At 43.2% G+C, this 57,671-nt stretch carries 55 protein-coding genes (1 of these 55 only partly in view); 8 read left to right on the top strand and 47 right to left on the bottom strand.

Features of this window, described 5'->3' with window-relative positions; genetic code table 11:
• The 10 genes from LOR49_RS01885 to LOR49_RS01840 all read right to left on the bottom strand — a co-directional run.
• Window positions 1–535, bottom strand: partial view of an enoyl-CoA hydratase/isomerase family protein gene (locus LOR49_RS01885; protein ID WP_240374412.1) — the beginning only. The gene continues 584 nt to the left of window position 1, outside the view; the window shows 535 of its 1,119 coding nt (coding positions 1–535); it begins with the start codon at window positions 533–535; its stop codon lies off the left edge, out of view.
• Window positions 536–586: 51 nt separating this feature from the next.
• On the bottom strand, window positions 587–1,390 hold the full coding sequence (locus LOR49_RS01880; RefSeq protein ID WP_240374411.1) for an enoyl-CoA hydratase: 804 nt from the start codon (window positions 1,388–1,390) through the stop codon (window positions 587–589).
• Between the two features lie 196 nt (window positions 1,391–1,586).
• A complete protein-coding gene (locus LOR49_RS01875) occupies window positions 1,587–2,231 on the bottom strand; it encodes a 2Fe-2S iron-sulfur cluster-binding protein (protein WP_240374410.1) in 645 nt (214 codons plus the stop codon).
• Window positions 2,232–2,271: 40 nt separating this feature from the next.
• Entirely contained in the window at window positions 2,272–3,921 is a 1,650-nt protein-coding gene (locus LOR49_RS01870) for an FAD-binding protein (protein WP_240374409.1), read from the bottom strand.
• A 3-nt stretch (window positions 3,922–3,924) separates the two neighbouring features.
• Window positions 3,925–4,629, bottom strand: coding sequence for an ABC transporter ATP-binding protein (locus LOR49_RS01865; RefSeq protein ID WP_240374408.1), 705 nt, complete (start codon window positions 4,627–4,629; stop codon window positions 3,925–3,927).
• Entirely contained in the window at window positions 4,622–5,356 is a 735-nt protein-coding gene (locus tag LOR49_RS01860) for an ABC transporter ATP-binding protein (protein WP_240374407.1), read from the bottom strand. The genes LOR49_RS01865 and LOR49_RS01860 overlap by 8 nt, the downstream gene beginning before the upstream one ends.
• Window positions 5,331–6,329, bottom strand: a complete 999-nt coding sequence (locus LOR49_RS01855; RefSeq protein ID WP_240374406.1) for a branched-chain amino acid ABC transporter permease — start codon at window positions 6,327–6,329, stop codon at window positions 5,331–5,333. Before LOR49_RS01855 ends, LOR49_RS01860 begins: the two co-directional genes overlap by 26 nt.
• 2 nt (window positions 6,330–6,331) lie before the next feature.
• Window positions 6,332–7,198: a branched-chain amino acid ABC transporter permease gene (locus LOR49_RS01850; RefSeq protein WP_240374405.1), complete on the bottom strand. Its 867-nt coding sequence runs from the start codon at window positions 7,196–7,198 to the stop codon at window positions 6,332–6,334.
• A 66-nt stretch (window positions 7,199–7,264) separates the two neighbouring features.
• Window positions 7,265–8,548, bottom strand: coding sequence for an ABC transporter substrate-binding protein (locus LOR49_RS01845; RefSeq protein WP_240374404.1), 1,284 nt, complete (start codon window positions 8,546–8,548; stop codon window positions 7,265–7,267).
• Between the two features lie 320 nt (window positions 8,549–8,868).
• Window positions 8,869–10,035: an MFS transporter gene (locus LOR49_RS01840; protein WP_240374403.1), complete on the bottom strand. Its 1,167-nt coding sequence runs from the start codon at window positions 10,033–10,035 to the stop codon at window positions 8,869–8,871.
• A gap of 223 nt (window positions 10,036–10,258) precedes the next feature.
• On the opposite strand from LOR49_RS01840, the gene LOR49_RS01835 reads away from it, so the two are divergent.
• Window positions 10,259–10,732, top strand: a complete 474-nt coding sequence (locus LOR49_RS01835; RefSeq protein WP_338021107.1) for a PCYCGC motif-containing (lipo)protein — start codon at window positions 10,259–10,261, stop codon at window positions 10,730–10,732.
• Between the two features lie 287 nt (window positions 10,733–11,019).
• Here LOR49_RS01835 and LOR49_RS17440 read toward each other — a convergent pair whose 3' ends face one another.
• The 8 genes from LOR49_RS17440 to hpf form a co-directional block, all read right to left on the bottom strand.
• A complete protein-coding gene (locus LOR49_RS17440) occupies window positions 11,020–12,282 on the bottom strand; it encodes a murein hydrolase activator EnvC family protein (protein ID WP_275899453.1) in 1,263 nt (420 codons plus the stop codon).
• Window positions 12,283–12,319: 37 nt separating this feature from the next.
• The gene (ftsX, locus tag LOR49_RS01825; protein WP_240374402.1) at window positions 12,320–13,216 is read right to left on the bottom strand and encodes a permease-like cell division protein FtsX; all 897 of its coding nucleotides are present in this window, start codon (window positions 13,214–13,216) and stop codon (window positions 12,320–12,322) included.
• A complete protein-coding gene (gene ftsE, locus LOR49_RS01820) occupies window positions 13,206–13,892 on the bottom strand; it encodes a cell division ATP-binding protein FtsE (RefSeq protein WP_240374959.1) in 687 nt (228 codons plus the stop codon). Before ftsE ends, ftsX begins: the two co-directional genes overlap by 11 nt.
• 254 nt (window positions 13,893–14,146) lie before the next feature.
• A complete protein-coding gene (locus LOR49_RS01815) occupies window positions 14,147–14,473 on the bottom strand; it encodes a c-type cytochrome (protein ID WP_240374401.1) in 327 nt (108 codons plus the stop codon).
• 233 nt (window positions 14,474–14,706) lie between these two features.
• The gene (locus tag LOR49_RS01810; RefSeq protein WP_240374400.1) at window positions 14,707–15,492 is read right to left on the bottom strand and encodes an SDR family oxidoreductase; all 786 of its coding nucleotides are present in this window, start codon (window positions 15,490–15,492) and stop codon (window positions 14,707–14,709) included.
• A 22-nt stretch (window positions 15,493–15,514) separates the two neighbouring features.
• A protein-coding gene (prfB, locus tag LOR49_RS01805) for a peptide chain release factor 2 (RefSeq protein WP_240374399.1) occupies window positions 15,515–16,619 on the bottom strand; the annotation gives its coding sequence in 2 pieces (ribosomal slippage) (window positions 15,515–16,546 and window positions 16,548–16,619; 1,104 coding nt in all).
• A 57-nt stretch (window positions 16,620–16,676) separates the two neighbouring features.
• Window positions 16,677–19,202 carry a preprotein translocase subunit SecA gene (gene secA, locus LOR49_RS01800; RefSeq protein WP_240374398.1) on the bottom strand — a complete coding sequence of 842 codons (2,526 nt, stop codon included), beginning with the start codon at window positions 19,200–19,202 and terminating at the stop codon, window positions 16,677–16,679.
• 231 nt (window positions 19,203–19,433) lie between these two features.
• On the bottom strand, window positions 19,434–20,018 hold the full coding sequence (hpf, locus tag LOR49_RS01795; protein ID WP_240374397.1) for a ribosome hibernation-promoting factor, HPF/YfiA family: 585 nt from the start codon (window positions 20,016–20,018) through the stop codon (window positions 19,434–19,436).
• Window positions 20,019–20,690: 672 nt separating this feature from the next.
• Between hpf and LOR49_RS01790 the strand changes: the two genes are divergently transcribed.
• Entirely contained in the window at window positions 20,691–21,725 is a 1,035-nt protein-coding gene (locus LOR49_RS01790; protein WP_240374396.1) for a DUF6612 family protein, read from the top strand.
• A gap of 43 nt (window positions 21,726–21,768) precedes the next feature.
• Here LOR49_RS01790 and fliT read toward each other — a convergent pair whose 3' ends face one another.
• From fliT to fliD, 3 genes are all read right to left on the bottom strand, one after another.
• The gene (gene fliT, locus LOR49_RS01785; protein WP_240374395.1) at window positions 21,769–22,131 is read right to left on the bottom strand and encodes a flagellar protein FliT; all 363 of its coding nucleotides are present in this window, start codon (window positions 22,129–22,131) and stop codon (window positions 21,769–21,771) included.
• A gap of 1 nt (window position 22,132) precedes the next feature.
• The gene (gene fliS, locus LOR49_RS01780; RefSeq protein ID WP_338021106.1) at window positions 22,133–22,687 is read right to left on the bottom strand and encodes a flagellar export chaperone FliS; all 555 of its coding nucleotides are present in this window, start codon (window positions 22,685–22,687) and stop codon (window positions 22,133–22,135) included.
• 88 nt (window positions 22,688–22,775) lie between these two features.
• On the bottom strand, window positions 22,776–24,590 hold the full coding sequence (gene fliD / locus LOR49_RS01775; protein WP_240374394.1) for a flagellar filament capping protein FliD: 1,815 nt from the start codon (window positions 24,588–24,590) through the stop codon (window positions 22,776–22,778).
• Between the two features lie 1,454 nt (window positions 24,591–26,044).
• On the opposite strand from fliD, the gene LOR49_RS01770 reads away from it, so the two are divergent.
• Window positions 26,045–26,437 (top strand): DUF1259 domain-containing protein, encoded by a 393-nt coding sequence (locus LOR49_RS01770; protein ID WP_240374393.1) that lies wholly within the window; start codon window positions 26,045–26,047, stop codon window positions 26,435–26,437.
• A gap of 43 nt (window positions 26,438–26,480) precedes the next feature.
• Here the strand turns inward: LOR49_RS01770 and LOR49_RS01765 are convergent, their stop codons facing one another.
• Window positions 26,481–26,846, bottom strand: a complete 366-nt coding sequence (locus LOR49_RS01765; RefSeq protein WP_240374392.1) for a flagellar protein FlaG — start codon at window positions 26,844–26,846, stop codon at window positions 26,481–26,483.
• Between the two features lie 236 nt (window positions 26,847–27,082).
• Complete coding sequence (locus LOR49_RS01760) at window positions 27,083–28,813, bottom strand: SulP family inorganic anion transporter (RefSeq protein ID WP_240374391.1); 1,731 nt, start codon at window positions 28,811–28,813, stop codon at window positions 27,083–27,085.
• Window positions 28,814–29,062: 249 nt separating this feature from the next.
• Here LOR49_RS01760 and LOR49_RS01755 point away from each other — a divergent pair, with 249 nt between their 5' ends.
• The gene (locus tag LOR49_RS01755; RefSeq protein WP_240374390.1) at window positions 29,063–29,590 is read left to right on the top strand and encodes a competence protein ComK; all 528 of its coding nucleotides are present in this window, start codon (window positions 29,063–29,065) and stop codon (window positions 29,588–29,590) included.
• Window positions 29,591–29,612: 22 nt separating this feature from the next.
• Here the strand turns inward: LOR49_RS01755 and LOR49_RS01750 are convergent, their stop codons facing one another.
• The 14 genes from LOR49_RS01750 to LOR49_RS01685 all read right to left on the bottom strand — a co-directional run bounded on the left by LOR49_RS01750 (window position 29,613) and on the right by LOR49_RS01685 (window position 41,168).
• Window positions 29,613–30,311 (bottom strand): response regulator transcription factor, encoded by a 699-nt coding sequence (locus LOR49_RS01750; protein WP_240374389.1) that lies wholly within the window; start codon window positions 30,309–30,311, stop codon window positions 29,613–29,615.
• A gap of 234 nt (window positions 30,312–30,545) precedes the next feature.
• On the bottom strand, window positions 30,546–30,779 hold the full coding sequence (csrA, locus tag LOR49_RS01745) for a carbon storage regulator CsrA (protein ID WP_240374388.1): 234 nt from the start codon (window positions 30,777–30,779) through the stop codon (window positions 30,546–30,548).
• Window positions 30,779–31,234: a flagellar assembly protein FliW gene (fliW, locus tag LOR49_RS01740; RefSeq protein ID WP_240374387.1), complete on the bottom strand. Its 456-nt coding sequence runs from the start codon at window positions 31,232–31,234 to the stop codon at window positions 30,779–30,781. The genes csrA and fliW overlap by 1 nt, the downstream gene beginning before the upstream one ends.
• A 19-nt stretch (window positions 31,235–31,253) precedes the next feature.
• Complete coding sequence (locus LOR49_RS01735) at window positions 31,254–31,838, bottom strand: DUF6470 family protein (protein ID WP_240374957.1); 585 nt, start codon at window positions 31,836–31,838, stop codon at window positions 31,254–31,256.
• A 30-nt stretch (window positions 31,839–31,868) separates the two neighbouring features.
• A complete protein-coding gene (flgL, locus tag LOR49_RS01730) occupies window positions 31,869–32,780 on the bottom strand; it encodes a flagellar hook-associated protein FlgL (RefSeq protein WP_240374386.1) in 912 nt (303 codons plus the stop codon).
• Window positions 32,781–32,802: 22 nt separating this feature from the next.
• Window positions 32,803–34,332: a flagellar hook-associated protein FlgK gene (gene flgK, locus LOR49_RS01725; RefSeq protein ID WP_240374385.1), complete on the bottom strand. Its 1,530-nt coding sequence runs from the start codon at window positions 34,330–34,332 to the stop codon at window positions 32,803–32,805.
• Window positions 34,333–34,363: 31 nt separating this feature from the next.
• Complete coding sequence (locus LOR49_RS01720) at window positions 34,364–34,858, bottom strand: flagellar protein FlgN (protein ID WP_240374384.1); 495 nt, start codon at window positions 34,856–34,858, stop codon at window positions 34,364–34,366.
• Between the two features lie 75 nt (window positions 34,859–34,933).
• The gene (flgM, locus tag LOR49_RS01715) at window positions 34,934–35,203 is read right to left on the bottom strand and encodes a flagellar biosynthesis anti-sigma factor FlgM (protein ID WP_240374383.1); all 270 of its coding nucleotides are present in this window, start codon (window positions 35,201–35,203) and stop codon (window positions 34,934–34,936) included.
• 105 nt (window positions 35,204–35,308) lie between these two features.
• Complete coding sequence (locus tag LOR49_RS01710; RefSeq protein ID WP_275899450.1) at window positions 35,309–35,734, bottom strand: TIGR03826 family flagellar region protein; 426 nt, start codon at window positions 35,732–35,734, stop codon at window positions 35,309–35,311.
• Between the two features lie 27 nt (window positions 35,735–35,761).
• Window positions 35,762–36,586 (bottom strand): ComF family protein, encoded by an 825-nt coding sequence (locus tag LOR49_RS01705; protein WP_240374381.1) that lies wholly within the window; start codon window positions 36,584–36,586, stop codon window positions 35,762–35,764.
• Window positions 36,564–38,120: an ATP-dependent helicase ComFA gene (locus LOR49_RS01700; protein WP_240374380.1), complete on the bottom strand. Its 1,557-nt coding sequence runs from the start codon at window positions 38,118–38,120 to the stop codon at window positions 36,564–36,566. Before LOR49_RS01700 ends, LOR49_RS01705 begins: the two co-directional genes overlap by 23 nt.
• Before the next feature lie 92 nt (window positions 38,121–38,212).
• On the bottom strand, window positions 38,213–39,058 hold the full coding sequence (locus LOR49_RS01695; RefSeq protein WP_240374379.1) for a DegV family protein: 846 nt from the start codon (window positions 39,056–39,058) through the stop codon (window positions 38,213–38,215).
• Between the two features lie 155 nt (window positions 39,059–39,213).
• Window positions 39,214–39,918 carry a response regulator transcription factor gene (locus tag LOR49_RS01690; RefSeq protein WP_240374378.1) on the bottom strand — a complete coding sequence of 235 codons (705 nt, stop codon included), beginning with the start codon at window positions 39,916–39,918 and terminating at the stop codon, window positions 39,214–39,216.
• A gap of 80 nt (window positions 39,919–39,998) precedes the next feature.
• Entirely contained in the window at window positions 39,999–41,168 is a 1,170-nt protein-coding gene (locus LOR49_RS01685; RefSeq protein WP_275899449.1) for a sensor histidine kinase, read from the bottom strand.
• A gap of 216 nt (window positions 41,169–41,384) precedes the next feature.
• Between LOR49_RS01685 and LOR49_RS01680 the strand changes: the two genes are divergently transcribed.
• Window positions 41,385–42,023, top strand: coding sequence for a YigZ family protein (locus LOR49_RS01680; protein WP_240374377.1), 639 nt, complete (start codon window positions 41,385–41,387; stop codon window positions 42,021–42,023).
• Between the two features lie 258 nt (window positions 42,024–42,281).
• On the top strand, window positions 42,282–43,322 hold the full coding sequence (locus LOR49_RS01675) for an LCP family protein (RefSeq protein WP_240374376.1): 1,041 nt from the start codon (window positions 42,282–42,284) through the stop codon (window positions 43,320–43,322).
• A gap of 241 nt (window positions 43,323–43,563) precedes the next feature.
• Here the strand turns inward: LOR49_RS01675 and LOR49_RS01670 are convergent, their stop codons facing one another.
• A complete protein-coding gene (locus LOR49_RS01670; protein ID WP_240374375.1) occupies window positions 43,564–44,622 on the bottom strand; it encodes a glycosyltransferase family 4 protein in 1,059 nt (352 codons plus the stop codon).
• A 719-nt stretch (window positions 44,623–45,341) separates the two neighbouring features.
• Here LOR49_RS01670 and LOR49_RS01665 point away from each other — a divergent pair.
• A complete protein-coding gene (locus tag LOR49_RS01665; RefSeq protein ID WP_240374374.1) occupies window positions 45,342–45,554 on the top strand; it encodes a hypothetical protein in 213 nt (70 codons plus the stop codon).
• 44 nt (window positions 45,555–45,598) lie between these two features.
• Window positions 45,599–46,987, top strand: a complete 1,389-nt coding sequence (locus LOR49_RS01660; RefSeq protein WP_240374373.1) for a SpoIID/LytB domain-containing protein — start codon at window positions 45,599–45,601, stop codon at window positions 46,985–46,987.
• 55 nt (window positions 46,988–47,042) lie between these two features.
• Here LOR49_RS01660 and LOR49_RS01655 read toward each other — a convergent pair whose 3' ends face one another.
• The 9 genes from LOR49_RS01655 to LOR49_RS01615 form a co-directional block, all read right to left on the bottom strand.
• Window positions 47,043–47,813 (bottom strand): S-layer homology domain-containing protein, encoded by a 771-nt coding sequence (locus LOR49_RS01655; protein ID WP_240374372.1) that lies wholly within the window; start codon window positions 47,811–47,813, stop codon window positions 47,043–47,045.
• Window positions 47,814–47,843: 30 nt separating this feature from the next.
• Window positions 47,844–49,142 carry a UDP-glucose dehydrogenase family protein gene (locus tag LOR49_RS01650; RefSeq protein ID WP_240374371.1) on the bottom strand — a complete coding sequence of 433 codons (1,299 nt, stop codon included), beginning with the start codon at window positions 49,140–49,142 and terminating at the stop codon, window positions 47,844–47,846.
• Window positions 49,139–50,674 (bottom strand): murein biosynthesis integral membrane protein MurJ, encoded by a 1,536-nt coding sequence (gene murJ / locus LOR49_RS01645; protein WP_240374955.1) that lies wholly within the window; start codon window positions 50,672–50,674, stop codon window positions 49,139–49,141. The genes LOR49_RS01650 and murJ overlap by 4 nt, the downstream gene beginning before the upstream one ends.
• A gap of 36 nt (window positions 50,675–50,710) precedes the next feature.
• On the bottom strand, window positions 50,711–51,190 hold the full coding sequence (gene pssE, locus LOR49_RS01640; RefSeq protein ID WP_240374370.1) for a PssE/Cps14G family polysaccharide biosynthesis glycosyltransferase: 480 nt from the start codon (window positions 51,188–51,190) through the stop codon (window positions 50,711–50,713).
• Entirely contained in the window at window positions 51,187–51,663 is a 477-nt protein-coding gene (pssD, locus tag LOR49_RS01635) for a PssD/Cps14F family polysaccharide biosynthesis glycosyltransferase (RefSeq protein WP_240374369.1), read from the bottom strand. The genes pssE and pssD overlap by 4 nt, the downstream gene beginning before the upstream one ends.
• Window positions 51,660–52,772 (bottom strand): glycosyltransferase family 4 protein, encoded by a 1,113-nt coding sequence (locus tag LOR49_RS01630; protein WP_240374368.1) that lies wholly within the window; start codon window positions 52,770–52,772, stop codon window positions 51,660–51,662. Before LOR49_RS01630 ends, pssD begins: the two co-directional genes overlap by 4 nt.
• Window positions 52,773–52,774: 2 nt before the next feature.
• Window positions 52,775–54,115 (bottom strand): O-antigen ligase family protein, encoded by a 1,341-nt coding sequence (locus LOR49_RS01625; protein ID WP_240374367.1) that lies wholly within the window; start codon window positions 54,113–54,115, stop codon window positions 52,775–52,777.
• Between the two features lie 605 nt (window positions 54,116–54,720).
• Window positions 54,721–55,857, bottom strand: coding sequence for a polysaccharide pyruvyl transferase family protein (locus LOR49_RS01620; protein ID WP_240374366.1), 1,137 nt, complete (start codon window positions 55,855–55,857; stop codon window positions 54,721–54,723).
• 225 nt (window positions 55,858–56,082) lie between these two features.
• Entirely contained in the window at window positions 56,083–57,579 is a 1,497-nt protein-coding gene (locus LOR49_RS01615) for an S-layer homology domain-containing protein (protein ID WP_240374365.1), read from the bottom strand.
• Window positions 57,580–57,671 lie beyond the last annotated feature (92 nt).

Raw genomic sequence — 57,671 nt, 5'->3', positions numbered from 1 at the left:
CTTCGACTCGTAGGACTGGTGATGAAAGGGCAAGATAACGTCCTGTATATCCAGGCATATTATTGAGGAAGTAGCTTGCTCCCACATCAGGAAAGAATCCTATGTTCATTTCCGGCATGGACCATTTTGTCTTTTCATTTACAATTCGATACGTTGTTCCCTCAGATATACCTACTCCACCTCCCATAACGACGCCGTTCATGAAGGTGATTGTAGGCTTGGGATAGTGATGTAACAAGAGATTCATTTTGTATTCTGTGCTGAAGAAATTGAATGCCGCTTGAGAGTTATTCGATCCCTTGGCTTCGTAAAGAGCGCGCATATCACCCCCGGCACAAAATCCTTTCTCTCCCTCTCCGCTTATACATACCGTGACTATTTCATCGTCATTTTTCCACTCCTCTAATGTGAGCAAAATACTTTTTACCATTTCATAATTTAAAGAGTTGAGCGCCTTTGGACGGTTAAGCTTAATCCAGCCAACTTTATTTGTTTTTTTAAATATGACCGAAGAATTTGTGGTTGCGCCTTCCATGTGATCCTCCTTTCTTCTTAGACTTAAAAAGATCTCAATACTTCTTTAAAATCAATTATCCTTAAAAACTGGCTTTCTTTTCTCTACGAATGCTGTAACCCCCTCTTTCATATCCTCAGATTCGAACATTTCCCCAAATAATACGGCTTCTTTTTGAAGCCCCTCAGATAAACTAGTGTTCAGACCTTCTGTCACTGCCTTCAAAGCTGCCGAAACTGAAACTCTGCTTTTTTGGCTGGCAATAATTTCTGCCCACTCTTTTGCCATCTGTAGTACTTCTTCTTTGTCTGCAGCTTTGTTTACTAATCCAAGCTCCTCAGCTTCGTCTCCTTTGATGTTTTTACTTAAAAGGATCATCTCTAACGCCTTCGCCTTATTTGTCAGTCTCGGCAATCGCTGAGTTCCCCCGAAACCAGGGATTAGTCCTAAATTTAATTCCGGCTGCCCGAGAACTGCGTCTCTAGAGGCTATTCTCATGTGACAACTCATGGCTAATTCCATCCCGCCTCCTAAACAAGCTCCATTTATTGCGGCTATGACTGGAATAGGCATCTCTTCAATTTTCTGGAATACTTCTTGTGCTGTTTTTGCCATCGATTCACCGAGTCCTACTTTACCAAACCCATCTTGAAATTCTTTTATATCAGCCCCTGCAACAAAGAATTTTCCTTCACCGGTTAAAATAATGGCTTTAACATTTTCTTGACTGCTTACATAGTCCATACACTCAGATATCTCTCGTATCGTTTCGGTATTCAAAGCATTTGCCGGGGGGTTATTAACATATACAGTAGCAATATTCTCATCAACTACAATTTTTAGGGTTTTAAATTCTACAGTGTCAACTCGACTCAAACCATATCTCTCCTTTAATTATTTTATTTGTAAATATTTTGACCAGACAGTATAAATGCACTTAAAAAAAATATAAGTGATATACATGTGAGGTTTTCTATTTTCATTATAAAACTAATTAAACTGTCTAGTCAACACAATTTTATAACATTTTTTCTTTTTGGAATTAACTAACTTCTTTTGTGTTAAAAGAACTTTATTCTTCTGTAAGAAAAGGAGCAATGGCAAGTTTGTTAATAGGCACCCCATAGGGACATGGAATTACCTCACTGTTTTTATAATGATTAATCCCTAAGTCTTTTATTTTCTGTTCATAATTTGTACTCAACTGAGGATGATAATATATTTGAGCCAACTTAACAAAAAACATAGGCCCAGCGATTGCATCACGATTTTCGTGTGAATACAGCGTTGATGCAGATAAACAGACTTGACAGTCCGTACATTTATTTACAGCCTTGTATTCTTCAGACACATGAGTAGTTTCCCCACTTTTAGTATCTGGGATAAGACCTTTCTCTATAATTGTGTCCGTAATATAAGAACGCTCAACAACTAAATCCTGAACAACCGGGACATTATCTAAAGGTTCAACCAACATGTCATTTTTAACTTTCGTCAAACAGGCCATTTTTTCTTTTCCATTCACCTTTACCGCACATAGGCCGCAATCCTTGAATCGGCAACCGTATCGAATAGCCAAGGTGGGATCCTGTTCTGTTTGTATTTTTTGCAAAGCGTTCAGCAACGTTGTTTCCCCATCGCGCGCATCTACTTGATAAGCTACTTGTTCATTTAAATGATCTGTTTTTCTTTTAATAGATAAAGTTAGAAATGCCATCGCCATCCCTTCCTAATTCTTAGTATCGTACATAAGACATTCATTTATAAACAATCTGTGCATTCATTTCATCTCGAGAAGTATTAACCCTTACGTTATATAAACCGAGCGTGCTTTCATTTGGATAATCTAGCCGGAAATGGCTTCCCCTCGATTCTGTTCGTTTTAATGCACTTATTATGATACTCTTCGCAGTCACCAACATAGATTTCAATTCAATCGTATTCAATATAACTTGACGATAGGCTGAGTTACACCAATCTATGTTCAAGCTTTGCGCCTTACGTTCAATTTGGATCACCTTGTCCAAGGCTATTCTTAAACCTTTCTCTTCTCTGATCAATCCAGCATACTGCCACATCACGGATGATAATTCATCTTTTAGCTTGAATGGGGAATAGACCCCTTTTTCGTTAGAAAGAGACTTTTTATAGTTATCAATAAATGATTGAAGAACTAATTTACTAACACACTGATCCCTTTTCCCCGTTACTTTTTCTGCAGCTCTATGCCCTACTAATCGACCAAAGACCAATCCTTCAAACAAAGACATGGATCCCATCCGTCCAGCACCATGAACTCCTCCCACAGCTTCACCGGCAGCCATCAAACCATCTACAGTCGTATTGCCATCATGATCTACTATTACTCCCCCCATTATGTAGTGCAACGTTGGCACTACTTTAAATGGCTCCTTCCATTTATAGCTTTTTGCTCCATAGGCGTATTTTAAGCCCTCAAGAGAGCCTGCTTGTTTAGCATTTTCCCAAGCTTTCCTTCCTGCTACTTCTTTTGTGTTTGCAGAGGGATCCAGCCATACTGTGTTGCGAAAGTCTGCTGTCCCACCGCTCATTTGTAAAGCTATTTTGCGGCTAACCGCTTCCCGGGTTTGGTTTGGTATGTCATCAAGAAAAACCTCCCCATTATCATTAGTCAGCACTCCGTAAGGACCAGCAGCTGCTGTGTCACCTACCTCAATTCCAACCATCCCCACTGGCTCCGCTATTCCAAATGGAATAAATTGTACCTGCTCCATATCAACCAATGAAGCGCCAGCTTGCAATGCGAGCGCATAACTATCACCAGTTGAGCTTCTCATGTTATCAGTATGAGGGGCATACAACATACCTCCTCCTCCTGAGGCAAGTATAATCTGGCTAGCGTAAATAACACTCCACTCGTTTTTGACCCAATTAAAACACATTGCCCCATATGCACGATTTCCCTCAACTAGGATTTGACAGACTGCAGTTTCCTCTAAAACCTGTACATTATCTTCTTTTAATAATCTCATTCTTAATATATTGCCTAAGGAAATGCCCTTGTAACTCGAAACGTAAGTTCTAGCTTCTGTATGCCCGCCTGGTTTTATTTTATTTTTATGTTTTCCATCACGTTGGTACACGTGACCCCAATCCTCTAGCGTATCGTGAATGTTGTCACTTTCCTGAAGTAATGTCTCCACTAACTTTGTAGAATTGAGTTCTTCTCCTGATTTTAAAATATCGTCAAAAAAAGACGGGCCTTGATTGCTTGCAATAACGCCACCTGAAATCCTAGTATTACCCCACGAGAACGGTTCTTTTGACACGATGCATATTTTTCTATTTAACTCTGCCGCTGCTATTGAGGACATTAAACCCGCAACACCACTGCCAATACATAAAATGTCACTATAGTAAACTTCCATTATTCACACTCCGAGGTAACCCTGTTTTATATCATTGCTATCCATTAAATCTAAGGCCGTTCCTTCTTTTATAATTTTCCCATTACTCAGCATATACGCTCTATCTGCAATTTTTAATGATTGACGAACATTTTGTTCTATCAATAGGACAGTAATATTCATGTCCCTAAGTTCTCTAATTATGTTAAATATTTTCTTTACTATAAGCGGGGCTAGACCTAAAGTAGGTTCATCTAGCATTATCAGTTTTGGGTTGGACATTAAGCCTCGCCCAATTGCACACATCTGTTGTTCACCCCCAGACATAGTACCAGCTATTTGCTTCTCTTTCTTTTTCATTTCTGGGAATAATTCAAATACCCTTTCCATGTTTTCGTTTAGTTTATTCCTTGCTTCCTTAGTAAAAGCCCCCATTTCTAAATTTTCCCTAACAGTTAAAAATGGAAATAACTGTCTTCCTTCCGGAACCTGAATTAGTCCCAATTCCGTTCTTTTGTTTGCAGGCATCTCATTAATACATTCACCATTATAATAAATTTCTCCGTCTAAATTTTCGATTAACCCAGAAATGGATTTAACTGTCGTTGATTTCCCGGATGCATTAACACCCAGCAATGCCACAATTTCCCCGTGCTTAACCTCCAGGGAGACGTCCTTGATTGCATGCAAGTCACCATAATATGCGTTTATTCCCTTGATTTTAAGCATCGTCATCGCTCCCTAAATATGCTTCTATAACATCCGCATTCGAAGAAACCTCATTAGGCGTCCCGTCTGCAAGCTTTTTACCGTAGCATAAAACTACTACTCGTTCTGATAAAGACATTAAAGCATGCATATTATGTTCAATGAGCATAATGGTTAACCCATCGTTGTGTAATTCTTTTACGAGTTGCATCATATCTGCAGTCTCCTCATCATTTAGTCCGCCCATTACCTCATCAAGCATGATTATTTCCGGGTCCGTAGCCAAAGCTCTGGCCATTTCCAGTCTTTTTCGATGTCCTAATGGTAGAGAACTGGCCGTTGTATGACTATATTCGCCAAGACCAACAAATTTTACTTTTTCATGTGCTATCTTTTTTGCCTTGTTCACATCTTTTTCGTACCTTAAGGCTCCAATGGTTACATTTTCCAAAACCGATAAATTACCAAAAGGCTTTACAATTTGAAACGTTCTGGCGATCCCAATATTACATATTTTATGGGGCTTAAGATTTGAAATGTCTTTTTCCTGATAGGAAATACTGCCTTCCGTCGGTTTCAAAAAGCCAGTAACCATATTAAATAAAGTAGTTTTTCCCGCCCCATTTGGTCCGATAATACCTAGCAGCTCTCCTCTGTTAACTGACATATTAATGTCTTTGATTGCCCAGTTACCTCCGAAACTTTTACCAAGGTTTTTTACCTCAAGAAACTTTGATGTTTTTTTCATTGGGATTGCCTCCTCGCCTGATGTTTCCTTTAAATATCTTTGGCATCCTTAATCCATCAACTAGACCATTAGGTTTAAATAACACTACCAAAATAAGAATGAGGCCGAAACAAAGCAAGTGAAGGCCTGCAATTTGTGTAGCATATCCCCTTAATATAATTTCCAAAGGTGTTAAGAGCATAGAACCCACAATAGGCCCTGCAGGTGAATTCATCCCACCTACAATAGCTATCATGGCAATTTGAATCGATATTTGTAATTCAAGTACATTTTGAGGTTCAATGAATAGTAAATAATTAGCTAAAAGCGTTCCCCCAATTGCAGTTAAAAATGCGCTTATGCACGTACTTGTCGTTTTAAGTTTGCGAATATCTATTCCTAACGATTCTGCCGCGTCGTGGTCCTCTTTTATAGCCGTTAAATAATACCCCATTTTAGATCGTTTAATGTAGGAGGAAATGAAATAAACGATAACCATAAATACAAAGGTTAAAATGGCATAAGTTTTTGTTTCTTCAAAGATAAGATTTGCGAAGCCAGGTTCATACGGTATGCTCAACCCCATAGAACCTTGAGTTATCCCCCGCAACTGTGTGGCGGAGATAAAGATAAGCTCTGCAAATGCAATGGTAGCCAAAGTGAAAAACGGTCCTTTTAACCGAAGGCAGAGCATGCTAATCAAAAAGGCCAAACCAGCGGCAATTAGCCCACCAATAAGCATACCCACCCAAGGAGAGATTCCAAAATTCACGTACAAAATAGAAGAGGTATAAGCCCCTATTCCGAGGAATCCTGCATGCCCTAGTGAAAACTGTCCAGCAAATCCCCCTGTAATATTCCAAGCACTTGCGACTGCCCCCCATATAAATGTCATGACTAGCATATCTAGAAAGAATCTCTCCTGAAATACTAAGGTCAGAATCAACAACCCTACTAGAACAAAGTAAAATTTCGGCATTTTTCTCAATAGCATATTCACAGCTCCTCCGCTCCAATTTGACCAAAAAATCCTTGGGGCCTTACTAATAGAATTAAAATAAATATCACAAAGTAAAAGGCCTCTTTCCAACCAGGATCAAAATAGTAAGCGCTTACTGTTTCAATAATACCAATAATTAATCCTCCAATTAACGCCCCAGGGATGCTTCCTAATCCTCCCATTACAACTACCACAAATGTCATTAAGACAAAGCCTAATCCTATTGTCGGATATGCTGGATAAATCGGAAGCAGGATAGCTGCACAAAGACCAGTTAACGCAGTGCCTATCGCAAAGGTTAACGCATAGATTTTTTTAACATCTACTCCCATCAAAGTTGCTGAATGCCTGTTTTGAGTAGTTGCACGTATTGCTTTTCCAGTAAACGTTTTTTTGAGAAAAATAAAAATTGCAATACTGACAATCATAGAAATAACGAACGCTATCACCTGTGGAACTCCTAACAACACTCCTAAATCTATAACTTGTGTTGTTAGATCACTGCGGACACTAAGGTAATCAGCTCCAAAAATAATAAGTGCTAAACTCATTAGCAGCATACTTAACCCAACTGTCACAAAAATTTGAGTGACGTGGGGTGCTCCTACTAACCTTTTTATCAATACAGCATTTAACATCCATCCTAATAAAAACATTACAGGAGTGACGATAAGAACTGACAAGTACGGATTAATTCCAAATACTGAATACAAAATAAATGTCAAATACATACCTACCATTACAAATTCACCGTGAGCAAAGTTGACGATTCTCATTACGCCAAAAATTAATGTCAAGCCCACAGCCATTAGAGCGTAAACACCACCAATTAATATTCCGCCCGTTAACAGTTGTAAAATCATCGACGTACACCTCCATTTTAAGTTAACGATTCATAAGAGATTCAATCTCTTATGAATCGCTCCACTTTATTCGTTAAATAATAATGAGTTATCCGCTTCGGAAGTCTTAAAGTCATCAGGCCATACTAGATTAAGCTCCTCGTCTTGCCATTGCATCATTACTATTTCTGCTCTGCTGTTTTGTCCAGGTTGTCCTTCAATCTCATTAAACTTGACTCCTGAACCATTTGGAAGCTCACCTAATGGTATATCAACTTCTTTTAGTGCGTTGCGAATTCCCTCTGTATCTAATGTTTCAGCATTAGGAAGGACTTCTGTGAACATCACTAATGCTGCATTAATTACTCTCCATGTTTGCCCAGTTAGTGGGGTACCCTGTTCTTCCTCCCAGCGTTTTGTGAATTCTTCTTTTAATTCAATTGCTTTTTCCGTTAACGCTTCTTCATTTGGATTGGCTGGAGCATCGGCTACGTACACACCGTTTGCATCACTGCCTAATGCCTTCCCGAAGTCCGAAAGAGCGTAACCGCCTGACGTCGTAACAATTGCTTTTGGTTTAAAATTTAATTGTTTTGCTTGCTGTATAAATAAAATGGAATCATTAATATAAGAAGTGGCATAAACAATATCTGGATTTAACTCTTTGTACTTGTGGATCGTAGAGGATAAATCGTTTGTTTCTGAGTTATAACTATCAATGGATAACAATTCGATACCCATTTCTTCAGCTTTTTTTTCGATCTCTGTGGCAACCGCTGTCCCAAAAGAAGATTCTTCGTGCATGACAACCGCAGTTAATTCATCCGTATTAACTCCAAAATCTGGAGCAAGAAATTCATTAGTAAAGTTTACCGCCGCGTCTCCTTGCATGGATGCAGACTCTGTAATCCGGAAAACATTCTCAAAACCTCTTTCCGTAATTTCATCTGATACTGCGTTCGATTCTACATACACGACGTTATTTCTCTCAGCAACCTGTGTAGCTGCCAATGATAAACCGCTTGCATAAGTTCCCATGATGACTGGAACTTTTTCTTGTGAAATCAGACGATTTGCTTCACTTTGGGCTGCAGTGGCGTCAGGGGCATCTGCTTTCACTAAAGAAATTTGCTTTCCATTAATGCCGCCATCTTCATTAACAACATCGGCAACCAGCTTGATGCCTTCGTAAGACTCATTTCCTAATAACGCTAAAGAACCTGTAAGCGGAAATAGAGCTCCAATTTTTAAATTTTCCTTGTTTGAATCCCCATCATTAGCACTAGCATCCTCCTCTGTATTTCCTCCTGATGAACAACCGGCTAATACAATAAATACGGCTAATAACAAAGTAACCAATTTCAATCTCATTCCGTGTCCTCCTTCGTGTTAATATAACTAACCCCTGTCCATCACCTAAACTTCCGTGTTTTTTAGAACATCGATATCATTCTTACACCCCTTTCACTTTATTTAAAAATATTAACAATAATCCAAAAACTATCCAGACAACTTTTTTTGAATTACCAGTAAACAACATAATGATTAAAATTTTTCTAAATATTTTCAATTTGATCATAACAGCATTAATTTGTCCGGTCAATACTTTTTTGGATAGAATCCATTAGGTAGAATGAAAATTATCAATTAGAGTAGTACAACCCGAGTGATCTACTTTTTAAAACAGTCACTTAAATTACCCTTTTCAAAAACCATAAACTTATAGGAGTAACGAATGTTAGTAACCCAATAATAGAAAAGGCAATCCCCCAGTTAAATAAGTCAAGTAGCACCCCGAATAACATGGGGGAAAATATGGTGGCGCTGAATCCCATGACAGACTGAATGCCTAGAGCGGTGCCAATAATTTCAGGTTCGGCAATTTCAGTTAGTGTTGTATTGTATATAGGGGAATCTGCAATGATGGAGAATCCGTAGATTAAAAGGAGTGGCAGGAATAACCATAGCGTAAGGTCTGTCAGCCAGCCGATTATGAGTGAGCAGACGATACTTATCAAGACAAATAGATTGATCACTTTGATACGTCCATACGAATCAGATAACTTCCCTCCTACAAAAGTGGCAATGGATCCTATCATGACTATGAGTGCTCCTGATAAGTTGCCGATGCTGACAGCGTTGTCCACCTGTCTTTCGGAAAAGTAATAAACCATAAATGGGCCAATCCACGCCCACATCGCATAGAGTTCCCAGCTGTGCCCTGTGTATCCCAGGCTCACCAATAGATTTTTTCTCGTTAACACTCTTTTTAGCAGAGCCATATTTAGTGGAGTTCCTCGTAATTGAAAGTCATTCGGGATGTGTAGAAAATAAATCATAACTGCGGCCACTAAGGCAGAAAAAGAGGTGATTGTGATGACTCCTTGCCATCCGACAGCCGCAATAAGCAAACCTGAAATGAGAAGAGAGGAACCGGAGCCTGCTACAAGCGATCCAACATAAATGCCCATCGCTCCTCCCCGTTTCTCCGGTTGGGCTGTCTGAGCAACAATTTTCATACCGGGTACATAGATGCCGGCAACTCCGATTCCTGAAAGCAGGCGAAATAATAGCGCGGAGGCAAATCCGTTCGCCAGAAACGCAAATAACATCCCTGATATTCCGGCAAGCAAAGCTCCGTACATAAATGAATACTTCGGGTTGTACTTGTCACTTAAAAAACTGTAAAAAAAGACAGCGGCCACATAGCCGATATGAAAAAAAGAAACGATGATACCAGATTGAGTCGGAGACAACCCCCATTCCTTTTCTACAACCGGCATCACCGCGGAAAAATTAAACCATACCTGCATAGCAAGAAACTGCGCGATGGATAACGTCCATAGTAAGCGGTTCATGAAATCTTCCCCTTATTTGAATCTTTGGTTTCACTACCATTATTATACAATTCATACAACTTTACCATGATACATTTTTGCTAACCCGTTATCCACTTATGACATTCATTCCGATTCGTTATTTCTTTTCAAAGTTGTAATAACTTCCTTTTATCCTTTATTTAAAAGCTTGTACTATCTTGCTAAAATGATAGTGTATATTGGTTTCTAAGGAGGTCGCTCTGTGAAAAAAGGGATTTTCATTTTAATTGCCTTGCTATTTGTTACAGCAGGGTGCTCGTCCCAGGAACAGCCTAGTGCTGAGCAGGGTCAACAAATAGATTTAACATATGAAATAGGCAGTGATAATTGGGATGCTGTTACGACTGTCACCGACAGTCCGCAAATTTTGGAAGCCTATCAATTTGCCGTAGCACATCCTGACGTTCTCGATTACGTTCCATGTTACTGTGGCTGTTATGAAGAAGCAGGCCATGAGAGCAATACCAATTGTTTCGTCGAAGAAGTCCATGGAGAAACCGTGAAACTCGATACGATGGGCTTTGGCTGACAAGTTTGTGTAGATATAGCCCGTGAGGCTAAATCAGAATTCGAAAAAGGTACACCGCTGACAGAAATCCGCAACATGATTGACAGTAAGTATGAAGGCGGCCCTGTTCCCGCAACCCCAACTCCTATGCCTGAAGAAACAATGTAATAGGTGCAACTTACGAACATTCTAGGACCCGCTCCGTGAATGTTTTTTTTTTGCTCTTAGGGTTACCTAGAGGATTAAGCAAGAATGTTGTGTTATCCAGACTTAAGCGGTTGGTATCCACACTTCGACCGATATATCCAGACATAAGCGAGATATATCCAGACTTCCAGCAGACATATCCAGACTTAAATAGTACCTATCCAGATAGAGACGAAAATCTATCGGTCCGGTTAGCGTCCCATGAATTAGAAAGCGAACGAAAAAAACCTCCATATCGGAGGTTTTTCTTAGTTCAAATAGTTCCGCGGGTTAACGGAATTCGATTTGGCGCCATTCCAAGGGCCTTCGTGCACCTCAAAGTGCAGATGGGGACCTTTAGAATTGCCTGTATTACCCATGACACCGATCTGTTGCCCGCGCGAAACTCGCTGGCCTGTTGATACGAGTGATGCAGACATATGCGCATACAGTGTTGTCACCTGACGGCCGTCAATACGATGAGAAATCAAGACAGCATTTCCGTACCCGTTCATGTATCTGGCTTGGACGACAGTGCCGTCGGCCGCTGCTGCTATCGGTACGTTTGAACGGCCACCTTGTCCAATATCAATCCCATGATGCATCCGTCCCCAGCGTTGTCCATATTCAGACGTAATTCTGCCGGTGGCCGGTTTCATAAGGGAGCCACCGCTGTCTGGAATATCTGCAGAAGCGTCCCCCACTGACACGGAATTACTTGTGGATGCTGAGTTACTGCGCCTTGCTTCCTCTTCTAAACGCTTTTCATAGGCTTCCAGTTCTTGCTTCGCTGCTTTTTCCTGTTGTTTCAGTAGTTCTTCTTCATCTTCAAGCGTCATTAAATCATCGTATAAATGGGATTCCTCTTCTTCCATATCCCCTAAAATACTTGTTTTCTTCTTACGCTGTTTTTCTTGTTTTTCCTTTAACTCTTCCAATTGATCAAGGGCTTCTTCAAGCTCTTGCAGTTGCTCTTCTACTTCTATTTTTGCTTCTTCCAAAGCTTCTTGATCTCGTATATGGGCTTCTAATATTTCCCGATCCTGTTCCGCAATCGTGTTTAACGCGGATACTCTGTCGAGAAAGTCACCGAAGCTTTTCGCCCCCATCAGCACTTCTAAGTAATTGACTGATCCGCCATTTTGATACATCACTCTAACTCTATCTTTTAATAGCTCGTCCCGTTCTGCAATCCGTTCTTCTAAAGTCTCAATACGGTTACGAAGTTCCTTGATTCTCTCTTTCGTTTCTGTCACTTCTTCTTCTTTTGCTATTATTTTTTCGCTGGTTTCAGTCATTTTATCGTCAAGTCGCTTTATTTCTTTCTGTACGTTATGTATGTCGGTTTCTAGTTTTTTAATTTCTTTTTTTGTTTCTGCTGATTCCTCTTTGTTATTATTACGCTTATCCTGTAAATCTTCCAGCTTTTGCTGCAAGCTGGAGCTTGCTTCGGCTGTCATACCGGTGTTAAACGCAACACCGGACAGTATGAATATAAGGGCCAGCGCCGCTTTCAAAAACTCTTTCCTCATCCCCCATGTTCCTCCTCTATGTCTTTCACTCGTCTTGTTATACTTTTAAAAATTTACGGACAGATGCGATGCTACCCCAAACACCGACTATCGTCCCCATTGCCAATAAAATCAATGAAACTTGTATGGTCATTGGGTACACCGGCACCATTTCGGCAAATTGAAGCCTGAGCCGGTCGGCAAAGTTGGCATATAAGTAATGATAACCACCCATGACAACTGCAATCGGTACAACAGCACCAATCGCGCCCAGAAGAAGACCTTCAATGAAAAAAGGCCAGCGGATAAATCCGTTAGTCGCGCCTACTAGTTTCATAATCTGGATCTCATTTTGCCTAGCTACAATGGTTAGCTTTATCGTATTGGAGATCAAAAACATTGCCGTAAACATTAGGCCCAAGACTAGAATGACACCTATTGTCCGGAACACTTTCGTGACATTAAAAAGTTGGTCTACCACTTGCTTTCCGTAATCGACTTTATCGATATGCGGCAGTGTCTCGGCTTGATCTGCGACTTTTGCTGTGAGCTGCGGATCGGTTGCTTGCAATACAAAAACATCGTTGAGAGGGTTTTCTTCACGGAGCGATTCAAAGACCTCTTTGTTCTCCTCTCCTAAACTTGCTATTAACTGGTCGAGCCCTTCATCTTTGCTTAAATATGTAATATCTTTCACATGCTTCAGCTGCTGAAGCTCGGATTTGAGTTCCTCTTGATCCGCATCGGAAGCCGTCAACTCGATATAGACCCGCACTTCTACATCCTCTTCCACTGAGTCCATAAAGTGGTTCATATTCATGATAAGAAGAATAAACACACCTACAACAAGCAGCATAATCGTTACGGCACTGATCGATGCAAAGCTCATCCAACCGTTGCGCCCTAGGTTTTTCATGCCTTCTTTACCGTGCCGGAGAAGGGTTCTACCTTTCATAGCCATACCCTCCTCTAAGTTCATCGCGAACGATACGGCCCGACTCGATAGCAATCACTCGTTTTTTTACTGTATTGACGATTTCACGGTTGTGGGTCGCCATCAAAATCGTCGTTCCATGTCTGTTGATATCTTCAAGGGTTGCCATCACTTCCCAGGATGTATCAGGGTCTAAATTTCCGGTAGGCTCGTCTGCTATCACGACCCGCGGATCATTTACAATGGCCCGCGCAATGGAGACCCGCTGCTGTTCCCCACCGGATAACTCCTGCGGCAAAAACCGGGCTTTATTTTTTAAGTTAACAACGTCAAGCACTTCCATAACCCGTTTGCGAATGATATCCCGTGGTTCCTCAATCACTTCCAAAGCAAAAGCAATATTTTCAAAGACAGATAGCTTTGGAAGCAACTTGAAATCTTGGAAAACAACCCCAATCTTCCGACGCAAGTATGGGACACGGTTTTCTTTAAGGTTCGTAATGTCAGAGCCGTGGATTAAAATAGTTCCGGAAGTTGGCTTTTCTTCACGGTAAATCATCTTAATAAACGTAGATTTCCCAGCACCGCTCGGGCCGACTATGTAAACAAATTCACCTTTTTCAATGATTACGTCAATATTGTTGAGAGCGTTAACAACGTTCGAGTATGTTTTCGTTACATTCATCATTTCTATAATAGTAATCACTTCCAAATAGGTATAAGAAATTGCTTAAAATGACAAAATCAATGGTAACTTGCCATCATTCCACACACCATTATAGCACTTCCATATCGAAAAATATGCTTACAAAGTATTACGATTATGTTTCATTCTATTTTCCAAACCTATACTGAGATTTCATATGATAGAGAAGGGAAAGGAGAAAATCTCGGAGGAAACAACTAAGAAATTGCGCGAGCCTGGGAAAGACCCCAAGCTCGGTAGTTTACTTATTGTTCAGAAACCCACTTGGCAACATTCTCTGCCTCTTCGCCTTCAAGAAGGCCGGATGGCATTCCGTTACCGCCATTTTGAATCATTTCAAGTACATGGCCTTCATCTGCTCCAGCGATGGCTGGACCATTAGCGCCTTCGAGGTTTTCACCGTGACACTGGGCACAGTTCCCTTGGTACAATTCTTCAGCAGCTGCAGCATCGTATGTGTCGCCGCCTTCACCACCGTCACCGGTATCTCCAGCGCCTTCATCACCACCACCGCCACAGGCACCGAGCACAAGAACGGCGCTTCCAGCTAAAGCCATGAGAAACTTCTTCATCTTACATACCTCCATTATCCAGAATTAATCAACAAATGAGCGCTTTCACGCCCTTATTATACCCGATTTTAAAAAAATTAAAACAGATACTTGGACGTGCATTCCGCGTCACAACAAGCAGAAGACACATATGGCAGGTGATCGGACCAATTGTTTCCAATTAGTGAATCATTTTCCAACGTTTGCTTTATATCAAAAATGTCACTCAGAAAGCAGACCTTACAACGTACAGATTAATATGCTTTGATCATGCCGCCTTCGACGAGAAGGGTTTGTCCGGTAACGTACGTGTTTGCCCAAGAACCGAGGAAGACGACTTGCTTTGCAAATTCTTCCGGCGTTCCGTAGCGTCCTGCAGGGATAACGGCAGTGTTTTCTTCTCTCACTTGCTCGAAAGAACGTCCGGCTTGTGCCGCCTTTTTTTCATCCAGGTGCTTTGTTCGGTCTGTAGCAATTCTGCCAGGACCGACCGTATTAATGAGAATACCATCCGGACCGAATTCAGCAGCTAACGTTTTGGCAAGACCTGCAATTCCCATTCGAAAAGTATTGGAGAGAATCAAGTTATCAACCGGTTCTTTTACAGAGGAAGAGGCAATGTTGACAATTCTCCCTCCATTTTTCTTCAATTCCGGCAGAGCTGCTCGAATGGCGCGAATCATACTCATCAGGACGAGATCAAAACCGAGTTGCCAATCCTCATCCTTCATCGAGTCAAAAGTACCAGCTGGAGGACCGCCCGTGTTAGTAACGAGCACATCAATACGACCAAGTTTCTTTTTGGCTGCTTCGATCAATGCGTTAATTTCTGTAGGTTTTGTTACATCGCAAACTTTCCAAAATACTTCCTGGCTGGTTTCTGCTTGAATCTCAGAGGCAGCCTGCTTTAAAGTGTCTTCCGTGCGCCCTGTCAACATGACACGAGCACCTTCGCGAGCAAATTCACGAACACACGCTTTTCCCAGCCCTTTACTGGAAGCGAGTACGACAACTCCTTTATCATTCAGTTTTAAGTCCACTAGTACAGCCTCCCCCCTATTCTTACGCATTCATACTGGATCTTAGATATTCATTGATAAATGGATCTATACTCCCGTCCATTACCGCTGATGTATTCCCTATTTCGTAATTCGTACGATGATCTTTTACCATGTTATACGGATGGAACACGTATGAGCGAATTTGGCTTCCCCAGCCAATTTCTTTCTGTTCGCCTTTTATTTCAGCCAATTCTTTCTGCTGTTCTTCTATTTTTAATTGATAAAGCTTAGCGCTGAGGAGCTTCATCGCTTGCTCACGGTTTTTAATTTGTGACCGTTCATTCTGACAGGTGACAACCGTATTTGTCGGTAAGTGAGTAATCCGAACCGCAGAGTCGGTTGTGTTGACATGCTGTCCGCCTGCGCCACTAGAGCGATACGTGTCAATTTTTAAGTCTTCCGTGTTGATATCTACCTCGACGTCGTCACTAAGCTCCGGCATAACATCGCAAGAAACGAAAGAAGTATGACGCCGGCCTGAAGAATCAAAGGGCGATATGCGTACAAGCCGGTGAACACCTTTCTCTGCTTTTAAATACCCGTATGCATTGTGACCTTTTATTAAAAGGGTCACACTCTTTACTCCTGCCTCATCGCCGGCTAAGTAATCTAATGTTTCGACGGAAAATCCTTTGTTATCCGCCCAACGCTTGTACATGCGCAAAAGCATGGAAGCCCAGTCCTGGGATTCTGTGCCACCCGCACCTGGATGGAGTTCAAGGATCGCGTTATTTTTGTCGTAGGGTTCGCTGAGAAGCATGTGGAGCTCGTAATCCTTTAGCTTTTCATTCAGTTCTCTGATCCCCTCATCAAGATCTTCTTGCAGCTCAGCGTCGCCTTCTTCTTTCACCAGTTCATAGGAAATTTCCAGGCTTTCGAATAGTTCACTTAACTCTTGAAAGCCTCGAGTCGTTTCCTTCAATGCGTTGGTTTCATCAATGACCGTTTTTGACGTGTCCGGGTTATCCCAAAAACCTGGCTCTGTCATCTTTTCCTCTAGTTCCGCAATACGTTCCTCTTTATCAGCCAGGTCAAAGAGACCCCCTAAAGTCCGCCAGTTTCGCAGCCATTCTTGATAATTCATTGCGTATTTCTGCTATGTCCATCTACGATTCACCTCTTGAAAGATTAAGTTAAAAAATAGGGGTCGCACTGCCATTTCGTTACTGCGCTTCTTGGCGTCCATGGCAATGCTTGTACTTCTTGCCGCTGCCACAAGGGCATGGCTGATTACGGCCGACGTTTTCCGTTTTACGGAAAGGTCGGCGCTTCGATTCTTCGCGCTCGGTGTTGTTTCCATGAACTGCTTTTCCTTCGGCTACTTCTTTACGCTCCAAGTTACTCTGCACCTGGGCCTTCATGACATATGTGGCCACTTCTTCCTCAATGGAATGAATCATTTCTTCAAACATGTTAAATCCTTCAAATTTATACTCTCGCAACGGGTCATTTTGGCCATAGGCACGGAGATGAATTCCTTGGCGTAGCTGGTCCATTTGGTCAATATGATTCATCCATTTCCGGTCTACTACCCTTAGCATAATGACCTTTTCAAACTCTCTCATCATCTCCGGTGACATTTCCTCTTCTTTTTCCTCGTACAGAGCGTACACCTTTTCTAAAATGAGCTCGGTCATCTCTTCAGGATCTTTTCCTAGTAAGTCTTTTTCGCTGATCGTTTCTTCAGACAGAACCGTCCCCTTCAAATAATTCTCTAAGGCAGTAAGGTCCCACTCCTCCGGAACCGTGCTTTCTGGCGTGTGTACAGCCACCGCACGCTCTACGACGGATTTAATCATATTTTTCACAATATCCTGCAGATTATCCGTTCCCAGCACTTCCATACGCTGTGCGTAAATAATATCACGCTGTTCCCGCATGACATCATCGTATTGTAAGATTTGTTTCCGAGCATCGAAATTGTGGCCTTCCACACGTTTTTGCGCTTGCTCAACGGCACGGCTGACCAGCTTGCTTTCAATTGGCTCGTCTTCTTCCATGCCTAAGCGCTCCATCATACCACGCATATTCTCTGAACCGAAACGGCGCATCAGCTCATCATCCATCGAAAGATAAAATTGGGAAGCCCCCGGGTCACCCTGCCGCCCGGAACGTCCGCGCAGCTGATTGTCGATTCGACGGCTCTCGTGGCGCTCTGTACCGAGGACAAATAAACCTCCCAGTTCCCTTACTCCCTCTCCCAGCTTGATGTCCGTACCACGCCCTGCCATATTCGTGGCGATGGTAACGGCACCTTTTTGACCGGCCCCCTCAATGATTTTCGCTTCGTTTTCATGGTTTTTGGCATTTAAAACGTTATGTGGCACCTTGCGTTTTTTAAGCATATTGGAGACAAGCTCCGATGTTTCCACACTGACGGTACCGACGAGAACAGGCTGGCCGGAGTTGTATAGTTCTTCAATTTTTCTAGTCACTGCCCGGTATTTACCATCTCTTGATTTGTAAATGAGATCGGCTTTATCATCACGGACAATTGGCTTGTTTGTCGGTATTGCCGTAACATTCATTCCGTAAATGTTGCGGAATTCTTCTTCTTCTGTCTTAGCTGTCCCGGTCATGCCGGCAAGCTTTTGATACATCCGGAAGTAGTTCTGAAACGTAATAGAAGCTAGCGTCATACTCTCTTTTTGAACTTCTAGTCCTTCCTTCGCTTCAATCGCTTGGTGGAGGCCGTCGCTGTAACGGCGTCCTTTCATTAAACGACCTGTAAATTGGTCGACAATCACGACTTGTCCGTCTTCAATCACATAATCGTCATCCCGGTGCATCGATACGTGCGCTTTTAATGCCTGATTAATATGATGAATGAGATGAACGTGTTTTTGATCAAATAAGTTGTCGATTTTAAACGCCTGTTCTGCTTTATTCACGCCTTCTTCCGTCAGCTGGACATTTTTTGTTTTCTCGTCGTAGGTGTAGTCTTCTTCCAGCTTCAGGTGACGAACAAACGCATCAGCAGCCATATATAACTTCGTCGATTGGTCGACTGAACCTGAAATAATAAGCGGCGTTCTTGCTTCATCAATTAAAATAGAATCCACTTCGTCGACTACAGCAAAATGAAGGGGACGTTGTACCATTTGTTCCTTATAAATCACCATATTGTCACGTAAATAATCAAAGCCGAACTCGTTGTTCGTCCCGTACGTAATATCCGCTTGATATGCTTCCTGTTTCTCTTCCTTCGACATCCCCTTTTCATTTATGCCGACTGTCAAGCCAAGAAACCGGTATAATTCGCCCATCTGTTCGCTGTCACGCCGAGCAAGATAATCGTTTACTGTCACGACGTGTACTCCTTTACCAGTGAGCGCATTCAAATACACGGGCATCGTCGCGACAAGCGTTTTTCCTTCCCCGGTTTTCATCTCGGCAATATCGCCATCATGAAGAACGAGTGCTCCCATAATTTGCACACGGAAAGGTGTTAAACCGAGAACACGTGTGGCTGCTTCTCGTACAACTGCGTATGCTTCAGGTTGTAATTGATCTAGTTTTTCACCGTTTTGGTAACGCTCCTTAAATACCTCTGTCTTGCCCTTTAGTTCTTCATCCGTAAGCTTTTGCATTTCATCTGCATAGCTTTCCACTTCTTCGACTTTCTTTTGAAGTTTTTTTACATTCCGTTGATTCGTATCACCGATTACTTTTTTTAATAAGCCGATCATGACGCTATCATCGCCCTCTCTTCATGTATAGCCAAATGTATAAGTAAATAGGCCACTACCGTCCTATTTATGACATGCAGTCCCTTTCAAATGTTCTTATATATTTTATCAGTTTCCCCTAGTGCTTACAACGGATGTAGGTTTCGACGGTGAAGCAAAAAAGAAGATACCGCCAGTCATAAACGGTACCTTCTTTGTATGAGTGTCATTATGTTCCGGTGCTGTTATAGCTTATTCCGGTTCAATTAAGCCATAACGGCCGTCTCTTCTTCGGTATACTACATTGGTGTCCCCGCTTACAGAATTGGAGAATACAAAGAACGCGTGCCCGAGCATGTCCATCTGTAATATCGCTTCTTCCGCGTCCATCGGCTTCAGGTTAAAGCGTTTCGTCCGGACAATTTCATAATCGTCTATTTCGCTCTCTGGAAATTCTTCGTTAGAAGGTTCCCCGTTGACGATCTCATCGTTTAAGTCCTCAATGTTCTCTTTAAACATATAGCGGACACTGCCATCTTGCCGGAACTTGCGATTCACTCTTGTTTTATGTTTTCGTATTTGACGTTCTAATTTCTCCACAACAAGGTCAATGGCTGCGTACATGTCCGTATGAGATTCCTCTGCCCGAAGTACAAGTTGGGGCATGGGAATGGTCACTTCAATCGTATGCGTTGTGTTATGGACTTGCATTTTGACATGTACGTCTGCTGCCGGTGTTGTATCAAAATACCGTTCCAGCTTGCTCACTTTCTTTTCTACATAATTCTTAAGCGCCGGAGTTACCTCTAAGTTTTCACCACGAATGTTATAATGCAAAGTAAACTCCTCCTTTCGATATTTATAGTATTCTCTATTCTCTTTATTAATCCCTGCTTAAACACAGAAATTTCGTCAAAAAATACTTTTTCTTTTTGAACAAAGCATGACGAACGGATCTTACCTGCATTTCCGCTTTCAAAACTTTGTTTAAAAATAGAAAATCGGCGTAGGTGCAGGAGTCGATATTTGAAAATACGGGTTATTTTTTGGAAAATATTGAATTAAAAAATAATGTAGTTACAATTAATTACAGGACTTCCGTTGTGACTACATCAGGTTGTCTTGTAAACCATAAACCTCCTCTTTCCTTCTCCTTTTTTTGCAGGCGGCAGCATGTTTTGTTACACCACCCCTATGTTCCGCCGCTTGAACTGTTGCTCCTCTTCAACAGTTTCTTCACAAGCAGGGTCCATACCATGACTCCTGCTATTTTTCTTTGTTTTTTTCATTCCAGCCCTATCCAGCCTATCCAAGTCCTTTCAGTTGTGATAAGATTTTTATGTTAAAATAAGTATAAAGCGCTTCATAGGGAAAACGGAAAACTCTCCGTGTGCATTGGATGCTGCGCTTTGTAAAGAGAACACCCTACAGCTCTTGCCTTATTGCTCCTTCGTTTTCTACGTAGGCAAGACGTTTATTCTTACCAGTGTTCACAGGGGAGGAAGTCGCATGAATTGGAGCCGTACGAGCGTGTTGGCATTCATCCTGATACTTGCATTAACTGCTTGTACGTCGGATGGGGATACAGATACAGAAGAGAATGGTACAGAGCCTGATCCGCCGCCACAAGAACAACCAACAAAAGAAGAACCGGATGCGGACAAGGTGCTGAGCCAAGCCATTAACAAAATGGAAGGCTTGAAAAACTATACGATCACAACCAATATGAATCAGCATATTCAATTAGGTGACGATGACGACCTATCTAACAAATACCGTTCCACAACAGCCGTCAATCTCAATCCAGTTCACTATCATGAAACAGCGTCGATTATCATGGACACTACTAAACAGGAAGAAGACTCTGTCCATCCTATTCGTCTGGAACGCTACTTAACAGATAAAGGGGTATATATATATGATTCAAGTGAAGGCCGCTGGGTTAAGTTTCCAGAAGAGTTCACTGACGACTTTCAATCATTTGATAAATCCTTTGAAAATCCTTCTCACCTTTTAGAATTAATTGAAGCCTACAGCGAGGAGTTGCACATCAAGGAAGGTAATGACCATTACCGGATTACATTTACAGGCAGCGATGAACAAATGCAAGAGATAGCGCTTGAGATGACGAGAATGGTGAACACAGAATTTTCCTCCAGCATGAAGGACTTAATGTATGTCACGGGTATCGAACGGCTGCAATTTGAGCTGGACATTGACAAAGAAACGTATGATGCAAAGAAGTTAAAAATGGACTTGCAGATGACAGCGAGCCAAGAAAACGGCGAGCCGTATCAATCTTCTCATACGGTTGTAGCCAGATTTTCCTTACTTAATGAAACAAAAGAAGTAACGATCCCGCCTGAGGTTCTACAGACAGCAACCGAAATGGAATTAGAAGAATTCAGCGGGTTTAAGGATATGAAGGAACTAGAGACGATAGAAGGTATTAAAATAGAGGATTACTATAAAGAGGCGGAGGAAGAAGCAGGGAAGGATCATAACGACACCAATGAAGCGAATGATGCATCGAATAATGAATAAAAACAACTGCGGCTGATCGTTGTCTAATCAGTCGCAGTTGTTTTTAATTTTTTTTGTCAAAGAAGACACCGTCTATCGTCGGGCCGTCGTACGGTTTTTCATAGCGCTGGCCCGACTCTTTTTTTCTTTGTAAATGCTGGATGTCTAAACGCATCGTCCCCTTCGTTTCTGTCATACGGCGGTTGATACCTTCATTCATCTTCATCATTTCCTGCCCCAGCCTTTTTTCCCCTTCTGAGAAAGTTTGCTTTCCAGTCAACTGGTCAAGAAGCAGCGCGCGTTCTTCAAGTAGAAGGTCAAGCTGTTCCAAGTAGCTTTCCCGTTTCTCTAGACTCGCTGGTAGCGGAGCATGGACATGATCATGCAATGCTTTTGTAGCTAAAAACAACTCTTTTACGAGCGCCATGCTACACGTGATCCCTTTCCCCAAGACGCTGTTTCCGCTCCAGCTTGATCATTTCTTTCCACGTATCCCGAAAGTCTGTTACCAACTCCCGAGCTTCTTCCAAAGCCTTATTATCATTGTTCACATTGGCATCCACAAGCCGTCTATGAATAAAATCATAGAGTTGGAACATGTTTTCCCCTGTTTCCGAGTCCGTTTTTAAGGTAACCATCAATTCGCGGATAATATCCTGGGCGCGAATGATATATTTGTTTTTTTCTTCTATGTTGTTAGCAGCCAATGCTTGATCGGCTTTGGCGATAAACTTTAAACAGCCGTTGTATAGTAAAAGAGTCAGATCCCCAGGTGATGCTGTTTGGAGTGCATTCTGTTGGTAAGCATTTGTCTGTGAAGACCCAGCCGCTCCGGGTGTAGACACCGGTTGAGCGGAAGTCGTTTGAGTGTTGCCAGTTGAAGCGGTCCATGCATTCTCCTGTTTCCTCGGTGTCGATCCTTTGTATTTTTCAGCCTGCTGCATGTTTTGTTTATATGCCGTTTGAGCATGTTGGAAACTCATTCTGTCATCTCCTATCTAAAGCCTGCCAGTGCGTTATTGACTGTTTATACATGTGAGAGGTCTCGGCGAGAGAAGCAGTATGGCGCGTTTAATAGCCGCCCCCGCCGCCAAACATCTGCTGTTGAAGAAAGCTCGCTTGTTCATTCGCACGGGCCATCGCTTTCTCCATTGCTGTAAACTGGCGCCAGTATCTATTCTCAATGTCAGAGAGTCGTCTTTCAAAGTTTGAAATTTGGTCTTCCAGGTTATTCAGATTACGACCCAATGTGAATTGGTGGTTTTGTATTTTTCCTTTTGCACCACCCGCCCGTTCAGCAATTCCTTCAATCGCTTGATCCAGAGACTGGCGCATCCTGCGGGCAATTCCCTGCTGCTCTTTTGTCGGACCGTCAGCTGCAAACAGTTGATAAACACCATCCGGGTCATCTTCAATCGCTTTCCGAAGCTTATTTTCATCGATCTTCAGCTTACCACGGTCCATATAGTTTTTCGTCGTCGTAACCCCGATGGTGGTGAGCTGCTTATACTCCGAATCCAGATTACTATCCACACTTCCATATAAATCAAGGCGGAACGTATTCATAAAACCAGAAAGCAGCCGATCGTTCCGGATCATCCCACTTTTAGATTTTTCTTCCCAAAGCTCGATTTCCCGGTCACTTAGATCTTTTTTTTGCTCATCAGTGAGCGGCTGGTAATCCCGGTAGCGTTTTTCATCCAATTTTTCATTAATCGTATCAAGCATTTCATTGTACTCCTCAACGAAACCCTTGATAGTGTCAAAAACAGCATCCGTATCAACCGAAGAGCCAATTGTAACCGTTCCCGAGTCGAACGTGTCTTTTAACGAGATCGTCATGCCGTTAATTGTAAACGTATTGCTGTGCCGCTCTGTCGCCAATCCATTTATCGTGAACTTCGCATTCTGTCCGCCCTGTTCATTTGCTTGACTCATATTTATAATACCAACTGGAGCATCCTGTTCATCCTTGCCAAAAAACTTTCCGCCAAATTCTATTTCTTGCCCATCTTTGTTAAATTCCCCCGTTTCCGAACGGGTGAAAGCAACTTGACCTGTATGGTCATCATAAAAAGCACTCACACCGACGGACGAACGGTTAATCGTCTCCAGTACCTGATTCAAAGTCTGGCTGCTTTCGACAATGAATTTGTCTTTTACCGGTTCTCCATTCTCATTATAGGTCGTAATATTCCCACTCATGTACTCTCCGTCACCATCAGTGAAGTATTGAACGGAAATATCGTCCTTCGTTCCAATGGCGTCCGCAAACGTTAACGTCATTTCACTACCCGAAAAAACGGCTTTTACTTCATTAGTATTAACCGCTGGTTCAGAATCCACCATCTTATATAACTTTCCATTCACCTTCACTACCATATTGTCTGTATCGTTTTTTATTGTTAGTCCTTCGTTTTTAATTGTAAGTTCCTTGGAATCATTTCCTTTAAGATTTTCACGATGCACGCCACCGGTTTTCCAATCCAAAGACTGAAATTGGGATTTAAGACTTTTCGTTGGGTCAATTTTTGGATCATTTTCATTCGGTTTAATGCTCGTCTGTGATGCTGCCGTGGCTAGCTGGGTTACGTTTGATATTTGGTACGTGGCGCTGCCGGCGGCGGATGAAGCCGTGGCGGTGATTCGATTTTCATCGGACGAAGAAGCGGTCCGGGAGCCCATTTTTGATTTTCGCATGACGGTGTCAAAAATGTTATTCCGAAATTCATCAAACAGACGGTTGATGCTGCGATACTCTTCCATCTGCCATTCCAGCGTCTGCCGTTTCTGTACCATTTTATCCATCGGCACGCGCTCTGCACGCATTAAATCGCCGACAATTTGATCAATATCCATTCCAGACGCAAAACCAGACAATCTCATCGCCTTACGTCTCCCCTCTATGTCAAATTTTTATTTGTATGTTTTCCTGAAGTTTGTCATCAACGTAGTCTCTCTTTATATCGGCGTAAACCTCTATACCTTTTAGCAAAGATTGAAATATTCTGCGTCTATGGATGGGATAAGATTATAATTACTAGCCCTTATACCTTGGCATTGTTGTACCTGAAATAATGAGAGGTGTGTTTCAATGATACCTGCAAGAATTAACATAGTTTGTAAAAAAACAACGACAGCGTGACGCGCATCTGTGGTTAGCCAGTTTAAAAAAAGAAGCGATGCAACTCATGAAATGTATTGGGGATGCTTTCCATTCTCTAAGACACCGCTATTTGCATGCTTTCGCTTTTTCGTGGTGCTACAGGATAGCTTTGAAGTTGTTATTTCTCCGGCGCCACTTTTTCATGACGTCATTCACCTTCTATGACGCTGCTATTTCCCACAATATCCTTTTTTACGACCTCATAGACTCTCTTTGATGTCGTTATTTTCCAACCAGCGCACTTTCGAGACTTCTTACAACCTCAATGACGTCGCTATCTTCTTGGGTTTGGGATTTCATGACATCATTCGTCCTCTATGACGCCACTATTTGTCACACTGGCCTTTTTTGCGACGCCAGCGCCCAGCTATGGTGTCGCTATTTTCCAGACAGCACGCTTTCATGACCTCTTACAGCCCCAATGACGTCTCTATTTTCTTGGGATTGGGATTTCATGACAGCATTCATCCTCTATGACGCCACTATTTGTCACACCGCCCTTTTTCGCGACGCCAGCGCCCAGCTATGGTGTCGCTATTTTCCAGACAGCACGCTTTCATGACCTCTTACAGCCCCAATGACGTCTCTATTTTCTTGGGATTGTTTTTTCATGACGTCATTCATCCTCTATGACGCCGCTATTTCTCACAACATCCTTTTTTACGACCTCATAGACTCTCTTTGATGTCGTTATTTTCCAACCAGCGCACTTTCGAGACTTCATACAACCTCAATGACGTCGCTATCTTCTTGGGTTTGGGATTTCATGACATCATTCGTCCTCTATGACGCCACTATTTGTCACACTGGCCTTTTTTGCGACGCCAGCGCCCAGCTATGGTGTCGCTATTTTCCAGACAGCACGCTTTCAGGGCTGCATACCACCCCAATGACGTTGCTATTTTCTTGGGAGCATTTTTTCATGGCGTCATTCATCTTCTATGACGCCACTATTTCTCACACCGCCCTTTTTCGCTACGCCAGCGCCCATCGATGACGTCGTTATTTTAATGACCGCATTATTTCACAACGTCATCCGCTTTTGTGGCGCCGCTTTTCTTCTCATGCCGCTTTGCGCGTAATCCGTGAGAATAAAAGGTTTGCTTCGTTATCATGTTTTAAAAAAGATGAAAAGGTGAAAAGGGGCAACGAAGACGTAAGAGGAGGAGATACCGTGGCAGATATCCAACAAGTTGCAGAGAGATTTGGAGAAATTCTTGGAGCCGAAGCAGAAGTAGATGGCGATATGGCGGAAATGGAAATAGAGAGAGATTTAAAGGTTACCGTCCAAGGCCGTCCTTTCAAGAGTGAACTTTCGATGGAAATACACTTTGAGGCGTTAGAAAGCGATGGTACCGCGCTAAATCATGCGGAAATTGTATTACTGCCTGAAGAAATACCGGATTTCACAAGGGCTCTCGGCAAAAATGATCTTACCATTACGGCCCTTCACAACCACTGGTTGTATGCAGAACCGAGCATCAAATATTTGCATATTCAATCCGTTGAGAAACCGGAAGAATTTGCGCAAAAGCTGGCGAACTCAATTAAAGTATTGAAAAAATAATAAATGGAGGAAGCTGCCTGACAATTACAGGCAGCTTCGTTTATTATACTTTTTCATCTACAAGTAAACCTATTTGTTCCAACATAGACGCCACCATATCCAAAAATTTCTTCGGTGGAATTTCGCGGATTACTTCTTCCGAATCACGTTCCAACACTTGGACGTAGACACGGTCTAACTGCTCATGGACGTTAAATTTCAAATTCGTGTAGTTACTCTCGAGCATAGAATTCATACTTTCTACTTGGTCTTGAAGCTCGGCTGCATCCACCTGCTCCCTTTTATGGTATTCTACCGCCTGTTGCAGCTTTTCTACCGGGTTGGCGCTTTGGTCTGATTCCCGAGTACCGGGTAGTTGCGGTGTAATGGGTGTGTTTGCAGCAGGCATTGACCTGGATATAAATTCCATGTCCCTCTTCCTCCTCTCTTATCTCTTTTTATATCGGAAGAGGCGGGGAAAACTATAGTCGCGACTTTTGAAAAAATTGCGCCATAATACCAGAGATAGGCTAAGCACTCCAGAATTCAGTCTCATGAACGGCTCATGATGCCGGGTAGATGTGTGAATCCGGAATTTGCGTCTCATTGGTAAGAAAAACGATTTCAGAAAACCAGAATCGAACTGTACACTAGAAATCAAGGCTCTTATTCTCCAGTGATATTCTCTCCCGGTTCGAGTTTTTTAAATACGGCACATTGGTGATCTGACTGCTGTGAACATAGCTTGCACTTACTAAAATCAATCAAGCTTAGTCCATGATCAATCGCAAGACGTGTATGTGGGAAGAAGTTCTCTTTTCCGATTAACTCGTAAAGCCCAGTTTTCTTGAGCATTCTCAATGGTTCTTCGTTAATACCCGCAATTAAGATCGTACCATTCGTTTTCTGAAAGTCCTTTACTAAGTTTCGAAGATTGGCTTCAGCTGTCGCATCAATCGACGGGACTCGGTTCATTCGTAAAAGGATGACAGCTGGTCGTTTGTTAATCGAGTGGGCAATGACACTTTCAAACTTATCAGCAGCTCCAAAAAAGAGTGCTCCCTCTACTGTAAAGATGGATAGTTTGGGACAACTATTTGCATTCTCTGGATAATCGGGGGTCACTTTCGAATGATCTTTATTCGGCAGCACCTTTTCGACTTCGAGCACTCCACTCATTCTCCGGATAAACGAAATCGCAGCTAATAACAGCCCAATTTCTACTGCGACTGTTAGGTTAACAAAAACGGTTAGTAGAAAAGTAGCCCCCAGAACGAGCGAATCACTTGTTTTTAATTTTAGTATCTGATAGAAAGATTTATACTCGCTCATATTGAACGCTACTACCATCAGGATGGGCGCCATAGAGGCGAGCGGTATATACGACGCGTACGGGGCAAGCACGAGTAGTGTCAGCAATACGAACAGCCCTTGGAACACACCGGAAAACGGGGAAACAGCACCACTTTTAATGTTAGTAGCGGTCCTTGCAATAGCCCCCGTAGCTGGAATCCCGCCAAATAACGGTACCGTCACGTTAGCAATTCCCTGCCCAACCAATTCCTTATTCGAGCGGTGACGGTCACCTGTCATTCCATCTGCGACCACTGCCGAGAGCAACGATTCAATCCCGCCAAGCATCGCAATCACAAATGCTGGACGCCATAATTCTAGTAGTTTTTCCCAAGTTAAGTTCGGAAATTGGAAGCTGGGAAGCTGTTGGGAAATCCCGCCAAACACAGTACCTATCGTAGCAACTTTGTCAGGGTAAAGGATCGAGGCGACCGCAGTAGGAATGAGAAGAGCGATAAGAAGAACAGGTACTCGCGGGAAAAATTTTGGAACAATGATAATAAGAGCAAGGCCAATTAGAGCCGATAAAATACTATATCCATTTATGCCGGAAATATTTTTCGCAAGCTCCAGCATATTTTCATGAAAATATTCTTTTTTCTCCAGACCTTCAATTCCTAGAAAACTACCGATCTGTCCTGTGAAAATAATGACGGCAATTCCCGAGGTAAATCCGACTGTGACAGACCGTGGGATATACTTGATTAAGCTCCCAAGCTTAAAAATCCCCATCAGGATGAGAAGAATCCCCGCCAAAAAACCAGCGATCAATAAGTCCTCATATCCGTACTGCAATACAATGGCTAACAATATCGGAATGAAAGCTCCCGTCGGCCCCGCTACCTGATAACGCGAGCCTCCAAAAAGAGCAACGAGGATACCGGCAATGATAGTCGTGTACAATCCATATTCCGGCTTTACCCCAGAAGCAATCGCAAATGCCATCCCGAGCGGAATTGCTACAATCCCCACGGTTACCCCTGCAATCAAATCTTTCTTCAAATCATTGGCACGTAAGCCTTCAAAGCGAATATCTTTCCACACTGCCGTTTTTCACTCCTCTTCGATGATTTCCCATTCTTGTGAACTAGCATATTTTTACTACTACTAGTATATCACATATATTCCACTTGATTATTTGGTCCATTTTCTGCTAGTTCATCACGTTGAATTCCAATTATTTTTATATTTTTAAAAATAAACACTAATAGTACTGGTTAATATTTACTAGTTAGGTATAATAAAGATAGGTTACATAAGGAATAGTGTGTGTCTAAGAGCGGAGGGAGATATATGGAGAAAGAAATTATCGAGGATTACATTATTCATTACCGGACAATGGCGCTTGTCCCTGAGTTTGTCGGTCAAGCAGGGACACGTGTGTTAGAGACAGGCGGTGTTGAAATATTAGCACTTCATTCACCGCTGCGATTAATCAAACAAGCCTGCCTTCACCACGGAGCTTCTCTCGAAGGTCGATATGAAGCAGTGAAGCACAGACTGGATATGAAGCAGAAGCTTCCCGTTCCAATATCCCGGCAGGAAGGCATATACGCCTTCCCGCTCCTGTCAACAAAACGACCAGATAATATTTGGCTGTTTTATGACCACGTAGACCGAGCCGTTGCAAATCAGCCTAACGCTAGTTCCACCGTTTATTTCTACAATGGGCAATGGCTCCCCACCGACGTAAGCGCAGGGATTATTAACCAGCAAATATTAAAGGCTAGACGCTGCAAATCAGCCTTTCAAGAAGTGCATCAGCCTGACATCTCGTTACAAAATATTTTCCCAAATGCTTTTGCTGAGACAGCTGATTAATAAATTCAGAACATACTGCAGGTTATTCAACCGAAACCCAGCCCTTTTCTATCGCGCGTTTAATGGTATGCGTCCGATCATTTGCTCCCATTTTTTTTGTTAAATGGCTGACGTGATTGTTTACTGTAGCAACGGCAAGATAGCTTTCTTTTGCTATTTTGCCGTTGCTTTTTCCTTCTAGAATTCCTTCTAGAATTCGAGTCTCCGCTCGTGATAATACTGTCCGGGCTCTCTCTACGTCCAAGTGCAGTTCTCTATCCTTTTCCTGTTTGTTGTTCGTCAACCGCCGGTATTTGTGAACGAGATAAGGCTGAAACATAGGATCTATGTAGGTGACAAAATGAAAAGAACGATAAAAGTGCTCCAGCCATTGCTTTGTATCTCTTTCTGCAGCCAGTAAAAATGCGACACTTTGGCGGATCATACACTCTAAAAGTTGCGTTTGTTGGACGGATACATTCACACCTATTCGGGTAAAGGAAGAGAAGGCTTGCAGTTCCAAGGCATTTTCCATTATTTCTTGCTCCTTGCAAACAATGTAATAGATAGCATTTGTCTGAAGTTCTTTTTGCCTAAGAGCAGAAATGCCGGACATTTCTATTTTCCATACTGGCTTCCCTAACGTGTCTCCTGCATGTTGCAATCGTTCGTCAGCTTGCGTATCAAAAAATAGTATCGGTGTCGTCAATTCCTTCTTCTCATGTTGACCGTTACATAGCAATAAAATTCCCCCTGCTGGCTAAGTGTTTTGGTAAGGAGAAGACAGCGTTTCCCTGGCTCCTTCTAGCATTCCCCATTCATTTTACTTTTCCGAACAGGTACAGACAAGGAGCGACAGTCCCTTTAGCTTCTGGAAAAAAATGCACTTGTTGGGATGGACTTACTACTTATGTCCTTTTAGACACAATAAAGACCTGTATTCTGCATGTTAAGCAAAAAACAGATCTTTCCCCGCCTATTGGTTTTTTATTTGCTGCGATAATTTTCTAAGAATTTCTAAGCTACCCGTACTGGCCGCTTCGCTGTTTTCCTGTTGAATCGAAAGGTAAATTTCTTTCCTGTGAATATCGATATGACTGGGAGCCTCAATGCCAATCTTCACTTGTTCCCCTTCAACTGCAATTACTTTTATTTCAATATCATCGCCGATTTGGATCGATTCATTGCGTCGCCTCGTTAACACCAGCATCAGCGTGCCCCCTTCCGCACCGCAGCTGCTGTTTTCGGAAAGAGATAATGCTTCGTCTCATAAGGTGAATCACTCATCACAAATTGTTTTCCTTTTTTCTCCTTCATGTTTATCACAATAGGTGCTTGTAAATTAGCGGTTGTATTCTTGAAAGGTTCTTGTACTGTTAAAATTGAAAAAATCGCGACATCGCTCTCATTTTCAATGGCCAGCTGCTCCACTACTTGATCCGTAAGTTTCACTTCGTAGCCTTGGAAGAAAGGAAAAGGGTTCACTACAATGAATGCTACTTCCGGCGTGTGAACGGACTGCAACATATAGAACAACTTTTCATCATCAAATGGCAGTAATACAAATTCTGTTTCCTCTTCAAATGCTGGCAGGCCGTGCGCGAACGTAATCCATTCTTCTCGGTTTATTTCCACTTCTCCAATATGTTTCGTCTGTAATTTCACAGGGAGCCCCACCTTTATGTTAAAACCGTTTGTTCACATGTTTTCCGCTCACCGAAAAATCAATACTCGGTTTTTGTTTCATATCGTAGTGTACTTGCCAACGATCGGCGGTTATCTGCGGATCGTTTTTCTGTACACGGATGTCTGCTTCCGCACGTTCCGCTTGGAAATGGATAGTACCAGACTTAACGTTAAATTTTACTTTAAACGCGTGTTCCGGTATAAAACCAAGTTCCGTATCGATGTGAAGCAGCTTGTTTCTTTTTTCTGCCAGCTGGGCAATCGCTTTTCCACCGCCGCCATTTTTTTCGATAGCACGCAAATAGTCACCGTCTTGTTTTTGGGTGCGTATGTACTCCAGTGCTGTTTGCAAAGCTTGCTGAGAAAAGTGGGAAGCCCGCTCTAGAGGAGGAATCAGTCCGGCATCCGCGAAAGCAGCTGATTGGTCGATCTGTAACGTTGCCGCTGTCGTTGAAATTTCAAGTGTATCCGTATGCCTTTGCCGGATCTCGAGATCAGCTGGCGGCTGTCGTATTTCTACGTGAGGCTTTTCCATTTGTATGCCTAACGCAGCCTCTGTCGTTCGGATCGCCACTTTCGGCATGTCCAAAATCTCTCGCCTCCTCCTAACCTTTTATCTTAGAAAGTCAAGCAGGCTCGGCTGAATGATACGCGCTCCCGCTCCAAGTGCCGCACGGTGAACGTTTTCCTGTGTCATTAAATCAATGATCACTTTTTCCATATCTGCGTCTTCATTGTCCGAAAGCACTCGTTTCGCGATCACTTCCTGCTCCCCTAAACGCCCGTCAATCATTTCTACCCGATTCAACCGCGCACCTATTTCCGCACGTTCGTTCACCATATTATTAATATGCTTATCGATCGTCTCCAAATGCTTTGTGAAATCTTCCCCGCTTTTTTCCGGGTTATGGAGGTCCAGTTCGATTTGCTTCAACTCCGAAAACAGTTCATTGCTAAAGACGTTTTGCGGTCTGGAATTAACGGGAATGGTCACGCCTTTTAGAAGCTCGATTTCTACGTCTTCTTCATTGGTAGAAGCCACATTTAGATCTTGAACATCCGTCCAGTCAGTTGGGAGTTTCGTCTCGTCTACCGGAGGATTGGTCGTGTCGGTTCCATTGAAGATATATTTGTTGTTTACCTTCGTATTTGCAATGGAAACGACGTGATCAAAAAGCTGGCTGACTTCTTTCGCGATATTAGCACGCTGTCCCTCTTCATAGGTGTCATTGGAAGCTTGATTCACAAGTTCACGGACTTTCTTCACTGCTTGAGTGGCTTTATCTAATGCCGAATCGGTCGATTCCATCCAATTGTACACTTCACTTACGTTGCGTTTGAATTGGCTTACTTCTACACTCTGTGTCCGGTAACGCATGCCGTTCATTGCCACAACTGGATCTTGGGAGGCACGGGTGATTTTTTTACCGGTTGAAAATTGATCCTGCAGCCTCCCTAATTTCTCGTAACTTTGATTTAAGTAGCGAAGAGAGTTCTGTGCCAGCATCGTCTGGGTTACTCGCATATGTTACTCACCTTTCCTTTCGTTATCTGCCGACGACTCCCATGTTGTTAATAATTCGGTCGAGCATTTCATCGATCATCGTAATGTTACGCGCCGCTGCATTGTAGGCATGCTGAAATTGGATGACATTTGTCAGCTCTTCATCAAGAGACACACTGCTCACTTGTTTGCGGCGGTGGTCAATACTCTCCTGTAAGTTCAGCGAGTTTGCCTTCATCTGCCCCGCTTCCGACGTATCAACCGCCATCTCTCCGATGATTCCTTGATAAAAACTTTGGACATTTGTTGTACTTTCACCGAATTCAAGTTTAGCGTCTTTTACATTGGAGAGAGCCAAAGCATTCGACCCATCCCCTGCAAATGATTCCGGATCAGTATCTTCCCCTTGGATTGGTGAGGCAGCAGCAATGTGATCAAGATTATCCATAATCGCATCGCTAACCTTCATATTGCCTGCTTTATCCCCATCAAAAAATGGAACTCCTGTCTCGCCATTGAGTCCGTATCCTTCTTCGTGCTGCTCGTTAAAAGCCTTCGTGAATGTCGAAACCATCTCATCAAGCTTGTTCATTAGATCCGGGTACGTACCTTCTACCTGCTTTTCAGCTTCATAACCAAACGCTTCAATCAGTGCTTTTACTTTCCCTGGGGAAGACAGGATGTCTGCTTCTTTATCATCAATGGAAACGTTGGTTACTGCTTTGTCCTCGTTCCTCTCAATAGTAATCGTTGAAAACGTCCTGTCTTCTCCGTTAACAAGTTTGATCTCTGAATCATCTTTATATGTTAATCTATTACCTGATTCATCCAGCAAGTAAATAGAAACTGTTCCCTCCGCGGCAGAACGAGCCTGGCCTTTACTTTCATTACGTTCTACTTCTATGTTCATCATCCCGGAAAGTTCATCAATGAGAAGATCTCGCTCGTCATAAAGTTTGTTCGGCATGAAGCCGTGAGGTTCGACGCGGGAGATTTGCTGATTGATGTTATTAATTTGTTCAAGCAAGGAATTGACCTGCTTTTCAGTCGTATTGATCTGCTCGCCCAGCTCTTTCTTATTGGCCTGCAACGAGTCGGAGATGTAGGTGATTGTTTTCGCAAGTGCAATACCTCTCTGCCTGACTACCGAACGCGCTCCTGAATCTTCCGGATGCACCGCTAAAACCTGAAGAGATTGCCAAAACTTGTCCATCGTACGGGCAATCCCGTTCTCAGATGGCTCGTTCATTAAATCCTCTATACGTGTATAAACATCGTGACGTGTCTCCCAGTAACCAGTCTGTGCCGTTTCACCGCGATACTGGATATCAAGATAATTTTCGCGGATACGCTGGACAAAATCCGCTGACACCCCGGTGCCTATCTGTCCAGGAACACGCGGGGCATTAAGCCCCGGACTCGGAAACGGTTCTGACTGTGTTAAATTCACACGTTGCCGGGAATACCCCTCTGTATTTACATTAGAAATATTGTTGCCTGTCGTATACAAGGCAGCCTGCTGGGCACTCAACGCACGCCGTGCTGTCTCAAGCCCGTGAAAAGTCGAATACATATTATTCCTTCCTTCTTAACTTGTTGAGTTATTAGGCCTTTGAGTCAAAGATCGAGTAACCTTCAGGATGCTTCCCCTCTTTACGGTCCGGATGACTATAATGAACCGCATCGGGATCCGGCTGTATCATATCTAACGTCAATTGCACAAAATGGAGAGAGTCTTCAAGCAAGCGTCGGTTCAGTGCTTCTGTTTGACGGAGCCGGGCCATTTCTTGCAGCAGGTTTTCCTGAAGCTTGAAAAGAGGTCCTTGATGTTCTGCAGGGAGATGTTTTGCCAGGTTACTAACCGTGCCCTCCGTCTCCCCTATGTTTCGCTCCTTAAAAAAAACCGACATCTTTTCCTGCCTGGTCCTCTCTGTCTCCTCTATCACCCGTATTAATTTACTTTCGTTTTTCAACAGTTCGCTTAATTGTTCCATATCATTGGCCTTGATCAGTTCCATTTTTTGGGAAGATAACTCATTAAGCTCCTTGTGTTGTTGAATGAGCAGGACCATTGCTTCCAAAATGGCTTTTATCGACATACGTCTCCCCGCTTTCTTGTCTATGAAGAGGACTGTCCCTTCTACACAACTCGGTTAAGAGACAGTCTTTTTTCTTTATTCCTTACCCGTCCAATGTCGGTAAAATTTATTTGCCGTTTTTTTCGGATCTATCGTATATTCTCCAGATTCTACTTGCTGTTTCAATCTCTCTACCTTTTCCTGACGAAGTGTATCAATGCTCTTCCCTTGCTGCATGCTTTTCGCTTCCTTGGAAATTTCCACTTTGTCTTTCGGTTGTCTAGATATGTTTTCTTTATCAATACGCTGAGCGTCCATCCGCTTCTGATAGGGATTATTCGCGGATCCAAGCGGGTTAATTTTCATTCACATGCCACCTCCTCTATCGATCATGGACAGTACCTCGTTCGGTCGTCCTATATTAGTAATTATATCGGATTAAGCAGGGGGTGTTTAAACAAGACGAATGTCTCATTTCAACCGGTCCTGAAGAGAATGATAGGTTCTGTAACGATTCTGTCTCTCATCCTCAGCTTTCTTTTCTCTTTCCTTTTCCCTTTCCTGTGCTTCTAAATCATCTTGAATACCATGATGACAGCCTTCACAAATACGTCCACTCCGAATCCCTTTCCCGCACAGTTCACAAGGATAGGTAATGTTAGGCAACTGACTCAAATGGAGACGCCCTTCTTTAATAAACCGTGTTATGTCAGCTTCAGAAACACCTGTCGCTTCTACTACTTCCATCATCGTAGCTTCACGATTTTCTCTCTTTCTTATAAAGGTATAAACGAGCTGGAATTTTTTTTCAATGTCTTGATGACACGTCTGGCAAATCGAACGAATCCCTTTCACAAACAACCTTCCGCACCTGGGGCAATTTTCCAAGCTACCCATTCCTGTCTCCCTCTTTCATTCTTTATTCTATCCTCTAAAAACAGTAATAGCTCGTACTTCTTTAATACCGTTTTTCTTCAATTCTACTGCTGCTTTTCTTAACGTCAAACCTGTAGTATAAATATCGTCAAGAAGTACAACTTTTTTAGAGGGAATGCCGTTTTTGGGCTCGATGAAGCGGAAAGGATTATCTTTTGCCATGAAACGTTCGCTCCGTGATTTTTTACTTTGTTTTTCATTATCATACATTCGTTCAAGAAGGAGAATAGGAATAGCAGGTGGTTGAAAAAGGGGTCTTTTCTTCCGGAGATTATGAAAGATAAATGAAAGTCTTTCCAGACCCGTGAATGGCGGTCTTAAAAAATCTGTCAGCAGTTCGGCTTGATTGAAGCCACGTTCATACTGGCGTTTCTCATTAAGCGGTATAGGTACCGGAATATAATCAGGATAATGGGTTACAAAGAAACGAAAGAGTTCATTGCGAAACATAAGGGCAATTGCAGCATCACCGCGATATTTCCACCTGGCAACGACTTCTTGCCCATGTTCATTATATACATACAACGAATGATTGCACGTCAACACCCCTTGCCAGGCAGGATCCTCCTCCCACTTCTTGCAATCGCGGCACACGTCACCCGCTGTTGGGAGGGACCGGCTGCATAAGGTGCACAGCCCGGCTCCAGAGGAAACAGGAATAAGCAGTTGTTCACATTCCTGACATACATATTCCGGCGGCTGAGCGGGGAATAGCGTTACCCAGCTTGTCTGTTTTTTTATTTTCTCCGTGCAGTACAAGCAATTATTCTGTTCCAAACCTAAAGTTCCCTTAAGTGGATTCTTCTTTTCCAATCGGGGTTACCTCCTTCTGTAAAAAAGGGAGCGCATTCATCGTTTTGATATGTTTATGTGCTGCTGCCATTGCTTTTGTTTTTCCAAAATGAAAAAATAGGACCTCCCCGTCTGGTTGTTCGTGACTTCGACCTACACGACCGGCAATCTGTACGAGGGCACTTTCTGTAAAAATCGAGTCTTCCGCACCGAAGACAGCTGCTTCAGCACCTGGAATCGTCACACCACGCTCTAAGATAGTTGTGGTGATAAGAATTGGAATTTCCCCTTCCCGAAATGCTTTCACCTTCTCATGACGTTCTTTGTCGGCGCTATGTACGCCGCAAATGGCTGGATCAAGCTTCTGAAGAATGGAAGTAGTTTTTTCCATGATCGCTACAGAAGAAACAAATAGAAAAACAGGTGTTTGTTCAGCGATTTTCGTGCGGCACCACTTACTCACTGCTGCTGGGAGCTGTTCTTTTTTCAGGCGTTTCCGCCAAGGGCCGCACCACTTAAAACGTGGAACCGGGAGAGGATGGCCGTGAAAACGGCGGGGAATCTTCGCTAAATCAAGGCGTTTGTGCTGCGTTCGCTTAATGAGCTCAGGAGTGGGGGTGGCCGTTAAATAAATGACAGCCGCGTCTTGTTTTTTTGCTTTATTGACCGCCTGGACCAGCGCTTCATCTGCTGTGTACGGAAAAGCGTCGACCTCATCGACGATAACGGTGTCAAATGCTTCTGTAAAACGCATCGTTTGATGTGTCGTCGCGACTACGAACGGCGAATAGCTGTTTTTATCGTCGCTTTTTCCGTGTAAAGCGGTGACCGGAATACCGGGAAATGACCGGGAGAGACGCGGAGCCAACTCCAACACAACGTCTGTCCGGGGTGTAGCAATAAGAACGTGTTCTCCTTTTTGTAAGGATTGTTCAATCGCTGGAAATAAGATCTCGGTTTTACCAGCTCCACAGACAGCCCAGACTAATAGTTCTGTTTTAGATTGGACACTAGAAACGATTTCTGCCGCCGCTAGCTCCTGTCCTGCTGAATACACCCCTTCCCACGTGCTTTGCACCTTCAACTCCAAGGGGGGAGGTGGGCCGATCCAGCGAAACAAGGGAGTACAAGCGGTTATTCTGCCCATCATGAGACAGTGACGGCAATAGGTACATTCCTTGCCGCAGCGTACGCACGGAAATACGCCAAATTTCTCCGGAGTGTTCGAATGACAACGTTGGCAACGGTATCTTCCGGCTTCAACTTGAAGTCCTGGACGAATAGTTACTAATCGAGATCGCAGAAATGGCTCCCATTCTTCCCAAGTCAGTGCCATTTCTTCGAAAAGAAGTTCTTTTCCAAACAAGTGGAACTGTACCTTTTTATATAAGGTTTTGGTTAGTAAACGGCGAGGTGTTTGTTTCATGAAGGGAAGTGCAGGAAGGTTGCTTACGACAGTCGGAGCAAGCTGAATGACGTCCGTACTTTCAATGAGAACTTGCGGCAGACATAGTGGGTGTTCATCTTCCGGCTGTAATACGTGACAAAAAAGCACTGCTATCACTCCAGTTATTTAATTGTTAGAGACATTTTTACGGAAATGCAGCCAGGAGAAGGAGAAAAAGCTCCTGGCCATGTGGGAGGGGGTTATAATAGGCACCAGCCAATTCCAATACTGCCTTCACCGAGGTGAGTTCCAATGACAGGACCGAACGTGCCAACATCAATCTCGACATGCGGATACTTTGCTGCTAAAGTCGCTTGCATTTCTTTGGCTTTGTCGGGACGCTTTGCATGAATGACTGTCGCACGCATCGGTTTTTCCGTATCGGCATCCTCTGCAAACAGGTCGAGAATCCGCTTTAATGCTTTTTTCTCTGTCCGTACTTTCTCAAAAGGCATAATTAATTTATTTTGAAAGTGAAGAATTGGCTTGATTTGGAGAATACTGCCGACGATGGCCTGGGCACCATTCAAGCGTCCTCCCCGCTGTAAGTGATTGAGGTTGTCTACCATAAAGTAAGCACGTGTACGCTGTTTCATCCCATCCAGCCGTTTTAAAATAGTCGCGGCTGATTCTCCTGCTTTTGCCATTTTTGCGGCTTCCACCGCATAATATCCTTGCGGGGCGCAGCTTATTTCAGAATCGAAACCATACACGTTAACATTCTCGACCTGCTGACCGGCAGTCAAAGCCGTTTGATAAGTACCACTGATCGCGCTTGACAGGTGAATGGTAATAATCGCGTCATGGGTTTCTGCCAGGTTCTCGAACACTTTGACAAAATGTCCTAAAGCGGGCTGGGAGGTAGAAGGCAGTTCAGGATATTCTCGTAACTTGTCGTAAAACGTGCTTGTCGTAATTTCCGTCCCTTCGGCGAATGTTTCATTTCCAAAGATAACACTTAAAGGTACTACGGTAATGCCGTATTCCTTCTGCGTCTCTTCCGAAAGGTAGGCGGTACTGTCTGTTACTACTGCTATATTCCCCATTCTTATATCCTCTCTTTGCCATCTATGTTTTCATTCATTTGCTTTCTTATATGATAAGCGGCAGGAAACACTTCTGCAAGAGATTACGATAGACGATATCAAAAACTCGGGCAAAAGAAAAAAGCGCCGCATTTACAGCGCTCGCTTTTCACCATTTATCTCACTTTCACCCAGCCTTTTTTAATTGCCTCTACTACTGCCTGGGTTCTGTCATTCACATTCATTTTTTGCAAAATATTGCTTACATGATTTTTAACTGTCTTTTCACTAATATAGAGTGATTCCCCGATCATACGGTTGCTGTATCCGTCTGTCATAAGCTGTAGCACTTCACATTCACGGCGAGTCAGCACGTGCAGAGGTTTTTGGTATTGAACTTCTTTGTAGCCGATTTCAGCACCTGCCTCGTCCCCCGTAGCGAGACGGCGGTATTCATTAATCAGATTATGCGTTACTTTTGGGTGAATATAGGCTCCGCCATTACCTACTACTCTAACTGCTTCAATTAATGCGTCAGCATCCATTTCCTTTAGCAAATAACCAGAAGCACCAGTTTTTAATACGTGGGTCACATAGGTTTCATCATCATGAATAGAAAGAATGAGTATTTTAACTCCTGGGAATTTCCTTATTAAGTTTCGAGTAGCTTCTACACCATTCATTCCAGGCATATTAATGTCCATTAATACAACATCAGGTTCATTGTTTTCAACGAGCTCTAATGCCTCATCCCCGTCGTCACCTTCTGCCACAACTTCAAAGTTCGGCTCCATATCTAAAATGCGCTTTACCCCTTCTCTGAAAAGCTGATGATCATCTATGAGAACTAATCTGATATGTTTACCAAGTCTATTTGGCATGATTCCCATCCTTTCCGGTCCATTACTTTTTATCATTTATTGTTTAATTAACATTCATGAGTGAGTGTCATAATTGGTTATTATCTGTTTAGGCTTTTTGTGAGAGTATTATCTTGTTGTGCCAAACCTTCTACCGGAACCCGGATAACGATTACGGTCCCCTTGTTCTTCGCAGAATCAATTGTTAAGTCACCTTTTAAAGCATGGATTCTCTCTTTCATCCCGATTAAACCGAATGTGCCTTCTTTCAGGGTTTCAGGATCAAAGCCCTTCCCGTCATCCTTGACTACAATCGTGACGGAGGAAGGCTTTGTTTCTACCTTTACTATTACCTCTTTAGGATCAGCATGTTTATAAGCATTCTGAACGGCTTCCTGGGTCAGTCGAAAAAGCCCCACTTCTACATTATTTGGAAAACGAAGGCTTTTGCCAAAATGAGTAAACCGGATATTCAATCCTGTGCGTTCCTCTACGTGCTTTAAATACTTGTTCAGGGTAGGTATAAACCCTAGATCATCAAGAGCCATAGGGCGCAGATCATATATAATGCGCCTGACTTCAGCTAAACTAGAGCGGATCATGGTACGCAAGTCGCGAATTTCTTCCATCGCAGCGTCCATCCCTTTTTCCTGGCTGACGCGCTCTACAATCTCAGAGCGCAGCAGGACATTAGCGAGCATCTGTGCTGGCCCGTCATGGATGTCACGTGCAACTCGCTTTCTTTCCTCTTCCTGTGCTTCAATAATTTGAAGACCAAATTGCTGTTTTTCCTTCGCTTCCTCCATCATTTCGCCGACTTCTTTCAAGTCACCTGCTAAAAATTGATGAACGATGGAAACGGAACTAAACAGATTTTCTGCCCGCTTAATGGTACCCTCCAGCAGGAGCAGGCGTCGCTCGATTTGATCGCGGCGTTTGCGCAACTGCTGTTCCTCTTGTTCCAAGAGCGCATGCTGAACTTGGAGTTCCTTGGCTTGTTCGTAGACATTTTTCACTTCTTCTGTCGTAAAACGTTGGAATTGCCTGCTCACTTCTGCTAATCGATTTCTCGCAAAACGGGCTTGCATTTCTGTCCGTTCCGATTTATCAATCACCTTTGCAACATTTTCACGCACTTCTATTAGTTCTTTTTTCAACGAATCATATTCTTCTCGTGTTTGTTCGCTTATCTCAAATATCTGTTCTTTACTCTGTTCCACCGTTATTAACATTTTGTTAATAATTTCATCTAGCGTCTTTGCAGCCGCCAATTACCTCACCACGCTTTTCATAGAAAGCTTGTTTGACAGATTGCTATGATTCGTTATGATTATTTTAGCACATTCTTGACACCCGACACGAGAAAGTGTAAAAAAATGCGTCAAAATCATATTTTTACTCATCTATTATAGAATATCACGTCTTAGACGTTTCGAATTTTACAATATCGTTATAGAACAATTACATCACCAGGAGGGAATATTATCGTGCTTGAATCTTATTATACGGTCAAACCTTATGGAAGTGGTGAGATCGTCATTAATAAATCTCGCTTTATATGTCATGTTAAACGAGTAACAACAGAAAAAGAGGCGCAAGCGTTCATACAATCAATTAAAAAAGACCATTGGAACGCCACCCATAATTGTTCTGCCTATATGATTGGTGAAAAGGATGAAGTCCAAAAAGCGAACGATGATGGAGAACCGAGCGGCACCGCAGGTATTCCTATGCTTGAAGTCTTAAAAAAACGCACCCTAAAAGATACGTGTGTCGTCGTCACCCGCTACTTTGGAGGCATAAAACTTGGCGCCGGCGGCCTTATCCGTGCCTACTCTTCCGCTGTTACGGAAGGCCTGCGCGCAACCGGTATTGTCGAAAGATGTCGAATGGCTGTTATGGCCGCAAAAGTTGACTATACATGGATCGGGAAACTGGAAAATGAGTTGCGAACTTCATCTTACCTTTTAAAAAATATTATCTATGAAGAAGATGTCACTTTTTTCGTTTATGTTCCTGTAAGCGAGACAGCCGTTTTTACCGAATGGATTACCAACCTTACAAACGGACAGCTTGACCTCACAACATCAGAAGACACCTATCTGGAAAAGGATGCGTCGTTTTAAAAATATTACAGCTGCTGATACACTCTTCCTATCGTTCTTCCTATATTGACTTCATTCGGAATAAATATTTCCGTGGAAATAATTTCCGCAATATTTTTTGCCGATTAACGTAACTTTACGGTAGTGATACTCGTCTTAACAAGAAGTTGGACTGATGATCACGATTTTCTTGACAATGTGCAGAATTTTGTTTACGTAATCTGATAGTTTATGTAAAATAGATGAGGTTACCGAGCTCAATGATAAGGAGAATGAATAATGGCTAAGCAGCTGCCTGACTCAAGGGTACGGCGTCGTAAACGGAGAAGCCGCCGTATCATTAAAATATTTATGTTTACTGGACTACTCTCATTTATTCTGTTGGGAAGCGCCATCGGCTATTTCGCCTGGAAACTCAGCGATGTAGCCGCCGATACCCAAGAATCTTTAGAGAGAGGCGGAAAATCAGAATTAAGGGACGTTGCAGTTGATCCAAAACACGACAATATCTCGGTCCTTTTCTTAGGAGTGGATGATCGGGAAGGTGAACTAGAAGGCCGTACCGATGCGATGGTGCTTGCTACATTTAATAAAGACCAAGAATCTGTAAGAATCACGAGTATTCCAAGGGATTCTCTTGTTAACATTCCTGGCAGAGGCGAAGATAAAATCACTCATGCTCACGCGTTCGGCGGAACCGAATTAGCCATACAGACAGTTGAAAACTTGTTCGATATTCCAGTTGATTATTTTGTAAAGCTCAATTTCGAAGCATTCGTTGAGATCATTAATGCCTTAGATGGAGTCCAAGTTGACGTTCCTTTTACGTTCAGCGAGCAGGATAGCAGCGGGAATCACGGAGCCATTACTATTCACGAAGGGATACAGACGCTTAATGGGGAAGAAGCGTTGGCCTACGCACGGATGAGAAAACAAGACCCACGTGGGGATCTGGGACGCGGCGAACGCCAGCAGCAAATTATTGAAGCTATCATCCGGAAGAGTGCTTCCCTTTCCTCCATTCGAAACTATGATGATGTGCTGCAAAGTGTGCAAGACCACATGAGCACGAATCTTTCATTCGGTAATATGGTCTCTTTGCACCGATACGCAAGCTCTATCGATGATATTAAACGTTTGCAGCTCGAAGGCACAGACTCCTATATTAACAATGTTTATTATTATCAGCTTAAAGATGAATCTAAGGAAAATATTAGACAGCAACTGAAAGCTCATTTGGAGGTTACTACTAACACCAATAATGGGGTCTCTACACCTCCCACCTCTTCAGCCAGTGAGGACCATCCTTCTGCTAATTAAATAAACTGGGACAACACCCAGTCAATAAATAAGGCCCTCACGATTGTGAGGGTCTTCTGCGTAAAAGGGTAGATTGTCCAAGAACGCATTCGCTTGCCGCGGGCAAAGCTTCAGCTCTTGCTTTTCCCGCAGGTGTCTTATGATTTTTGACAATCCACGCATTCCTTTTCATTTTATTTAACCAAAAAAACGCTTCCGACTATCATTTTTAAGATAATCGGAAGCGTTTTTTATTTTGGGTTTAAGAACGCTTAGGTGTGTTGGAGAGTTTGTTCATTAAATTAAGAACAGGGCGATAGCGGTTGCCGGCTAATCCGATTCGTTCCGCCATCAATTCCACTCCAATTAAGAGGAACATCATAATGACGAGTGATACCCACAGCGTAGAAATCGTAAAAATTACCGCGGAAACTCCAAAAAAAGCACTTAGAGCATAAATGATTAACACTGTCTGACGATGGGAGTACCCCAACCTCAGCAAGCAATGGTGAAGATGCGACTTATCTGGTGCAGACAACGGCTGCTTGTTTACCATTCGTCGTATAATAGCGAAAATAGTATCAGAAATTGGCACAGCCAGAATAATGACCGGCACCACGAGAGAGAATATAGTTACGTTTTTAAAACCAAGCAATGCGATAACCGCAATCATAAAGCCAAGAAACAACGCTCCTGTATCCCCCATGAATATCTTGGCCGGGTTGAAATTGTGTACAAGAAAACCTAATGTACCACCAAGAAGCGCGATTCCAAGTGCAACGATGAAGATATCGTTCTGAATGATGGCAAGGACTGAAATAGTGGCCAGCACAATAGAAGAAACTCCAGCTGCAAGGCCGTCAAGACCATCAATTAAGTTAATCGCATTCGTAATACCGATGATCCACAATAACGTAATAGGGATGCTTAACCATCCCAATTCTAATCTTGCATCAAACGGTAAATTAATGAACTGAACTTCTACACCGCCAATCAAAACGATCACCGCTGCAGCTATTTGGCCCAGTAATTTCCATTTGGCCGATAACTCAAACATGTCGTCAAGAAAACCGGTAATGATAATAATGGTACCGCCTGCCACAATATAGGGCATGTAGGCATTGTGCGGCTGCAGAATAAAAAGTCCAGCTAAAAACGCCACGTATATTGAAAGACCACCAAGTCTTGCCATTGAACCTTTGTGAACTTTACGGTGGTTCGGTTGATCCGTTGCTCCAATTCGAAACGCTAATTTTTTCACTAATGGAGTTAAAAACAGAGATAATAAAAAACACGTAACCAGTGCCAATGCGGTCGTCATTTTGACCCTCCTTTTATACCGTTCCCATACTCGATTCTTTTATAACTAAAGAAAAACATTTTTTATGTTTAAATAGTGAATCAGTTTCAAGAGTCTTATAAACATGAATAATAATATAACAAAATTATAAATTATTCGTTTCCCTTGTATAGCAGTGTTGATTGCAACGGAAGGCGGCGACTCCAGCGCGTCGGCTAAAAGCGGTCACGTCCTGTGACCAACGCCGACACTAGAACGTCCTGTTCGTCGAAAGCAACAGCCGAAAATTCCGAAGGAAGGAACAAAGGCTAAGAACGCCACGTCCTGTGGCAACGCCTTTGTGACCAACATCCTGTTGGCCCGAGGCGTTGCCCGCGGAAAGCGTCCGCCTGCAGTGGAAATCAACCGTTCTATCTATACACGAATGGTTCGGGTCTCAGTAACTGTATATGAATTGTGAAATTGACTCTATTTTTTAAAACACAAACTTACAATCTATCATCTTCAAAACGACTCCCATCGAATTATATCATAATATGTACAAAGTAGAACTCTTTTAATCAATTTTACAAATTTCATACACATTTTCCAGTCTGCTAACTAACGAATCTTTTATTAAAAACACCGAGGTGATATAATACACTAGAATATATTTCTATTAAACTCTCATGTTTCCTCTATTTCCTTCTTGATCCGCAAAAAAACTTCAATTTTTCTTCACGAAAGGAGGCGAATATTGTATGAAAAGATGGTTTCTTGCCGGGGCAGCGAGCAGTATTTTAGCACTCGGGGCAGTCGTACAGACACCAGCACTCGCACAATCAGAGCCGGTGCTCGCTAGTGTTGAGTGGGTTGTTTCTCAGATTGAGCCTTTAGAGGATCGAATCAATCTTCTTGAAGACCGAGTTGATAAATTAGAAAAAGAAGTCGAACGTTTGAAAAGCGAACAGTAACATGTTAAAAACTCTTGGTTACATAGAAGGACTGATATTTCAATATGCATAAGAAACTTACCGGTCTGCTGGTGGCTGTCTGTTTACTCGTCTTGATGGCAGCAAATGTAGAGGCAGCGGCCCCTAACGACCTATATGATGAACCGATCACTGTTAAACTGGTACCTTCTGTGAATTTTGATGCGACCCTATACGGTTCATACGAATTGATCGACCTGAAGGACCAGGAAAAAATAAAAATCGGCAATAACGTCCAATTTCGCCATGCGAGTGACAAAGTTGTCGTTAAATTATCTGGAGACAAAAGCGTCTCTTCTACCCAAGGCTACATTTTGCAGGAGTCCCCTGTTTCAAGCCGCAATTATGTAAGTCTCACTTCCGTACTTCGGGCAGGTACTGATTTTAAGCAGACGGATTACCGTGGTTCCTTTGTTATCAAGCCAAGCGCGAAGAACAATCAAGATGATAAAACAGACCGCTTGCAGCTCTTTAATGTTCTTGGTATAGAGGATTATTTAAAGGGCGTTGTACCAAAGGAAATGTCTGCATCCTGGCCAAAAGAAGCATTGAAAGCGCAAGCGGTTGCTGCCCGCAATTACGCAAAAGTAAACATGGATGCTAATACGTTTTTGTTTGATACCGTTAAGCATCAAGTATACCATGGGCGCTCCGGCGAGGCAGGCCGCAGTAATGAGGCCGTTACCGAGACAAAGGGCACGTATGCGGTTTATAATGGCGCTCTCATTTATGCTTATTTTCATGCGAGTTCCGGGGGGTATACGGACAATAGTGAAAATGTGTGGTCCGGCAAGGTCCCTTATATTCGGGCTGTGAAGGATCCATACGATTTGCACAACGCTAATCCGAATACCAATTGGACAGCAACGGTTACACGAGACGAGGCGGATAAAGCAATTTTCCCTGAGAAAGAATGGGAACTTGCCCGCTTAGAAGTAATTGAAAAAAGCAAGGCAGGACGTGTTCAGAAAATACGTGCCACAGCGATTCATTCAACCACTGGGAAAGAACGGGTGAAAATCCTACCGGATGGAGCCTCCCCTGATTCTCTGCGCTGGGCACTGGGCACGACGTTGAAAAGTAATATATTTGACATGAAAGAAAGAGGTGCCAACGCTGTTTCGGTGAAGATGGGCGATGGCAGTGTAAAATCTTACAACAGTGCGATTGGTATGAAAATGCGCCAGAAAGATGGTACGGACAATGCTATTTCGTATGAGAATTTAGCCGTGCGAACACCAACAGGCATTCAGTATGCAAACACTGCTCCCGCCTCTTACACCTTCACAGGAAAAGGTTGGGGACATGGACTTGGTATGAGCCAATGGGGTGCTTATAAAATGGCGAAAGACGGCAAGTCTTACCGTGAAATCCTCAAGCATTACTATACAGGCATTGATATAGTAAAACGATAAAACAGACAAAAAAGCTGTCAACGGGACTACCCGGGACAGCTTTTTTGTTATTTATTTACTTGCTTCTAAAATATTCTTCCATGGCCCGTGACATGAATAGAGAAAATTGAGCACGTGACGTCGTTTCATTCGGACGAAATGCTTTGCCGGATTCAGAGGTAATGCCTTGGTCCGCTATAATGTTGATCTGCTCAAAGTTCGGATAACTCTCCGTTATGTCTGTAAACGAATGCGTTCGTTCTGCGTTCGGAAGCTCAAATGCCCGGACAAGGAGAGTCGCCATTTGTGAACGTTTCAAGCCTGCAGCGGGCATCAATTTGCCATCCTTCCCCGTCATTAATCCATTGTACTCCAGAGCAGCCAGTTGCTTGTATGCGTGGTGATCAACACTAACGTCACTTGCTTTCATAACATAATCGGCAGGCGCAGTCAGGTCAAGCGCGGCTGTGAGCATTTTCGCTGTCTGCGCTCTTGAAATGGTGTCACCAGGTTGGAAATTACCGTTCGGATAACCGCCGATAATTCCCTTTCCCGATAAGTACTGGATTTCTTCAAAAGCATGATAATTCTTGTCGACATCGGGAAATACCGGTTCCTCACTGAATGACGGTTCGCCTTTCAGCTCTCTAAGATCTTTTTCTACTTTACTGATTCGCTTTTTCGTCTTTTCCAAGTCTGTCTCTGTACCCGCTATCTGCGCTTCGGTCCATTCTACACTCGCCGCTTCTTCCGATGAGTCTGCATCTGCTTGCGGCGAACAGCCGGCAATAATGACAGTCCCCAAAACAATCCCAGTGTACAACACACTTTTCATCCTGCTCTTCATTTTCCTTCTCCCCTTTAAGCAGCTGATTCGTTATTTCCTGCCAATACCGTGATAAATAATGCCTTCTGCTTTTAATGCTTCCCGGTCCAGCACGTTCCTTCCATCAATGACAACCGGACGCTTCATTGCTTCTTTAAACTCTTGCGGTGTCAGTTCCTTACATTCTTCCCACTCCGTTACTAAAAACACGGCATCTGCTTCTTCTAAAGCGGCGTATGCACGTTCAACGAGTTTCACTTCTTTTGGAAGGAGCGGCTTCGCATTCTCCGTGGCAATCGGATCATAGGCTTGTACGAGTGCCCCTCTGTCCACGAGTTCTTGGATGATTTTCAAAGAAGGCGCCTCCCGCATGTCATCTGTGTGGGGTTTAAACGCCAAGCCTAATACCCCGATCGTTAACCCATTAATATCACCGTCATACACGTTATCAAGATGATCTACCATTCGCCGGCTCTGTTTATCGTTCACATCAATGACTGCTTGAAGAAGGTCGGTGCGATAGTTTTTCTCTTCTGCGAGGTGTTTTAATGCCTTGACGTCTTTTGGAAAACAAGAGCCTCCGTAGCCGATCCCTGCGTTTAGGAACTTGGGACCGATTCGGTGATCCAGTCCCATCCCTTTCGTGACCGCATTAATATCCGCATCATACAAATCACAAATATTAGCCATTTCATTTACGAACGATATTTTGGCTGCTAGAAAAGCATTGGAAGCATACTTAATCATTTCCGCACTCCGTGGGTCTGTACTGACGATTTTATCAGTTAATGGTAAATGAAGCTCTTTTAGAATTTTTTCTGCGTTTTCTGAAGTGGTTCCGATGATGACACGGTCCGGATGAAAAGTATCTTCCACCGCTGAACCCTCACGAAGAAACTCAGGTACGGAACATACATCAATCTTTGCCGCGGGCTGTTGTTCTTTTATAATGGCCTCCACGGCTTCCGCTGTTCCGACCGGGACGGTTGATTTGTTCACAATCACTTTGTAATGATTATCAACCGCACTTCCGATTTCTTCCGCTACGGCATACACAAACGACATATCTGCAGCTCCTGATTCCGTCTCCGGAGTACCGACTGCGATAAAAATCAGATCAGCCTTCTTCACTGCTTCACGAAGATTGGTCGTAAACGAAAGACGGCCTTCTTCCTTATTTTTACGGACGAGTTCTTCAAGACCGGGTTCATAAATAGGAATGTCACAGCGATTCAAGCGCTCTACTTTCTCTTCAAGCTTGTCTACACAAATAACATCATTTCCCAGTTCTGCAAAACATGTACCGGACACGAGACCGACATATCCAGTCCCTACAACGGCTAATTTCATCTTTGTTTCACAACCTTCTTTTTCACTATTTCTAACACATCATCTGCTTCTTGAAAGCGAAGCAGCTTCATTAAAAGCAGCAAGAGAATACCAGCTGCAAGACTTCCCATAAGTAAAACGATGTAGGAGCCTCCAAAGGAGATCACGTATCTCCAACCAAACAAAAAAGCGCTGAATAAAAGCAGCAGCACAACCATTTTTCCCAAGTCTTTCCCTAGTTTCCCAAACGAATTCTTTTGCCATTTTAACACATAGCGCATTCCAATAAGGAGAAGACCAAAGTTGCAAATAGAACCGATGGATGTTCCCCAGGCAATGCCAGCTGCACCGAACTTTTGAATCAAAAGAAAGTTAATGCCGACATTAACCCCTAACACGGAAATAAGGCTGACTGCCACCGGATAAATTGAGCGCTCATACGCATAATAAAAGCGCGTCACATACAAGTTAGCCGCATGAAAAAACATGCCTACTACTAAAATTTGCAGCAACGGTGTCACCATTTTGGTAGAACTCTCGGTGAAATTTCCGTACTGGAATACAACACGGATTATATCTTCCGCATACACCAACACAAACACAGCAACTGGCAAGATCGTAACCGCCATGAGGCGTAATCCTTTCGTGTATAACGCGCTGATGCCAGCCTCGTCGCTCGCGGCTGCTTTCCGAGAAAGTAATGGATAAATGACGGTGGTCACTGCCATCATTAAGACACTTTGCGGAAGCTGGACAATCTTCGACGTGTAGTTGAGTGCAGCAATATATCCATCCGCAAGCCAGGAAGCGAAAACACGATGAATGAGAAAATACAGTTGGAGTGTGGCACCGCCCAATAGAATCGGGACAGCCATTTTAAATGTACGCCACGTCTCTGGACTCCGCCCTAAACGAAACCGGAAATCGAAAAAACGGCCTCGGCGAATCAGATAGATTAAAAATACACACATGAGAGCGGCACTTATAACGGCCCCCCACGCATGAGCATAGGCTCCGAACCATGGATAGAAGACGACTGCAATCCCAAGGAATGATCCATTCAGCAGTAACGTTGACACCGCTGTCCATTTAAAGCGGTCATTGACGTTTAACACGCCGGTAAACCACATGGAGATGATTAAAAATAGGGTGGCCGGCGCCATTACTTGAAACAACGAAGCCGTTAATTGAAATTCCTCCGCGTTCAATCCGGGAAATAAGACGGCGATAACTTGTTCGGAAAAAAGGATTAACAAACTGCTGAAAAGAAGTAATACTACCGATAACCATCCGAAAATCCGCGCTAAATAATCTTTTTGCTCTAGTGGATCATCTAGTTTACTGTACACAGAGATAAAGGCTGTCGTAACCGCTCCTCCTACTACTATGTAAAAAAAATTAGGCAGCGTATAGGCAGTCACGACACTGTCAGCGGTATAACTTGTACCGAACTGGTAGCCAATGACGACTTCACGAAAGAAACCGATCAGCCGTGAGAGTAAGTTAATGACCGCGACGGCCCCTATCACTTTTATTAAAGACTTCCCTTTCATTCCCAAACACGTTCCTTCCGGTGCATTCCGCCTGCCCTATGCCTGATCGATAAAGTCTTCCAAGATTTTAAGAATTTTTTCTTTCCCGCTTTGAAAAGGCACGGGTTCAAAATCTGCTGCTTCGTTTATCGCATCTGTCAGCTGTTCAGGGGTTTTGACACCGATAATATGGCCTGCCTCTTGAAACTGTTCTACGATTTCAAGTTGATGATCATCGTTATGCTCGTTAAACTCCGCCAGTCGCGGTACTGCAAGGACAGGCTTCATCTTTTTCACTCCGGTAATGATGGAGCCTGTGCCGCCGTGAGCAATGATTAACCGAGCTTTATCGTACGTCGCGTCCATATCTGCAAAACTCATAAACGGAATAAGTTCCATGTTATCCGAATGAAAAGTGGTGTGACCGGACTGTACGACTACTTCTTCCTTTATCACACCTTGTTCAATTAACTGCTCCACTTCTGTTAATAGCCGCGTAAATGGTAGTTCATGTGTACCGAGTACGACAAATATCAATAGATAGACCCCCCATGTACCGCTTTTGGATAATGTTCAAGCATCGTCTCCCACTGAACTATGAATAAATCAGCGATCGGATAAACGAGGCGTCCCGAGAGTGTTGGCGAAGAGGTCTTTGCAAAACTTTCGATAAATACCACTTTACGGCGGAATAACTTTGCGATGTAGCACATCGGCACAGCCGTGTGCACGCCCGTGGTTACCACGACATTAGGACGTTCTTTCAGAAAGATACCAAGTGACTTTAAACAGTTATACGAGAACTTAAACAGATAACTAAGCGGGTAGTTGCGCGCCCCGTACACAAGATACGAGATAGGATGTTCCTTCTTAAGCGGCTTCGTTATTTCTGTTTTCTCCGTCACTAAATAGTAATCATACTTTGCGAAAAGTGGCTTCAGTTGCATAAGCTGCGTTAAATGCCCGCCAACCGAAGATATAAATAAAACCTTTTTACGTTTTCGGCTCACTGTCGTTCACCATTCCTCTGTTGTGCTTCCTCATAAATGCGGATAACTTTTTTCGTAGTAGACTCGGAGTCATGCAGTTCTGCTTGCTTGCGGCCGTTCTGAATAAGCCGCCCATACAGTCGCTCATCTTCCAACACGTGTTTCAGTGCCTGAGCAAGAGATGGCGGTGACTGCGGCTCCGCCAGTACCCCGGCATCATTTTTCAGTAAGTGTGACAAGCCGCCTGTATCCGTCCCGACAACCGGTGTTCCGCATGCCATCGCTTCCACTGCTACTAGGCCAAATCCTTCGATATGAGACGGCAGAACGAATACGTCAACTGCACTCATCCACTCGGCCACTTCTTTCTGCGGTTTAGCCCCGTGAAAATGGACAGCGTCTTCCGCCTGTAAATCATGGACTCGTTGTCGTAGCTCGTTATAATAACCTTCCTGTTTCGGCTGGCCGACGACATGAAGAACAGCTTCTGGCACGTCCTTCTGTAAACGCACAAACGCTTCAATTAAATCTCCAATCCCTTTTTCCTTAATAAGGTTACCGACAAACAAAAGGTGTTTGGAGTCAGGAGAGAGAGTCAAGTGCTCTCGTGTTTCTGTTTTACTGCGTTCATAAAAGACACTCCGATCGACTCCCATACTAATAACAGACACCTTTTCCGGCGGGATATGGTAGTCATGAATGACTTGTTTTTCGAGATCGTGTCCGACCACAATGACATGAGCGGCATCTTCCAGAATTCGAGTCGTTTGCTTACGGAAAAATGCTCCTTTTTTCGCCATTTTGTTCAGATCTCCACCGTGACAGGTCACGACGTAAGGAATGCCAAATCGCTTTTTGAACCAGCGGGCAATAAGGCCGGAGGGGAACGCATAATGGGCATGGACGATATCATACGGGCTCTTTTTCTGCAGAAGCCGGCGCAACGCTCCAAGCATCCACATCGAATACTTTTTAAGCACGTTTACTTTTCCCATTTTCGCATTTTTAATTGCTGCCACTTGTACATCGTGTCCATGTTTAGCTAAAGCATCGACTTGATTTTTTACGAAAATACCGAAAGCCGGAACTTCTTTTGTCGGGAACATATTACTGATCACAAGAATACGCATGGTTATCCCTCCGTCTCTTTCTCTTTATATCTATTGACGGCAATCCCTAGAAACAGCCAAAAGAACAAGGCGATCTGGTGATTTTCCCAAGCGGTGGACAGCGTTCCCATCAACAGCCAGGCGACCGTAAACGTAATGATAAATAGAGCAAGCCAGCGATGTTCTTCTTTAAGGGACGAGGTCATTTTTCCTACTGTTTTTAAGATCGCCACGAAAATAACCGCAAGCAGTAAAACGCCTATTATGCCGTATTCCACCAATACATAGAGAGCGTTATTGTCAACCGTTTTCATCGTAGTCGGTAAATCTTCATGCATGAACTGGTGAAACTTTGAATTGAAAACAAAAGCCGCATTACTTCCGAACATTCCGGGTCCAACTCCGAAAACAGGACTGAAGGTAAATACAGTTAATCCACTTAGCACAATGAGATAACGATAGTTTTTGGAAAGATCAAGCGTGTAAAGATTTCGCTGGGCAAATCCTTCAAGAAACATGAGTGCTAAAGCGTATCCAACGACAAAGACAACTCCTAATCCAATTGCCCCATAAAGCATCACGCGAAAGGCTTTATTTTTGCGAAAGATCAATCCAATTAAGCCAAAACAGCCAATTAACGCGAGAAAAGCTTGGCGGGAGAAAGTTAAACCAAGTCCCGTAAGTAAAATCAAACCGATGAAGCTGAATAGTAGCATTTGTTTCTTGCTTATCTGCTTTCGATATACGAATACGTAGGTCACAAGCAGCAATAAGACGGCAACTAAATAGCCGCCAAGTGTATTACTGGAGTCCATTAAGCCAAAGGCCCGGATCTCTTCTCCAATCGCAATACTGCGGCGTTCCTCGGTATTTCGCAGGGGAAGCGGAATCCGCAGCACGATTTGAAAAATCCCAATTATTGCCTGCATGACACCGAGACCGATTATAATATAGAAGAGGCGCTGTACCCATCGCGATGGAATATCCAGGGCAAGCAAAATAAAAAATAAAATTAAAAACTGAAACAAAGCCCGCACACCGAAAATCCCTTGTGCAAACGGGACATTGTTTACGAACAAACTAAAAAGGACAAAAACAAAGAATATCGCTAAGCTTTTATTGAGTGGATTTTTCCACCGCTCTATTAAATGTTTCCGGCCAATCTCCGGATGAAAAATTACGATGGCTGCCATTAACAGCAAGAGTCCTTCTCCTGCATAACCGAGCAAAGTCGGAACAATGGGTAGCCAATTATTCCAAATTCGCGTAAATAACAGTTCAAATGAACTCCACACTACTAATAGAACGGTTGCCAATAAAAGAAAATGATTCGCTCGTTCGCGCGGCAAATACCGGTCCCACATATACCCGTCACACCATTTCATTCTGAAGTTTATTTAAAAAGCTCTTACATTTAACTATATAAATCCGAACAAATATATAGAGGATTGGACGATTGATTTCCACTGCAGGCGGACGCTTTCTGCGGGCATGGCTTGAGCCCTCCTCAGGTCAACACGATGTTGGTCACAAAGGCGTTGCCACAGGACGTGGCGTATTTAGCCTTTGACCCCTAATTCCGCTACCTGCGGGGTCTCAAGACTCGTGCTACGACGAACACGATGTTCTAGTGTCGGCGTTGGTCACAAGAACACTACAATGAGTAACATCTTTGCTATTTTTGCGCCGAGTAACCGCAGGCGCAGGACGTACTTGCACACGACGTGCTGGCTTCTGCGTTGTGTACAGGACGTGCACGGTTTTAGCAGAAGTTCCACTATTTTAGCCGACGCCCGCTGGAGTCGCCGCCTTCCGTTACAATCAACAGGTAGTATACGCAATTTCAGACGAATATCTAAACGGAATGCTCATATGATTGTTCGTCTTTTTTAGTCAAACAACTTATGAAATTGATTTATTTAGTATTTTTTCTTCTTTAAACGCATTGACAAATGAGTCAAATATATTTTTATACGAGTTGGAGCCACTTCAGTCCTTCTGTGGCTTTTTCTCTTAGGTGTTCGGAGTCGGCTTCTGTTTCATTTTGCAGGTGCTGCCAGTTTTGGGCAGCTTTTTCAAAAGCAGCGACTATCCCGGCGTTTTCAGCTGTCAGTTTGTCAATTGCTACCGAATATGCTTCTTTTTTTATTTCACTCATGAAGTCTTTTACTTTTTTGTGGTATTCAATCCCAATTACCGGCGTACCTGCGTTTACAGATAAAATGAGGGAATGCAGTCGCGTTCCGATCACGAGATCTTGAGCAGCGGCAGTCTCGACAATTTCCTGGGGAGAAAGATTTTCCTCCACTATGTCTACCCCGTCGCGATGCTCCATCAACTTTGCTATGTCCTTTGTCACCTGGACATCTTCTGGATACTTAGTAGAGAAGAACGTTACGTGAATTCCTTTTTGCACGATAAGCTTGTCCAGGGAAGCAGCCATTCCGCTGATGTAGGCTTCATATTTTTCTTCATCCGCAACCGGCCAATAATGCTGGCTGAAATACGGTACAGCGGTGATACCTACTTTTCTGATTTCACTCGAGTACTGGTGACGCTCGAAAGCCGGTACAGAAAAAGCCGGATCGTAAATCACTCCTACTTGCTTTTGGACACCAATCTCTTTCAACAGCTGTTTGGACTTATCGTCACGAACGGTAACGGACGTGGACGCATGGATCAGTTTTTTAATAAAAAATTTCCCTGTTGTTGTGGTGATGGGGCCGGCCCCGACCCCATGCACCGCTACCTCGCAGCCGCTGTACTTCCCTGTTAAGCCGAGAACACTGTATAACGGAGCGTCCCGTTTATACATGTCCATGAGCAGCCCACCGCCGCCAATGAGCAGAAGGTCAAGCTGTTTCATTACTTTACGGCTGTTCACAATGGTTTTCAACCCAGATTTCAAGACACTGCCTTCTTTATAAAGCAGTGGTACAGCAGCGATTCCATGTTTTGCAGTCGTGTTGGAGGGGTTATTGCTAAAAACGACGATGTTTTCTTTTTTTATTTCTCCCTTTGTCGTTAATTGGTGCAGTAACCCGGCTAATATCGCTTCATCTCCATTGTTGTTGTGCCCGTAATTTCCAATGATTCCTACTTTCATATGTATGTCTACCTAACCTTTTCATCGTATTCTTTTGATATGTTATGGCAAATGAGAGCAAAAAACCATACCTCCTATTATACACTCGTTCCGAGCAGGCGACTAGTTTCGATTTCTTTTTACGAAAAATTACTCAGACTAGGAAGTACAAAGGATCGGGACCTCTTTTTACAGCATATTTGCCGCATAAAAACCGCTGCCTCATTCCGAGTCAGCGGTTTTTGTTCATCTCGGTGTGTAGAAGTTTTGTGTGTAATACGGTTGTTTCCTAAATTCATTAAAGGCGACCCCTACACCGATCCTGGTATAGTCTCCCAAAAGTGCCTGGCGGTGACTTTTTGAATTCATCCAACTTTGATGTGCGTAAATGGGGCTTACCTGTCCGTAAGCTATATTTTCAGCTGCATTGTAAAATTTGACCCCGTCCCGAGCCATGCGGTCAAATGGATCTTTTCCATTTAAATTCGTATGCTCAAAATAATGGTTTCCGGCCATATCAGCACTGTGGGACCGGGCTGTGCCTGCTACGAGTTCATCCCATTTCAATGTTTTTTTGCCGTAACGTTTTCTTTGAGCATTTGTTAAATAGAACACTTGACGTTCGTAGCTTTCTTTCAAGGATTTCGTCGGTTTTGCATAAAACTGACGAAACTGTTCCTCTACCGTGCTTTTAATAAACAGGACGGCTGTAACACGATTATCGCGGTGTTGATCGTAGAAGAAGGTCGTGTACTGATCACCTAATTGATAGGTGCCGGCGCTATCCGTTTCGGTAGAAAAAGAAGCACCGCCTTTTTGGATAGACGGAAGCGGTTCTCCGTAAACACGTTTCACGTCTTGCTTCGTCTTATCAAGCCGGATGCCACTTTCTCCTCTCCACGTGTCCTGGTTTGAATAGATTGCTGCTACTTTTCCATCTTCAATACCATACTGCACGTAATTATCGAAATGATCGTGATAAATATGCCACTTAAACCCATAACGGCTATCTTCTACTGCGTTAGGTTTACCAAGACTGTCTGTTACTTTTTCTACGGAGTCATCAATTTCTATTCCGCGTACATCCCAAGCCTTTTCTTCACTATCTACACCGGACGGCGGGGTATTTACTTCTTTGACACGAAAATCATTATTTAAACAGCGGGCAAGAAATACAGAAAAGTGAGCACGGGTGGTACTGTCTCCAGGACCAAATCTCCCATCGCTGTACCCGCTTGTGATACCGTTCTCAACGAGGCGGCGGATGGCAGGATACGCCCAATAGCCCTCTGACACATCAGAGAAGGACACATCACTGTCTCCTTTAAAATGAAAGGCCCTTGACAATACTGCCGCCATTTCTGCACGGCTTAATTCCTCACCTGGCCGAAACGTCTCACCGTCTCCGTTCATAATCCCTTCAGCTGCCACAGCTGCGATGTATGGATAAAAAGGATAATTACGCGTCACGTCATTAAAGTTCGGGTTCGTTACGTTGGCTGTGTTAAGATCAAGTGCTAAAGACAGCATTTTGGCAGTTTGACCACGCGTTACCTCGTCATTCGGCCGGAATGTTTGATCGTCATACCCCGAGGCAATGTTTTGTTGCGTGATGAACTGAATCTCCTCTGCTGCCCAGTAGGAGTCTTTCACATCTTTAAAAAGCGCTTCCCCTTGGACTGATAAAGGAATGAGAGAGAATAATAGAATCATTATGATCGGAAAACGAATTTTTTTCATCATGGTCCTGACCCCCGTCTGTATATTCTTTTGTCACCTATATATCTATCTATTCCTTTCTTCAGATGATTCCAAACAAGTTTATATACAAAACT

It is taken from the genome of Bacillus piscicola, from assembly GCF_022458745.1.
GTDB lineage: Bacteria > Bacillota > Bacilli > Bacillales > Marinococcaceae > Alteribacillus_A > Alteribacillus_A piscicola.
This window is presented reverse-complemented; position numbering and strand designations above follow the sequence as displayed.

Excerpts from the sequence above, each read along its gene's own strand:
- LOR49_RS01875 (WP_240374410.1), bottom strand. The coding sequence starts at position 2,231 with ATGGCATTTCTAACTTTATCTATTAAAAGAAAAACAGATCATTTAAAT.
- LOR49_RS01870 (WP_240374409.1), bottom strand. The coding sequence starts at position 3,921 with ATGGAAGTTTACTATAGTGACATTTTATGTATTGGCAGTGGTGTTGCG.
- LOR49_RS01865 (WP_240374408.1), bottom strand. The coding sequence starts at position 4,629 with ATGCTTAAAATCAAGGGAATAAACGCATATTATGGTGACTTGCATGCA.
- LOR49_RS01860 (WP_240374407.1), bottom strand. The coding sequence starts at position 5,356 with ATGAAAAAAACATCAAAGTTTCTTGAGGTAAAAAACCTTGGTAAAAGT.
- LOR49_RS01855 (WP_240374406.1), bottom strand. The coding sequence starts at position 6,329 with ATGCTATTGAGAAAAATGCCGAAATTTTACTTTGTTCTAGTAGGGTTG.
- LOR49_RS01850 (WP_240374405.1), bottom strand. The coding sequence starts at position 7,198 with ATGATTTTACAACTGTTAACGGGCGGAATATTAATTGGTGGTGTTTAC.
- LOR49_RS01845 (WP_240374404.1), bottom strand. The coding sequence starts at position 8,548 with ATGAGATTGAAATTGGTTACTTTGTTATTAGCCGTATTTATTGTATTA.
- LOR49_RS01840 (WP_240374403.1), bottom strand. The coding sequence starts at position 10,035 with ATGAACCGCTTACTATGGACGTTATCCATCGCGCAGTTTCTTGCTATG.
- LOR49_RS17440 (WP_275899453.1), bottom strand. The coding sequence starts at position 12,282 with ATGAGGAAAGAGTTTTTGAAAGCGGCGCTGGCCCTTATATTCATACTG.
- ftsX (WP_240374402.1), bottom strand. The coding sequence starts at position 13,216 with ATGAAAGGTAGAACCCTTCTCCGGCACGGTAAAGAAGGCATGAAAAAC.
- LOR49_RS01815 (WP_240374401.1), bottom strand. The coding sequence starts at position 14,473 with ATGAAGAAGTTTCTCATGGCTTTAGCTGGAAGCGCCGTTCTTGTGCTC.
- secA (WP_240374398.1), bottom strand. The coding sequence starts at position 19,202 with ATGATCGGCTTATTAAAAAAAGTAATCGGTGATACGAATCAACGGAAT.
- LOR49_RS01790 (WP_240374396.1), top strand. The coding sequence starts at position 20,691 with ATGAATTGGAGCCGTACGAGCGTGTTGGCATTCATCCTGATACTTGCA.
- fliT (WP_240374395.1), bottom strand. The coding sequence starts at position 22,131 with ATGGCGCTCGTAAAAGAGTTGTTTTTAGCTACAAAAGCATTGCATGAT.
- fliS (WP_338021106.1), bottom strand. The coding sequence starts at position 22,687 with ATGAGTTTCCAACATGCTCAAACGGCATATAAACAAAACATGCAGCAG.
- fliD (WP_240374394.1), bottom strand. The coding sequence starts at position 24,590 with ATGAGATTGTCTGGTTTTGCGTCTGGAATGGATATTGATCAAATTGTC.
- LOR49_RS01765 (WP_240374392.1), bottom strand. The coding sequence starts at position 26,846 with ATGGAATTTATATCCAGGTCAATGCCTGCTGCAAACACACCCATTACA.
- LOR49_RS01755 (WP_240374390.1), top strand. The coding sequence starts at position 29,063 with ATGGAGAAAGAAATTATCGAGGATTACATTATTCATTACCGGACAATG.
- csrA (WP_240374388.1), bottom strand. The coding sequence starts at position 30,779 with ATGCTGGTGTTAACGAGGCGACGCAATGAATCGATCCAAATCGGCGAT.
- LOR49_RS01735 (WP_240374957.1), bottom strand. The coding sequence starts at position 31,838 with ATGCCGAAAGTGGCGATCCGAACGACAGAGGCTGCGTTAGGCATACAA.
- flgL (WP_240374386.1), bottom strand. The coding sequence starts at position 32,780 with ATGCGAGTAACCCAGACGATGCTGGCACAGAACTCTCTTCGCTACTTA.
- flgK (WP_240374385.1), bottom strand. The coding sequence starts at position 34,332 with ATGTATTCGACTTTTCACGGGCTTGAGACAGCACGGCGTGCGTTGAGT.
- LOR49_RS01720 (WP_240374384.1), bottom strand. The coding sequence starts at position 34,858 with ATGTCGATAAAAGCCATTTTGGAAGCAATGGTCCTGCTCATTCAACAA.
- flgM (WP_240374383.1), bottom strand. The coding sequence starts at position 35,203 with ATGAAAATTAACCCGCTTGGATCCGCGAATAATCCCTATCAGAAGCGG.
- LOR49_RS01710 (WP_275899450.1), bottom strand. The coding sequence starts at position 35,734 with ATGGGTAGCTTGGAAAATTGCCCCAGGTGCGGAAGGTTGTTTGTGAAA.
- LOR49_RS01695 (WP_240374379.1), bottom strand. The coding sequence starts at position 39,058 with ATGGGGAATATAGCAGTAGTAACAGACAGTACCGCCTACCTTTCGGAA.
- LOR49_RS01690 (WP_240374378.1), bottom strand. The coding sequence starts at position 39,918 with ATGCCAAATAGACTTGGTAAACATATCAGATTAGTTCTCATAGATGAT.
- LOR49_RS01675 (WP_240374376.1), top strand. The coding sequence starts at position 42,282 with ATGGCTAAGCAGCTGCCTGACTCAAGGGTACGGCGTCGTAAACGGAGA.
- LOR49_RS01670 (WP_240374375.1), bottom strand. The coding sequence starts at position 44,622 with ATGACGACCGCATTGGCACTGGTTACGTGTTTTTTATTATCTCTGTTT.
- LOR49_RS01665 (WP_240374374.1), top strand. The coding sequence starts at position 45,342 with ATGAAAAGATGGTTTCTTGCCGGGGCAGCGAGCAGTATTTTAGCACTC.
- LOR49_RS01660 (WP_240374373.1), top strand. The coding sequence starts at position 45,599 with ATGCATAAGAAACTTACCGGTCTGCTGGTGGCTGTCTGTTTACTCGTC.
- LOR49_RS01655 (WP_240374372.1), bottom strand. The coding sequence starts at position 47,813 with ATGAAGAGCAGGATGAAAAGTGTGTTGTACACTGGGATTGTTTTGGGG.
- LOR49_RS01650 (WP_240374371.1), bottom strand. The coding sequence starts at position 49,142 with ATGAAATTAGCCGTTGTAGGGACTGGATATGTCGGTCTCGTGTCCGGT.
- murJ (WP_240374955.1), bottom strand. The coding sequence starts at position 50,674 with ATGAAAGGGAAGTCTTTAATAAAAGTGATAGGGGCCGTCGCGGTCATT.
- LOR49_RS01630 (WP_240374368.1), bottom strand. The coding sequence starts at position 52,772 with ATGCGTATTCTTGTGATCAGTAATATGTTCCCGACAAAAGAAGTTCCG.
- LOR49_RS01625 (WP_240374367.1), bottom strand. The coding sequence starts at position 54,115 with ATGTGGGACCGGTATTTGCCGCGCGAACGAGCGAATCATTTTCTTTTA.
- LOR49_RS01620 (WP_240374366.1), bottom strand. The coding sequence starts at position 55,857 with ATGAAAGTAGGAATCATTGGAAATTACGGGCACAACAACAATGGAGAT.
- LOR49_RS01615 (WP_240374365.1), bottom strand. The coding sequence starts at position 57,579 with ATGATGAAAAAAATTCGTTTTCCGATCATAATGATTCTATTATTCTCT.